General features: G+C 35.9%; 59 protein-coding genes, 2 pseudogenes and 3 riboswitches (1 of these 64 only partly in view). Of the genes and pseudogenes, 45 read left to right on the top strand and 16 right to left on the bottom strand.

Features of this window, described 5'->3' with window-relative positions:
• The first annotated feature begins 138 nt into the window (after positions 1-138).
• Entirely contained in the window at positions 139-783 is a 645-nt protein-coding gene (locus MKX29_RS18750) for a GntR family transcriptional regulator (RefSeq protein ID WP_251161828.1), read from the top strand.
• 104 nt (positions 784-887) lie between these two features.
• The gene (locus tag MKX29_RS18755) at positions 888-1,658 is read left to right on the top strand and encodes an SDR family NAD(P)-dependent oxidoreductase (protein ID WP_224937579.1); all 771 of its coding nucleotides are present in this window, start codon (positions 888-890) and stop codon (positions 1,656-1,658) included.
• Between the two features lie 267 nt (positions 1,659-1,925).
• On the opposite strand, the gene MKX29_RS18760 is transcribed toward MKX29_RS18755, so the two are convergent.
• Together MKX29_RS18760 and MKX29_RS18765 are read right to left on the bottom strand one after the other, a co-directional pair.
• Complete coding sequence (locus MKX29_RS18760; RefSeq protein WP_341107044.1) at positions 1,926-3,380, bottom strand: flavin monoamine oxidase family protein; 1,455 nt, start codon at positions 3,378-3,380, stop codon at positions 1,926-1,928.
• Positions 3,381-3,398: 18 nt separating this feature from the next.
• The gene (locus MKX29_RS18765) at positions 3,399-3,863 is read right to left on the bottom strand and encodes an Hsp20/alpha crystallin family protein (RefSeq protein ID WP_224937581.1); all 465 of its coding nucleotides are present in this window, start codon (positions 3,861-3,863) and stop codon (positions 3,399-3,401) included.
• 189 nt (positions 3,864-4,052) lie between these two features.
• Between MKX29_RS18765 and MKX29_RS18770 the strand changes: the two genes are divergently transcribed.
• A complete protein-coding gene (locus MKX29_RS18770; RefSeq protein WP_224937582.1) occupies positions 4,053-4,826 on the top strand; it encodes an SDR family oxidoreductase in 774 nt (257 codons plus the stop codon).
• Between the two features lie 56 nt (positions 4,827-4,882).
• Complete coding sequence (locus MKX29_RS18775) at positions 4,883-5,038, top strand: DUF2639 domain-containing protein (protein WP_341055961.1); 156 nt, start codon at positions 4,883-4,885, stop codon at positions 5,036-5,038.
• 22 nt (positions 5,039-5,060) lie between these two features.
• Here MKX29_RS18775 and MKX29_RS18780 read toward each other — a convergent pair whose 3' ends face one another.
• The 3 genes and pseudogenes from MKX29_RS18780 to MKX29_RS18790 form a co-directional block, all read right to left on the bottom strand.
• Positions 5,061-5,621, bottom strand: a complete 561-nt coding sequence (locus MKX29_RS18780) for a GNAT family N-acetyltransferase (protein WP_224937583.1) — start codon at positions 5,619-5,621, stop codon at positions 5,061-5,063.
• Between the two features lie 493 nt (positions 5,622-6,114).
• A pseudogene (locus MKX29_RS18785) lies at positions 6,115-7,240 on the bottom strand (amidohydrolase family protein).
• A gap of 106 nt (positions 7,241-7,346) precedes the next feature.
• A complete protein-coding gene (locus tag MKX29_RS18790; RefSeq protein WP_224937585.1) occupies positions 7,347-8,126 on the bottom strand; it encodes an undecaprenyl-diphosphate phosphatase in 780 nt (259 codons plus the stop codon).
• Positions 8,127-8,337: 211 nt separating this feature from the next.
• Here MKX29_RS18790 and MKX29_RS18795 point away from each other — a divergent pair, with 211 nt between their 5' ends.
• Positions 8,338-8,661, top strand: a complete 324-nt coding sequence (locus MKX29_RS18795) for a DUF4870 domain-containing protein (RefSeq protein ID WP_191811190.1) — start codon at positions 8,338-8,340, stop codon at positions 8,659-8,661.
• Positions 8,662-9,035: 374 nt separating this feature from the next.
• Entirely contained in the window at positions 9,036-9,191 is a 156-nt protein-coding gene (locus tag MKX29_RS24525; RefSeq protein ID WP_445293186.1) for a YkoP family protein, read from the top strand.
• 336 nt (positions 9,192-9,527) lie between these two features.
• Here MKX29_RS24525 and MKX29_RS18800 read toward each other — a convergent pair whose 3' ends face one another.
• The 5 genes from MKX29_RS18800 to MKX29_RS18820 all read right to left on the bottom strand — a co-directional run bounded on the left by MKX29_RS18800 (position 9,528) and on the right by MKX29_RS18820 (position 13,077).
• The gene (locus MKX29_RS18800) at positions 9,528-10,238 is read right to left on the bottom strand and encodes a DUF421 domain-containing protein (protein ID WP_224937586.1); all 711 of its coding nucleotides are present in this window, start codon (positions 10,236-10,238) and stop codon (positions 9,528-9,530) included.
• Positions 10,239-10,823: 585 nt separating this feature from the next.
• Positions 10,824-11,480 carry a Type 1 glutamine amidotransferase-like domain-containing protein gene (locus MKX29_RS18805; protein WP_341107046.1) on the bottom strand — a complete coding sequence of 219 codons (657 nt, stop codon included), beginning with the start codon at positions 11,478-11,480 and terminating at the stop codon, positions 10,824-10,826.
• Between the two features lie 316 nt (positions 11,481-11,796).
• A complete protein-coding gene (locus MKX29_RS18810) occupies positions 11,797-11,949 on the bottom strand; it encodes a hypothetical protein (RefSeq protein WP_341095210.1) in 153 nt (50 codons plus the stop codon).
• A 133-nt stretch (positions 11,950-12,082) separates the two neighbouring features.
• The gene (locus MKX29_RS18815) at positions 12,083-12,466 is read right to left on the bottom strand and encodes a hypothetical protein (protein ID WP_341107049.1); all 384 of its coding nucleotides are present in this window, start codon (positions 12,464-12,466) and stop codon (positions 12,083-12,085) included.
• 125 nt (positions 12,467-12,591) lie between these two features.
• Positions 12,592-13,077 carry a DinB family protein gene (locus MKX29_RS18820; protein WP_341107051.1) on the bottom strand — a complete coding sequence of 162 codons (486 nt, stop codon included), beginning with the start codon at positions 13,075-13,077 and terminating at the stop codon, positions 12,592-12,594.
• 415 nt (positions 13,078-13,492) lie between these two features.
• Between MKX29_RS18820 and MKX29_RS18825 the strand changes: the two genes are divergently transcribed.
• The 4 genes from MKX29_RS18825 (at position 13,493) to MKX29_RS18840 (ending at position 16,309) form a co-directional block, all read left to right on the top strand.
• On the top strand, positions 13,493-14,335 hold the full coding sequence (locus MKX29_RS18825; RefSeq protein WP_224937588.1) for a patatin-like phospholipase family protein: 843 nt from the start codon (positions 13,493-13,495) through the stop codon (positions 14,333-14,335).
• 165 nt (positions 14,336-14,500) lie between these two features.
• Positions 14,501-15,271, top strand: a complete 771-nt coding sequence (locus MKX29_RS18830; RefSeq protein WP_341107053.1) for a hypothetical protein — start codon at positions 14,501-14,503, stop codon at positions 15,269-15,271.
• A gap of 79 nt (positions 15,272-15,350) precedes the next feature.
• Positions 15,351-15,923 carry a TlpA disulfide reductase family protein gene (locus tag MKX29_RS18835; RefSeq protein ID WP_224937590.1) on the top strand — a complete coding sequence of 191 codons (573 nt, stop codon included), beginning with the start codon at positions 15,351-15,353 and terminating at the stop codon, positions 15,921-15,923.
• A gap of 74 nt (positions 15,924-15,997) precedes the next feature.
• Complete coding sequence (locus MKX29_RS18840) at positions 15,998-16,309, top strand: hypothetical protein (protein WP_095372929.1); 312 nt, start codon at positions 15,998-16,000, stop codon at positions 16,307-16,309.
• Between the two features lie 51 nt (positions 16,310-16,360).
• Here the strand turns inward: MKX29_RS18840 and MKX29_RS18845 are convergent, their stop codons facing one another.
• A complete protein-coding gene (locus tag MKX29_RS18845) occupies positions 16,361-17,107 on the bottom strand; it encodes an SDR family NAD(P)-dependent oxidoreductase (protein WP_251161822.1) in 747 nt (248 codons plus the stop codon).
• Between the two features lie 205 nt (positions 17,108-17,312).
• Between MKX29_RS18845 and MKX29_RS18850 the strand changes: the two genes are divergently transcribed.
• The 14 genes and pseudogenes from MKX29_RS18850 (at position 17,313) to dapF (ending at position 29,662) form a co-directional block, all read left to right on the top strand.
• On the top strand, positions 17,313-17,933 hold the full coding sequence (locus MKX29_RS18850) for a TetR/AcrR family transcriptional regulator (RefSeq protein ID WP_095372931.1): 621 nt from the start codon (positions 17,313-17,315) through the stop codon (positions 17,931-17,933).
• Between the two features lie 268 nt (positions 17,934-18,201).
• Complete coding sequence (locus MKX29_RS18855; protein ID WP_263624248.1) at positions 18,202-19,185, top strand: LacI family DNA-binding transcriptional regulator; 984 nt, start codon at positions 18,202-18,204, stop codon at positions 19,183-19,185.
• 23 nt (positions 19,186-19,208) lie between these two features.
• The gene (rbsK, locus tag MKX29_RS18860) at positions 19,209-20,117 is read left to right on the top strand and encodes a ribokinase (RefSeq protein ID WP_341107056.1); all 909 of its coding nucleotides are present in this window, start codon (positions 19,209-19,211) and stop codon (positions 20,115-20,117) included.
• Positions 20,092-20,481, top strand: coding sequence for a D-ribose pyranase (rbsD, locus tag MKX29_RS18865; protein WP_224937594.1), 390 nt, complete (start codon positions 20,092-20,094; stop codon positions 20,479-20,481). The genes rbsK and rbsD overlap by 26 nt, the downstream gene beginning before the upstream one ends.
• Positions 20,481-21,977, top strand: coding sequence for a sugar ABC transporter ATP-binding protein (locus tag MKX29_RS18870; protein WP_341107058.1), 1,497 nt, complete (start codon positions 20,481-20,483; stop codon positions 21,975-21,977). Before rbsD ends, MKX29_RS18870 begins: the two co-directional genes overlap by 1 nt.
• Entirely contained in the window at positions 21,974-22,918 is a 945-nt protein-coding gene (locus tag MKX29_RS18875) for an ABC transporter permease subunit (RefSeq protein ID WP_095372933.1), read from the top strand. The genes MKX29_RS18870 and MKX29_RS18875 overlap by 4 nt, the downstream gene beginning before the upstream one ends.
• 39 nt (positions 22,919-22,957) lie before the next feature.
• Positions 22,958-23,890, top strand: a complete 933-nt coding sequence (gene rbsB, locus MKX29_RS18880; protein WP_224937596.1) for a ribose ABC transporter substrate-binding protein RbsB — start codon at positions 22,958-22,960, stop codon at positions 23,888-23,890.
• A 143-nt stretch (positions 23,891-24,033) separates the two neighbouring features.
• Positions 24,034-24,594: a hypothetical protein gene (locus MKX29_RS18885; RefSeq protein ID WP_341107061.1), complete on the top strand. Its 561-nt coding sequence runs from the start codon at positions 24,034-24,036 to the stop codon at positions 24,592-24,594.
• A 107-nt stretch (positions 24,595-24,701) separates the two neighbouring features.
• Entirely contained in the window at positions 24,702-24,899 is a 198-nt protein-coding gene (locus MKX29_RS18890; protein ID WP_341107063.1) for a hypothetical protein, read from the top strand.
• Between the two features lie 89 nt (positions 24,900-24,988).
• Complete coding sequence (locus MKX29_RS18895; RefSeq protein WP_224937598.1) at positions 24,989-25,453, top strand: YxiG family protein; 465 nt, start codon at positions 24,989-24,991, stop codon at positions 25,451-25,453.
• Between the two features lie 931 nt (positions 25,454-26,384).
• Positions 26,385-26,527, top strand: a riboswitch (FMN riboswitch).
• 260 nt (positions 26,528-26,787) lie between these two features.
• Positions 26,788-27,429, top strand: coding sequence for a riboflavin synthase (ribE, locus tag MKX29_RS18900; RefSeq protein ID WP_445662710.1), 642 nt, complete (start codon positions 26,788-26,790; stop codon positions 27,427-27,429).
• A 10-nt stretch (positions 27,430-27,439) separates the two neighbouring features.
• Positions 27,440-28,030, top strand: a pseudogene (gene ribB / locus MKX29_RS18905) (3,4-dihydroxy-2-butanone-4-phosphate synthase); the annotation flags it as partial.
• 46 nt (positions 28,031-28,076) lie between these two features.
• Entirely contained in the window at positions 28,077-28,544 is a 468-nt protein-coding gene (gene ribH, locus MKX29_RS18910) for a 6,7-dimethyl-8-ribityllumazine synthase (protein WP_224938495.1), read from the top strand.
• Positions 28,545-28,672: 128 nt separating this feature from the next.
• The gene (dapF, locus tag MKX29_RS18915) at positions 28,673-29,662 is read left to right on the top strand and encodes a diaminopimelate epimerase (protein ID WP_341107067.1); all 990 of its coding nucleotides are present in this window, start codon (positions 28,673-28,675) and stop codon (positions 29,660-29,662) included.
• A gap of 94 nt (positions 29,663-29,756) precedes the next feature.
• Here the strand turns inward: dapF and MKX29_RS18920 are convergent.
• Positions 29,757-31,315 (bottom strand): IS3 family transposase gene (locus MKX29_RS18920; protein ID WP_224939358.1). Its coding sequence is split into 2 segments (ribosomal slippage): positions 29,757-30,661 and positions 30,661-31,315, totalling 1,560 coding nucleotides; the frame shifts between segments, so codons are not numbered across the junction.
• A 326-nt stretch (positions 31,316-31,641) separates the two neighbouring features.
• Entirely contained in the window at positions 31,642-32,847 is a 1,206-nt protein-coding gene (ligD, locus tag MKX29_RS18925) for a non-homologous end-joining DNA ligase (RefSeq protein WP_341107070.1), read from the bottom strand.
• Positions 32,848-32,958: 111 nt separating this feature from the next.
• On the opposite strand from ligD, the gene MKX29_RS18930 reads away from it, so the two are divergent.
• From MKX29_RS18930 to MKX29_RS18975, 10 genes are all read left to right on the top strand, one after another.
• Complete coding sequence (locus MKX29_RS18930) at positions 32,959-33,864, top strand: ATP-dependent DNA ligase (RefSeq protein WP_341107072.1); 906 nt, start codon at positions 32,959-32,961, stop codon at positions 33,862-33,864.
• 94 nt (positions 33,865-33,958) lie between these two features.
• Positions 33,959-34,207: a spore coat protein gene (locus MKX29_RS18935; protein ID WP_341107074.1), complete on the top strand. Its 249-nt coding sequence runs from the start codon at positions 33,959-33,961 to the stop codon at positions 34,205-34,207.
• Positions 34,208-34,401: 194 nt separating this feature from the next.
• Complete coding sequence (gene ku / locus MKX29_RS18940; RefSeq protein WP_224938490.1) at positions 34,402-35,262, top strand: non-homologous end joining protein Ku; 861 nt, start codon at positions 34,402-34,404, stop codon at positions 35,260-35,262.
• Between the two features lie 66 nt (positions 35,263-35,328).
• Positions 35,329-35,970 (top strand): phosphatase PAP2 family protein, encoded by a 642-nt coding sequence (locus tag MKX29_RS18945; protein ID WP_095372947.1) that lies wholly within the window; start codon positions 35,329-35,331, stop codon positions 35,968-35,970.
• Between the two features lie 15 nt (positions 35,971-35,985).
• On the top strand, positions 35,986-37,476 hold the full coding sequence (gene glpK / locus MKX29_RS18950) for a glycerol kinase GlpK (protein ID WP_341107076.1): 1,491 nt from the start codon (positions 35,986-35,988) through the stop codon (positions 37,474-37,476).
• Positions 37,477-37,513: 37 nt separating this feature from the next.
• Positions 37,514-39,160 carry a glycerol-3-phosphate dehydrogenase/oxidase gene (locus MKX29_RS18955; protein ID WP_341107078.1) on the top strand — a complete coding sequence of 549 codons (1,647 nt, stop codon included), beginning with the start codon at positions 37,514-37,516 and terminating at the stop codon, positions 39,158-39,160.
• A 732-nt stretch (positions 39,161-39,892) separates the two neighbouring features.
• Positions 39,893-39,975, top strand: a riboswitch (ZMP/ZTP riboswitch).
• A gap of 39 nt (positions 39,976-40,014) precedes the next feature.
• Positions 40,015-40,857 (top strand): bifunctional 5,10-methylenetetrahydrofolate dehydrogenase/5,10-methenyltetrahydrofolate cyclohydrolase, encoded by an 843-nt coding sequence (locus MKX29_RS18960; protein WP_224938487.1) that lies wholly within the window; start codon positions 40,015-40,017, stop codon positions 40,855-40,857.
• Positions 40,858-41,098: 241 nt separating this feature from the next.
• Positions 41,099-41,299, top strand: coding sequence for a cold-shock protein (locus MKX29_RS18965; protein ID WP_095372951.1), 201 nt, complete (start codon positions 41,099-41,101; stop codon positions 41,297-41,299).
• A 183-nt stretch (positions 41,300-41,482) separates the two neighbouring features.
• Positions 41,483-42,949 (top strand): DEAD/DEAH box helicase, encoded by a 1,467-nt coding sequence (locus MKX29_RS18970; RefSeq protein ID WP_281202505.1) that lies wholly within the window; start codon positions 41,483-41,485, stop codon positions 42,947-42,949.
• 84 nt (positions 42,950-43,033) lie between these two features.
• On the top strand, positions 43,034-43,234 hold the full coding sequence (locus MKX29_RS18975) for a cold-shock protein (RefSeq protein WP_095372953.1): 201 nt from the start codon (positions 43,034-43,036) through the stop codon (positions 43,232-43,234).
• A gap of 139 nt (positions 43,235-43,373) precedes the next feature.
• Here MKX29_RS18975 and MKX29_RS18980 read toward each other — a convergent pair whose 3' ends face one another.
• The gene (locus MKX29_RS18980; protein WP_341107080.1) at positions 43,374-44,192 is read right to left on the bottom strand and encodes a GNAT family N-acetyltransferase; all 819 of its coding nucleotides are present in this window, start codon (positions 44,190-44,192) and stop codon (positions 43,374-43,376) included.
• Between the two features lie 132 nt (positions 44,193-44,324).
• On the opposite strand from MKX29_RS18980, the gene MKX29_RS18985 reads away from it, so the two are divergent.
• The gene (locus MKX29_RS18985; protein ID WP_224938484.1) at positions 44,325-44,720 is read left to right on the top strand and encodes a cytosolic protein; all 396 of its coding nucleotides are present in this window, start codon (positions 44,325-44,327) and stop codon (positions 44,718-44,720) included.
• A gap of 42 nt (positions 44,721-44,762) precedes the next feature.
• Here the strand turns inward: MKX29_RS18985 and MKX29_RS18990 are convergent, their stop codons facing one another.
• On the bottom strand, positions 44,763-45,056 hold the full coding sequence (locus MKX29_RS18990; protein ID WP_224938483.1) for a DUF6509 family protein: 294 nt from the start codon (positions 45,054-45,056) through the stop codon (positions 44,763-44,765).
• Between the two features lie 267 nt (positions 45,057-45,323).
• Here MKX29_RS18990 and MKX29_RS18995 point away from each other — a divergent pair, with 267 nt between their 5' ends.
• Entirely contained in the window at positions 45,324-45,527 is a 204-nt protein-coding gene (locus MKX29_RS18995; protein WP_095372957.1) for a cold-inducible protein YdjO-related protein, read from the top strand.
• Positions 45,528-45,749: 222 nt separating this feature from the next.
• On the top strand, positions 45,750-47,177 hold the full coding sequence (locus MKX29_RS19000; protein ID WP_224938482.1) for an alanine/glycine:cation symporter family protein: 1,428 nt from the start codon (positions 45,750-45,752) through the stop codon (positions 47,175-47,177).
• Positions 47,178-47,457: 280 nt separating this feature from the next.
• On the opposite strand, the gene MKX29_RS19005 is transcribed toward MKX29_RS19000, so the two are convergent.
• Positions 47,458-47,901 (bottom strand): Rrf2 family transcriptional regulator, encoded by a 444-nt coding sequence (locus MKX29_RS19005; RefSeq protein ID WP_341107084.1) that lies wholly within the window; start codon positions 47,899-47,901, stop codon positions 47,458-47,460.
• A gap of 174 nt (positions 47,902-48,075) precedes the next feature.
• Between MKX29_RS19005 and hmpA the strand changes: the two genes are divergently transcribed.
• The 8 genes from hmpA to MKX29_RS19045 form a co-directional block, all read left to right on the top strand.
• Positions 48,076-49,230, top strand: a complete 1,155-nt coding sequence (gene hmpA, locus MKX29_RS19010; protein WP_224938480.1) for an NO-inducible flavohemoprotein — start codon at positions 48,076-48,078, stop codon at positions 49,228-49,230.
• Between the two features lie 262 nt (positions 49,231-49,492).
• Positions 49,493-49,675: an H-type small acid-soluble spore protein gene (locus tag MKX29_RS19015; protein ID WP_095372961.1), complete on the top strand. Its 183-nt coding sequence runs from the start codon at positions 49,493-49,495 to the stop codon at positions 49,673-49,675.
• Between the two features lie 143 nt (positions 49,676-49,818).
• Positions 49,819-50,154, top strand: a complete 336-nt coding sequence (locus MKX29_RS19020) for a metal-sensitive transcriptional regulator (protein ID WP_289433985.1) — start codon at positions 49,819-49,821, stop codon at positions 50,152-50,154.
• 13 nt (positions 50,155-50,167) lie between these two features.
• Positions 50,168-50,377: a copper chaperone CopZ gene (copZ, locus tag MKX29_RS19025; protein WP_224938479.1), complete on the top strand. Its 210-nt coding sequence runs from the start codon at positions 50,168-50,170 to the stop codon at positions 50,375-50,377.
• An 83-nt stretch (positions 50,378-50,460) separates the two neighbouring features.
• The gene (locus MKX29_RS19030) at positions 50,461-52,881 is read left to right on the top strand and encodes a heavy metal translocating P-type ATPase (protein ID WP_341107085.1); all 2,421 of its coding nucleotides are present in this window, start codon (positions 50,461-50,463) and stop codon (positions 52,879-52,881) included.
• A gap of 531 nt (positions 52,882-53,412) precedes the next feature.
• Positions 53,413-53,590, top strand: a riboswitch (cobalamin riboswitch).
• A gap of 165 nt (positions 53,591-53,755) precedes the next feature.
• Positions 53,756-55,963 (top strand): ribonucleoside-diphosphate reductase subunit alpha, encoded by a 2,208-nt coding sequence (locus MKX29_RS19035; protein ID WP_341108308.1) that lies wholly within the window; start codon positions 53,756-53,758, stop codon positions 55,961-55,963.
• Between the two features lie 25 nt (positions 55,964-55,988).
• Positions 55,989-57,029 (top strand): ribonucleotide-diphosphate reductase subunit beta, encoded by a 1,041-nt coding sequence (locus MKX29_RS19040; protein ID WP_251161808.1) that lies wholly within the window; start codon positions 55,989-55,991, stop codon positions 57,027-57,029.
• 95 nt (positions 57,030-57,124) lie between these two features.
• Positions 57,125-57,671 carry the 5' portion of a response regulator transcription factor gene (locus MKX29_RS19045; RefSeq protein ID WP_224938476.1) on the top strand. 128 nt of this gene lie beyond the right edge of the window, so 547 of the gene's 675 nt are visible here — the first part of the coding sequence; the start codon lies at positions 57,125-57,127; the stop codon falls past the right edge of the window.

Consider the following 57,671-nt stretch of genomic DNA (forward strand, 5'->3'; position numbering starts at 1 on the left):
AAATTAATTTTTACAACCATCTGATTACAACTATATACCGGACGGCTTACTCATCCAATTCTGATTAAATTTCCAAATCGTTCTAATTAAATGATATAATGTATAAATAAAGAGTAATTAAACATCGGAGTGAATGGTTTGAAGGATTTTTTATTTAATAATGAACAGCGATTTGGTGAATCGCTTCCTGAACAAATTGCCAAATACATATTAACGAAAATCATGGAAGGTTCTTATATTCCTGGAGATAAAATTATTGAAGAGAAAATAGCAGAAGAGCTAAAAACAAGCAGAGCTCCAGTGAGAGAAGCATTATATTTACTTCAAGTAGACAATATTGTCGAGCGTATTCATCGAAAAGGGACAGTTGTAAAATCCTTTACGACAGAAGATATTAAAGAATATACACATGTCATGGTTGGACTCATTCAAATGGCACTAGATATGACTTCGAATCGATGGCATGATGAAACGAAAGATACGTTAAAATTAAAACTCAATGCTGTGGAAGAAGCGTTCCTTGCAGGTGATCTCATTGGTTATCAAATGAAATCCACGGGTTTAACAACATTCTTTTTTGAAGTGGCGAATAATAAAGCACTATCTAAATTTTATTATGAATCTGTTTATATATTAACGGTGTTTGCCCAAGTGAAATGGACAATGAATACGATGAATCGTTTTCATCCGAAAATGAAATTAATTACCAAAAATCTAATGGAAAATAAGATTACTGAAGCGAAGGATGTAGTTCCAGCTCTTTTATTAGAAACGTTAGAATAAGGATGCCACTTTTTGGGCATCCTATTATAGCAAACAAAATTGTCGACAATATACAATTTTAGTAGTATGATTATTTTGTATGAAACAAAAGGGAGGAATATCAGATGAATTTTGCCAACAAAGTAGTACTAATTACAGGTGCCGCAGGTGGTATTGGAATAGCAGCAGCTAAAGCTTTTGCTAAAGAAGGTGCTAAGCTCGCACTAGTAGATTTATCTAAAGAAGCATTAGAAAAGGCTGCTGCTTCTATTGATGCTGAGGAGATTTTACTATTATCAGCTGATGTAACAAAAGAAGAAGATGTAAAGAAATATGTTGAAGATACCCAACAAGCATTTGGTCGTATCGATACATTTATAAATAACGCTGGAATCAATGGCGATTTTGCCATCTTAGATGAGCAAACAAAGAAAAATTTTGATGCAGTATTTGGTGTAAATGTTTACGGTGCGTTTTTAGGATTAAAATATGTTTTACCTGTGATGAAAGCTCAAAAAGGTGGGGCTATCGTTAATACGGCTTCAAACGGTGGTTTATTAGGTGCACCAGGTATGGGACTTTATGTTGCATCTAAACATGCGGTAATCGGGTTAAACAAAACGGCTGCATTAGAAGCGGCAGATTATGGTGTCAGAGTAAATGCGGTTGCACCATCTGGTGTAGATACACAAATGATGAGATCCATTGAAGCAAACGCCATGCCTGAACAAACAGAGAATGCACGTACACAATTTGAAAGCTCTGTACCAATGAAAAGATATGCAACAGCTGAGGAAATTGCTGATCTAATGGTATTTTTATCATCAGAAAAAGCTTCATTTATTTCAGGTTCATATTATCGTATCGATGGTGGACAAGGTGCTACATCGGTTTAATTTGTAAAAAAAGAAAGAGTAAAATGATAAACTTACGCGAAACATATCATCACGAGTGGTGCAACAGAGATTGGCTATGGAGCTGTCAAGGCATGCAGTGAAAAAAGGTGCAAACGTTGTCATCGCTAAGGTGAGCGTAAAGATGGGTAAAGCTTACTTACGGGTCAACCTGTAACAGTTGACGGTGGATTTACTGTCATTTAAATAGCATATACGGTGAAAAGGTCTTTGTATTATTTATGGCTTTTTCACCGTTTTTTATTATGACTATTCCCTCATGTGAATTTCTGCTGCTGCACGGATCCCTGACTCGATTGCTCCTTCAATCCAGCCAGGGAATAAGGATGCATGCTCCCCAGCAAAATGAAGTCTGCCGGAGGGTTTACTTACCTCCTCACCGAAATGCTTTTGTTGACCTGGTGCATATAACGTGAAACAACCTGCAGAAAATGAATTTCTGCTCCAATTAAATGTAACGGTTCTTAGGTATTCTTTATAGACAATATTGCCATATACTTCACTTAAGCATTTCAAGACTTCCCTCGTAATATCTGATTGTGACAAACTATTCCATAATAAAGCGTCACTGCCCCAACTATAGCTTGCAAGTAAAACTGCTGGTGCATCATTATTTACTCTACTTGGAATATAGCTAAAACTAATCGGTAAATCAGTTATGACATGACCAAAGTTGTACCTTTCCCAAAAAGGGCTACTAAACTCAATTCCAATTTTCATTGAAGAAATGTTTTGCAATTCTCTAATGGCCTGCCATTTTTTTTGACTAATGCTATTTTTGGGTAGTAAATCTATAAATTGAAGTGTAGTAAACGGTAAGGTAATAAGACAATAATCACCTGTATACGTTTTAAAAGTATGTTGATATGTATCATGGACATATATGTTTACTTTGTTACTACCTTGTTTGATACTTTCTATTTTTTGATTGTAAAATAGGTTCGATGCTAATTCCATTTGAAAGGAGTAGGGAAGCCGATCATTCCCACCTCTTATTTCAAAATATTTGATATCAGGTTGAAAGAGTGGGGAGAGGACACTAGATAAAATCGACATAAATGATAATTCTTGAAACCCTTCAATACCTAAGAGAATACTAATTAATCTGATCGCATTTGAAGATAAAGGCGTTGCTAAAGGGTTATATTTTAAAAAATCGACCATGGAATATTTGTCGTATTCTGAGACCATTTTTTTCTTTTCTTCTTCTGTACTATTATTATAGAGTGTGATAAATGGCTCTACCGCATCTTGTAATAGTGTAAAGGCTGTCTTTCCTTGCTCATTTTTATTTAAATGAAAATCAAGTAAGTTTGGATTTTCTTCGTATTGTTTTCTTGAAATTTTCCTATTATTAATATAAATAATATCGTTTGGATGACTATTAATAAAAGGCGATAATGGCAATTGAAACTTTTCTATATATTTTAATACGAGTTTATGTGTATGAGGAATTCTCATCGCACCCATATTAAGATAATTCCCATTTGTAAAAGGGGACCTAAGCGTGTAGATTCTACCTCCTATACGGTTATTCCCTTCTAGGACAGTGACAGTATGCCCCGCTTGTTTAAGGAGTGAGGCTGAAACTAATCCAGCCATGCCTGCACCTGCAATCAAGACATTCTTCTTTCTTTGTTTTATATTTGGTAATCCATTTTTGATGATGGAAAGCATGTCGTTAGGGTATTTAGGTAGTAACATACTTTTTCTTCCTCCTAACTAATGGTCATCGACATGTATTTCAGATAATTGCCGGTCAATCAACTTATAAAGTTGGATTTCTAAAATGGCATCTTGGTAGTCTGCTTTAGCGCCTTTTTTATTTACAAGAGTCGGTAATGTAATAAGTGTTTGGTCACTGTCCTTTGGAATATGTTCGAGAATGAGTTGATTGGTTGTATGATACATTTTTAATTGCTTTAACCATTCTCGTTTTTGGATTTCTATTCGCACAAAAACATATTTATGTGTCTCCAAGACACGAAATCTTAATTTACTTTGTGATTGACTATTTTCTGTTGTATGTTGAGTTTCTTCTTGTTTTTGCTCGTTTGAATATTGAAGGTCATTCGGAAAGACTTTTCCGAGCATCCCTTGTACATACTCATTGACTTCTTTTTGGTTTAATTTTTCGAATTTGGCCTTCATTTCTTTATTAAATGGGAATTGATTCCAAGGGAACATACACTTTTCACCCTTCCAAAAAAAGAGATGATCTTTCCGATGATGATAATCGCCTATTCATTAATTTATGCAACATTTCTATTTTCGTTAAAAAAACATCAATTCAAATCACTTGCAACATTACTTTATAGTGATTAGTATTAAAATTAAATAATAATTTTAAAAATTCTAACTAAAAGGGGTTGTTACGTGAATACAAAGACAGCGTTAATTACTGGTGGGTCAACCGGTATCGGTAGCAGTATTGCTTGGAAAGTAGCAGAGCAAAATGTAAATGTGATTATTAATTATAGACATAGCGAACAAAAAGCAATTGAACTTTGTGAGGCCCTTACTAAGAAATATGGGACAAAAAATATTGCCATTAAAGCAGATATTACGAATGAAGATGAATGTAATTATCTCATACAGCAATCATTAGCGAAAACAGATTCAATTGATATCTTGATACATAACGCAGGCCCATATATTCATGAAAAAAAGAAAATGATTGAATACTCTTTAGATGAATGGTCTTATTTAATAAATGGAAATCTACAAGCTTTATTTATATTAGGCAAAGCCATAATTCCACTCATGAGAAAGGGGAATTGGGGGAGAATCATTACAATAGGTTTTGATCGCGCCGAAACTGCCCCAGGATGGATGTATCGTTCGGCTTTTGCTGCAGCAAAATCAGGTGTAGTCTCATTAACAAAAACGCTTGCCTTAGAAGAAGCGGAAAATGGCATAACAGTTAATATGGTTTGCCCAGGGGATATAATTGGCAAGTGGAAAGAGAGTGATATAGACGATGCCTGTACAGTAAAAGATGATCGAACTCCTGTAGGGCGCCCTGGCACAGGGGAGGATGTGGCGAGGGTGATTGCTTTTCTTATTGAACCTGCATCTAGCTTTATCACGGGTAGTGTCATCCCAATAACTGGAGCAAAAGATGTGTTAGGAAAAAACCTTCATCAATAAGCATGTCTCCGATTCTTATCACATATATTGTTAAAAAGACTGTGGGAGAGATGAGAATGGCTTCTCAAGGTTCAAAAGGCTGGTATATTGCAAAACTAAAAGAATTTGGTGTCAATAGACATCCAATAGAGTTGCGGAAATTAGAACTTTACAAGACCTATGAAGTCAGAAAAATTTATCAACAGGTTTTAGCGAATAAAAAACAAGGGTAGCTATTTAAGCTCCCTTGTTTTTTTAAGCTTCTTTTAGATGCGTTGTATCTTCTACTGTAAGTCCTTCTCTAAGCATATGAAGAGAATAAAGATCTTTAGGGATTTCAAATAAATCGTAAATCTGGCCAGTTTCATTTATTTTTTCATACAAACTTTTACGTGATTCATTGGCATAAATGGCATAAGGTAGTTTCTGGGCAGCTTTTAATGAACGAATATTTTCTTTTTTTATGCGCATAAAAATGGTTTCAATATTTAAATCATAAAAAAGTTCATTAAAGAAAGCATCTTTGGCTAATTGATTATAACCTTTACCATGATAAGGTTTACCGATCCATGTGCCAAGAAAACCAGCTTGGTTTTCAATGTCATATAAGCTAATTGTGCCTATTGGATTATTCCATTCATCTGTAATGGTGCGAGAGATGAGTTTTTCTTGTTCCTCAGCTTCGAGCGTTTGTTTCGTAATAAATAACAGTTCTTCATAAGATTGAGCTTTATGACGCACAAAAGGGAAGACATCGGGGTGCGTCATCAATTCGAATAAAACTTGACAATCATTTAGGTCACGTTTTTTCAGCATTGGTTATCCCTCCACGTGAGAGTAAACCTACTCCATGCCAAAAAGACAGAAAAGGCCCACCCTCGAAATTTTTTGTAATGTAACTAAAAAATTTCGGGGTGGGAATCGAACCCACTAGAACCAGTAAACTGGTGGCGCACCATTTGCCTTCCCAATATCCAAAAACAAAAGATATTATCGACTAAAAATATTATTTTATGAAAGTATAATACTAAAAAAATAGCAAAAAGGGAATAGATTTTTTACCTTATTTTTAAGATTATTTTTCGCCAAATTTCTCCATTTTTTGCATACCTGATTCTAAAGGTAAAATGGCAAAAAGCAATCAATAGGTGAGATGGTGAAAAAAGTACGATTCATTGAGGTGAAGTGAGGTAGGGGCATAAAAAAAGTTTAATGATTGGAGATAAATGGTGAAGAAACCTTATCATTATTTAGACAGAGTTAGGAGACGGAAATTCTAATTTAAAGATAAATCTGTCTCCTTATCATGTTATTTATCCACCGCATTTGTATATGCCCAATTGCCTGAGACCATTGTCCATTTTGGTTTTGCTAGAAAATGAAAAGGATGGTGGCTCCAGAGTACAAGATCAGCTTCTTTCCCTTCTTCAATGCTTCCTACGATATGATCAATTTTTAAGTTTTTAGCGGCAGCGATCGTTATTCCCTCCAATGCTTTTTGTTCGGATAATCCTTCTCGAACAGCAATACTTGCGCAAATGTTTAAGTATTGAATAGGTGTATAAGGGTGATCGGTGGTAATTGAAACGGAGACACCTGCTTGATCGAGGATTTTATAAGTGTCCCACGTCTTGTTTTTTAACTCTACTTTTGATCGTCTTGTTAAGGTTGGTCCAACGCTCACTTGGAGATTCTTACCTAAATAAGGAGTAATTAAATGACCCTCTGTACAATGTTCAATTCGTATATCTAAATGAAACTCTTTAGCAAATCGTAGTGCAGTTAATATCGTCTGCTCTATGGGCATGGATTCGTACAGGTATTTCTTGTGTAAGTGCTTTAATAATAGGGGATGTGCGCAGGTTTACTTCATTTGGATTAGCATGAACATTATAAAACGCTTCTCTTAACATCCCCATAATGCCCATTCTAGTAATTGAATGATCATTGCTATGACTATGAACTTTTTTAGGGTTTTCTCCAAGAGCAATTTTTAATCCAGCAGTTTCTTTAACAAGCATCTCTTCAACACTATTGCCGTACGTTTTCAAGATGGATGTGGTGCCACCAATAATATTCGCACTGCCTGGCATTACGTGAACAGTAGTTATCCCAGCTTTAAGTGCATCACGAAAGGCAGGGTCAAAAGGGTGGATGCCATCGATTGCCCGAATATGTGGTGTTAATGGCTGTGTTGTCTCGTTCGCATCATTACCAGCCCAACCAGTCCCCTCGTCATATAATCCAATATGTGTATGCACATCAATAAAACCAGGTAACAGAAAACCATGAGAACAATCAACGACTTGTGCATGCAAATCTTGAATATCTTTTCCGATCTTTTTCACTATACGATTTTTTATTAATACATCTCCGTGGAAAGGCTTTGAAGTAATGGGATAGACAATGGCATTTTTAAAAAGTATCGTCGACATCAGCATCCAGTCCTTTTTCTGCTTAATAAAATTCATCCTTAGCAAATACACTGTTAAAGTGACAAAAAAGTGAGTAGAAATCAAGAACCTACTCATGAGAATAAATTTAAAAAATGCCTGCCATTTGCATAAATAGGATTGTTAATCCTAAAATCCAAACATAAACGGCAAATATCTTTAGTGATTTTCTTTTTAGAAAATTAATCATCCAAACAACGGCAATATAACCGAAAATGGCTGATGCAAGTGTGGCAATTAACATACTGCCAAAGCTAATGGCTTCAATATGACCAGCATACATTTCACCAAATTGCAGCACAATGCCTCCTGCTATGGTCGGTATAGATAGTAAAAATGAAAAGTATGCAGCTGTTTCTCGATCAAGTTTACGGATGAGCCCTGCAGCGATTGTTAAACCTGATCTTGAAATAGCAGGGAATATCGCTATTGCTTGAAAACTACCAATAAATAATGCATCACTATAGCTAATATCTTTCATCTTTTTCGCACCATTTTTAATACTATCTGAGAACCAAAGAATGATTCCGGTAATAATAAATTCCCAGCCAATGGTGACGCCGGTTTTTGAGATCGTCTCAAATAGATCATTAAATAATAAACCAACAAAGACAGCAGGAATCGTACCAATGACAAGCAGCATAGATAACTTTCCGAATGGATTTTTTATGATTTCTAGTAACTCATTTTTATAAACAACAAGGACAGCTAATAGTGTACCAATATGGAGCATGGTATCTAAAAATAATCCTGCTTCATCAAGACCAAATAAATGTCTTCCAAGATACAAATGCCCAGTGCTTGAAATAGGAAGAAATTCTGTTATCCCTTGAATGATTCCAAGAATAAATGCTTCAATTTTTGACATCATATAAATCACCTATTTGTTTATTTTTTTCCTAGTAGTAAAATAAGGGGAACTCACGTATCAACTTGTTTTCTCTCGCTTTTATAAATGTATTCAAGTTGTCCAATAGAAGAACCGAAATTTGAAAATAAAAACTTTGAAACTTTTTATAATAATCTTCGTAAAATAGGTATATAGTACAAGAAGGAATAAGAGAAAGGGGAAAACAACAATGAAAGATTCACAAACAGACAGAATACTTGCTGCGGGCATTTATATTATTAGTTTCTTTACTGTATTTATAGGACCACTTGTTATTTGGCTTATAAAGAAAGATAGCTCAAAGCTTGTAGACTATCATGGAAGACAGTATTTTAACTTCCTCATTACTTACTTTGTTTATGGAATCATTAGTACGATCTTGATGTTAGTGCTCATTGGTTATTTATTAGCAGCGATATTTGGCATTGCATTTATCGTATTTACCATTATTGCAGCCGTTAAGGCGTTTGAAGGGGAAGAGTATCGCATCCCGTTTATCATCCGTATCCTCTAATAAACGAGTAAATATAAAAGGCCAAAAAGAAGACGCGAACAAATCAATGTTCGTGTTTTCTTTTTGGCCTTTCCATTGTAAGCCGAATTATTGGCTTAAATACTAATAAGGAACAAAGTAAATGATTGCTTCATTCATAGAGGAATGCTTATTCGGTGATTCTTTGATTTAAGTAGGTTTGGGTGTCAAAGATAGGGTAGCTGATGTATAGAGATAATAAACACGTTTAATTTTGAAATATCATTCCATTATGCGTGTTCGTATAACAAGGTACAAAGGAAAAAATAACTTTATCGGACGGAACAGTAATAAATAAAATGATGTACTTCTAAAAATCCACCTCCATAATGTAGAATTACTAAGGCAGAAACAAGATATTTGATAGTGAAACAAGAAAAGCTTCAATGATCTATAAAAAAGTTAAGGAATCACTTCCATTAATAGCTAAATGTATACAATTGCATGATAATGTTAATGAAAAAAAGGGATTAGTCGGCATTACAATGCTTAATAAAGTTGTAGGAAATTAGGGTTTGAAACATTTGCCATCCACAACCGATATTATAAATTATTCAAAAAAGCTTTCGTGCTACCAATTTATTTTTTGTCTTCATAATAGTGTATCAAAAAGAGAAAAGCCATCTCCTATATATTTATTCATGTCGAAAGATCGCTTATATAAATATAAAAACATCTAATAAAATAGCTTAGCCTCAACATTTTCTTTTAGTTAACTTCTTCAAAGAAAAAAAGGATTGTCCGCGATTCTTGCTTCTTGCTATGCAAACAAAAAATTCCAGCTATTTAAATTGGAAAACATCCTGGCGGTTGCAACTGCTCAGAGGAAAATAAGATCATGAGGAAGCTCAGGAATTATATAGGAATATACTTAGATCTTCCTTGTCATCTACGGTACCAAGCAGAATATCTTTGATGGTTATATTTGGATAGGTATCTTGAAGTTTTTTAAGAATCCATTCTTCATCCCTGCCTAATTGATGCAACTGTTTACAATCAATCGTTCCCTCTTTTATAACGGTATTTGGAAAATAAAAAGGTTTGACTGGTTTGCTAAATGTGACGGCTGTTAAAGGCAAATGTTCCGTCTTCAGAAAGATGGAAACCTTGCCACCATGCTCCCATAAGGCAAGTGCGACTTTTTGGATTTCTTCAATATTCTTCATTCGCAATTCGGTCTGCAGTTCATCAAGTGAAATTCGGGCACGTTTCATATTACGGTTATTAATCATTCCATTTTCTATTAATGGAATCGGATCGGTGATAAACCACTTTCTAAAATGTCTAAAATGCAAACTTAGGTAGATTCCGATTATATACAAGATTAAAATAACACTCATTGTAATCATCGACCCTTCCAGACCTAATCCTTCATCGGACAGCGGATGGGCAATAATATTTCCAATAATCAGCACGATAACAAAATCGAGAAGTCCTACTTGGGAAAGGGAACGCTGACCCATTAATTTGACAAGTATGATGAAAAACACAAATCCAACAATTGCCCGGAGCATCCATTGGACAATAGTTAAGGATTCCTGCGAAGTGAAAAATTCCATAATCTTACACACCCTTTAAACAGAATTAGAAAAGAAGACTTATCTTGATCAGCCTGAATTCATAAGATAAGAAAATATATTATTTGGACAAACTGGTTTTAGCAGTGCCATGTCCGGCACGAAAGCTGAAGCAAGACTTCCCAAACCTCATGACTCTATAAGCGGGTATCGACTCGAGCGAAGTTTCCCCTGTATTTCCTTTTCTCCCTCATTCTTTGTACTATTATTTTCCAATTAATAAAATTTATTACTATAAATTGATTCCAACGGTTAGTTATTCTTTTATCTGAAACAGTGACAAGAAAGAAGATCGCCTTTAATGACGATCTTCTGATTCATTCGTATTCAATTAACCTGCCCCGTTTGTTAAACAAGAAAAAAAGAACGCTCCAGCAATCCTCATCTTTAACTCTTGCATCCGTTAGTTCAATAAGAATTTAATTACTTTAACTAAATATTTTGTGGAAGGGTGTAGTAGAAAAATAGACGCAATTCAACACTCGTGCCAGTTCTCCTTCACTATATTTAAAATAGAGACGGTGCATAAAAAAATTAATTCAATTAAGCCATAGCGTTTCGCTAGAACTAGAGCGTCTCATCCAATTTCTGAATCTTTGAGTCGGAAATTAAATATACATTGCCAAAAACGTCGATTTTGTCTTCTTTTACACGTACAGCGCAATCTTTGTTTGACGCATAAATATTTATTTCTTCCGATAGGGGAGATAGTTCGCTTTGAACCAGTGCCATGTTATTTTCAAGATCAAAATGAGACAGGACGGAAAAATTATCAAGACCGATTCCGTCGTAAACAGAGCTCATTTCAACTTTATCTCCAAAGTTTTTCGAGCATAACCATTTAGCGGACATGTTGATTGCCCCAGCGCTTGCTCCCATTACAACGGCGTTGCTTTTTTTAATCGAATCCGATAATTCATACTCCATCAAAAAACCATTTTGATTAAGGATATTGCCACCCAACAAGAAAATGACGGAAGCATTTTGAATTATCGTTTGGGCATCTTCCTTCTGTAAGCGATAATTAATTAAATGATATTCATTAAACATAATGCCAGCCTGGTCAAGCCACGACCGTTCAGTAGCACCATCATCTTCAAAAACAGATGGATTCGAGCTAATCATAGCAAGCGATTTTCTATCAGTTATATCCTCCTGTAACGCCCTACCCAGATTCTCTGAAAAAAAATTGTTAAACCAACCTAAATAATAGTGAGTTTTCATAAGTACCTCCCCAGCAAAGTGTAAATAACATTTATTCTTGAGTCACTCATTCTGTTTTCTTGTCACTCTCAATATGGCCGATTGTTAAACACAATTTAAACAACACTGTTCGACTAGCCTGCCCTGGTTGTTAAACAAGAAAAAAAGAACGCTCCAGCGATAATCATCTTTAACTCTTGCACCCGTTCGTAATATAAGGTTAGCCAGATTTTTCTAGTTGACCTATTTTTATAAGAAAATATAATAATTCCGCAAATCACTGTTACTCCTATAAAAGTAAACAAGTAAAGAAAAGGAGAATTAGCTTTACCAAAATCTACTCACTTTGAAGTGTCTCTACTTTATCCCACGCACTTGATATATCTGGTTTGTAGTTTCTTGTTTTGATATAACCGACTAACATCATACCGACTATATAGATTATATGAATTATAATTGAACCAATAAATACTTGTATAATTATCTTCATTTAGACAACCTCATTTATATCTACATTACCATAATAACCCATATTATTCTTCAAGTAACCTGCGTATTATGTTAATAACGACAAAGAAAGCTGCCTCAGCAACCCTCCTACTTATACTTAATCACCCGTTTGTTTAAAACGATTGATGTTCTAATTCTTCATAATACTTTTTAGGATTATCAATATTTTTTTCAATGAAATATTTAGCTTGCTGCTTGAACAGATTTATGTAAGAATCTTGGCTCATTGATAAATCTCCTAATTCATCAACACTTCCCTCGACTTGAAAGGTGTTCGAGGTTACATCCACAACGACAGTCATATATGTTTTATTTTTATATGAGACCGTACCAACCACTTGTTTCTGTTCTAAATCAACCCTAGTAAATTCGTGTTTAACTCCTGATGGTTTAAAGGTTGTATATCTAACATTAGATTTAAATGTGCTTTTCGTTATAAAGAGCAAGCCAACAAGTGTTAAAGAAAACAATAAAACTAAGTAAACTTTATTCCTCAATTTTTTTACCTTCACTAAGTAATTTTTACTTTCTGATTATTATTTCATATTATTGGTTATTGTGCTATACTGCCCCCTTAGTACAACAAGAAAACAGATGCTACCTCTGCAAACCCTTTAATAAATTATTTTGTCGAATGAGAGGAAAGTCCTCTCCCGATAAGGTTTGCAGAAACCGGTTTCCTTCCCAATTCTCTTGCCCAAATTGATAATTGTCCTATATGGTGAATTTCGTGAGCAATGGCATGGCGCATAACTTCACCCCAAGTATCTGTTACAATTCTTCCATCTGGCAGGGTATCGTAAAATAATTGATTTTCCATACTTGCATCCCATTTGTTCACAAAGTTCTCTACTTCCATATGAAATTCTGCGTCCAATTTTCGAACCTTGTCCAAGCTGTTATAATAATCAAAACTCTCCTGAAAGTCCGCTTTTCCCTGTAATAGACGTATCCAGCTCCACTCGACATCAACAATATGGAAAAGTGTATGTAATATACTGCCCATACCACCAGTTCGATTTTGCAAAAGCTCTTCCTCACTTAAATCTTCACACCAGTTATACCAATCTTTTCGTATCATCCAGTTATATTTAAAAAGTGTTTGCAATAAAACCCCTCCGCAATAAAAAATATTAACCTTAAAATATACGTTTGGAATATAAAAAACTTTACTTACTATATACTATTTCTTCAGTCATAGTTTAAATTCCTTGTTCAACTAACCTGCCCGGTAGTTCAAGAAGAACTGACAAAATCACGATGTATGCTCTTCATTTTTAAATAACTTTATTATTTTTTAAATAACATTATTATTCGTGAACAGCTGACCTTGTTTAATAAAAGGAGTGGGGTAGCTTCTTAGCAAACTTTTTTATATGCATTCACTAGGACAGAGCACACTATGCTATTTTCGTTTTTTCAACATTTTTATCATTCATCGCATACCTCACTTTCGTAGAATAGACAACTCAAGCTTGTTATAATAGAACAAGGACTTTAATAAGAAAGGATTCGTTGTGAGAATGAATGTACATCAAACAGCCCTTGTATTAGAAGGTGGAGGAATGAGAGCGGCATACTCTGCTGGTGTAATGGAGTTATTTTTAGATAAAGGTATTACTTTTCCATATGTAATTGGTGTTTCTGCAGGAGCCGCGAATGCTGCCTCATATTTATCGAAACAAAAGGGCCGTAACAAGAAGGTAAGTGTGGAGTATGTATCTGATCCTAGATACTTCTCCTTGCGAAATTATCGAAAATCTAAACAGTTATTTGGTATGGACTTTATTTTTGATGAAATTCCAAATAAGCTGGTTCCCTATGATTATGAAGCGTTCTCTCACGGGAAAAGTGAGTTTATTATTGGTACAACCGATTGTCTGAGTGGAGAAGCTGTTTATTATGGGAAGAAAGACTATGGGGAAAACTTGTTGCTTCTTTTAAAAGCGTCAAGTTCATTACCTTTTATTGCACCTGAAATTTCTTTTAATAATCGAATGTTACTTGATGGTGGTATTGCTGATTCCATACCAATAAGAAAAGCACAAGCAGATGGATATGATAAAGCTGTTGTTGTTTTAACACGACCCAAAGGTTACCGAAAAAAACCATCAAGAATGAGTTTTTTATTGCGAAGAAAATATCCACAATATCCAGGGCTTCAAAGAGCAATGATGAATCGTTACAAAATGTATAATGAAACCGTTGAATATTTAGAGGAGCAAGAAAAAAAAGGACAAGTGATGATTATTAGACCTGAGAAGGTAGATGTGGGAAGAATGGAAAGAGATTTAAAAAAATTATCTGCCTTTTATGAGCAAGGCTATAAAGATGCAGAAGATAGTTTAACAAGATTTATATTTTAATTGAAAGTTTGGTGAAAAAAGATCATTCTCTTCTCTCATAGAAGAGGAGAAATGTCTTTTTTCTTTTGGTTTTTAGCGGTAAAAATGAATATTACTCATGATTTCCATCGTTCTATAATAGATTGGTAGTAATACATTTATTGAGAGAATCGGGGTAGGAAGTTCATGAATATTCAGCAATATTATCAGCAATCAGCACAAGCCTCTCTTAATGGTAGTTTAGTTGCGTGTATACCACTATGGATATTAGTCATATATCATAGTTTCTTTCAGGAGATTAGCGGGCTTCTTTGGTGGTGTTTACCCTTTGTTTTATATAGTGGGATGTCTTATCAAAGCTATGTGTTAGCAAATAATCAAGCAAAGATAAGTTCATATGCATCAACAAATAGCAAGCAAAAAAACGTATTTTCACAAAGGGAATTTCTTATAGGTTTTTTACCAGCACCGAATTTAAGATTATTATTATTTAATAGAGATGGTAGAACGGCTGCTGAAATTCGTGATTTAGCTTTTCATAAGTGGCGCTGGTTTTTGCCTACATTTGTCGACCGCTGGATTTATAGAAATCGCTATGCTTTAGTTGTTGATCAAAGGGTGCTTGCAATAATTACAGTGCGGAAACACAATATCCAAATTGATTATAACAGTAATACGATTCTTCTCCACAATGACAATAATAAACGCTTTATTTGTCAAAAAGATAGCCGAGCTTATACGCTAAGGTATGAACGGACTTTTATGAATCTATTGGTTCAATCTGAGAATGGAAGGGAGCTTGGGAAATTACAAAAAGGATGGATTCCGAGAGAATGGATGGAATCGTTCAAGGTAAACAACACACCCTTTTTAATGATGAATCAACCTTTGCACGCTGATGAACAATTAATTTTTTATAGTTTATTAATCATGTATGTAAAAAACATTCAACATTGAAGTAAAAGATTCGCTAAAGCTGTCTCAACTATAGTATGATTAAGACAGTTTTGAAAAGTGTTCTAAGTTGAGGTGTTCTATGAGAAAGTTTTTAATCATTGCGGCTTCATTACTTATTATTTTATTAATCGTAGATCGGACCATTCTAAAGGACAAAGGTTTATTGTCACAAGTACAAATTGACCAATATGAGGAAATAGAAAACCCTGAAAATGTAGCTGTTGGCCTGGAAATTGGTCAGAAGGCACCTGAAATCCAGTTGGAAACACTGGATGGTGAGTCATTTCAACTAAGTGACTATGAAGGAAAGAAAATATTACTTAATTTTTGGGCAAGCTGGTGCGGACCTTGTGAAGAAGAAATGCCTTATATGGAAAAAGTTTATAAAGAATATAAAGATGACGGATTTGAAGTCATAGCTGTAAATATGACCAAAACGGAAAGAAACGAAACAAATGCCGCTGATTTCGTGAAAGCGAATGAACTCTCCTTCATCATACCAATGGACCCTGAAGGCGTTGTCTTAGATAACTATGAGGTGATTGCCTACCCAACTAGTTACTTCATTGATTCGGATGGGATTATTCGAAATAAAGTATTAGGTGCGCTAAATGAAGACTTCTTGGAAAAGGAAATTTTACGTTTACCATAGAGGATGTTTTCTAAAACGAATGTGTGGGTATAAATGTATAATAATATTAGATTAAGCAATAAGGATGTGGCAAATTGAGTACATCAACAATACTAAAATGGATAACAGGTGCATGTGAAGCATTTCTTGGCATTCCTTTTCTAGGAGGAATTTTTATCCTCGCAAATGGATGGGTGCCACTCATTGTTATGTTTTTCCTTCATGTAATCACACTTGTACTATCCGTAAGAGCTGGAGAAAACAAGTACGGTAGTATCACAGGTATCATTACTTCTATTATTGGTTGGATTCCGGTAGTCGGAATGATTATGCATATCATTACAGCGTTGTTATTATTTGTAGATGCTGGTCTTAGTTCAAAACAAAATAAAACAAAAGTATATTAAATGAAACGAGCCGATGAAATAAGTCACGGCTCGTTTTTAGATTAGGCTTTATTATATGGCAGTCCAACCGCCGTCAATCACTAACTCTGTACCTGTAACAAATCTTGCCTCATCTGATGCTAAGAAAAGGACACCGTAAGCAACATCTTCAGGGTTGCCGAAATAAGGCAACTGCGTATAAGTTTGATAGAACGGTAAGGCAGATTCCATTGAAGGAGCTGTCATTGGTGTCGAAATAATCCCAGGATGTACAGAATTGACTCGAATATTTTCTTTTCCATATTCTATTGCTGCAGATTTGGATAAGACTCGTAATGCCCCCTTAGCGGCTGTATATGGACTTGTTCCTGCCATGCCAACTATACCGCCGATGGAAGAAATATTGACAATGGAACCGCTGCCATTTTTCTTTAATTCGGGAATGACATATTTCATGCCGATCACACAACCATTTAAGTCGATATCTAAAATTTTATTCCATTCATCCATTGACATATCCTCTAGAGTTTTGGGAGAAGCGACACCAGCATTGTTAATCAGGATATCTAGTTTACCAAATTGTTCAATGGTTTCATTTATAACTGCTTGCCATTGCTCTTCAGACGTCACATTATGGGCAAGGGCAATCGCCTCACCACCTGCTTCTTTTATCTCTGCAACCACTTTATTTAAAGTTTCCATTTGTAAATCAGTCGCTACTACTTTAGCGCCTTCTTTCGCGAATAACTTTGCTTCTGCAGCACCCATCCCGTTAGCTGCTCCGGTAATAATGGCTACTTTTCCTTCTAACCTTTTCATGATATACCCCCATTTGGTAAAAACTTAGACAATATCGTACGATTTTTAATACAACTAGTTGCTTTATCAACAATCCGTTGATAATCTGATTATAACAACTGATGAAAAAATGAAGCAATGAACAAAAAAGTTGAGATCGTTGTATACTCAACAGTTCATACAAATTTGTTTAAAAATAAGAATAATTAATACAAGGAGCAGAAAAATGTCGAAAAAAGAAAAAGTCGATCCCCGTGTAGTAAGAACAAAGCGAATGTTAACTGACGCCCTTATTTCTTTAATAGAAGAACAAGGTTTTGAAAAAGTAACGGTGCAGGCAATTACAAAAAAAGCGATGCTGAACCGCGCTACTTTTTATCTCCATTTTACAGATAAATACGATTTGCTTGAGCAAAGTACAGATGACATGATTGATGAGTTAAAAGAAGCAATGAAGACTTCTTTTGTAGCAAGTAAAGGGACGTATGATACTGAATCACCAAATGAAAGCTTTATTCAATTATTTGCGCAAATTGGCACATATGATTACATTTATAGAGTGTTGCTGTCTGAAAGTACAATGCCTCATTTTCGTGATAAACTAACAGCTGTGTTGAGCGAATTTATTGCAGATGGCATGACCGTTATGCAACCAGATGATGACTTATTGACCATACCAAGAGAAATGGCCATACGCTTCTACGCTTCTGCGTTTTTAGGTGTGATTATATGGTGGTTGAAAAATGATTGTCCGTATACCGCTAAATATATGGCTGCGCAACTCATGAAAGTTACCATTCAAGGACCGTATAAACAAGTGGTGATAGAACAGAAATCCTCTCTATAAAAAGGAGGGATAAAATAAAGTTGACAAAATTTTAATAGATGGTAAACTAAATTTGTGTAAACGGTTACAGATGAGTGTGTAACGCGTTACATATCAAATAAAATAGTAATTAATAGATTTTGTTTTTTTTAGAAATATGTAACCCGTTACATACCTTTCCTAGTCATGAGAGAATAACGCTTCAGATAGTGAGTGTCTAATATGTAACGGGTTACATACTACCTTTTAATATAAGTTTAATAATAACAGTATTAACAAATGTAAGGTGATGATTCATATAGCCACAATTAAAGAAGTAGCAAAGTATGCAAATGTTTCTGTTGCGACTGTATCGAGAGTGATAAATAAAAAAGGATATGTCCAAAAGGAAACGCAAACAAAAGTGGAAGAAGCGATCAAAGCACTTAACTACCGACCTAATAATGTAGCGCGTAGCCTATTTAAAAAGCAGTCAAAAATGATTGGGTACATTGTCCCTGATATTACAAACCCATTCTTCCCACAACTTGTCCGCGCTGTGGAAGATGTGACAGTAGCACAAGGGTATACTACTTTTCTATGTAATAGTGATGACAATTTAGAAAAGGAACTGATGTATTTAAATAAAATGGCGGAAAACTATATTGATGGCGTAATCATTGTATCCAATCATATGAATGAAAGCCATCTCGCCAATTTACAGATCCCGGTAGTTGCACTTGACCGTGTGTTCCATGAAAGTATTCCCTCAGTGACGATAGATAATTATCAGGAAGCGAGAAGGGCAGTTATGCATTTAGTTGAAAATGGCTGCGAGAAAATCGCCCATATTAGTGGACCAGAAAACATTATCAATTCCCAACTGAGGAAAAAAGCTTACCAAGATGTCATGATGGCACTAGAAAGACCTGTGTATATAAGTGAAGGTCATTATCAAATGAAAACAGCCCAAGAAGCTACATTTCGTCTCCTGCACGAACAGAAGGACATTGATGCTATTTTCACTGGTAATGATGTGATGGCAGTTGGAGCCCTAAAGGCATGCACAAAGCTCGGGATTAATGTACCGAAAGAACTTCAAATCATTGGTTTTGATGGAATTGAGTGGACGGAAACTGTTTCACCAGAAATTACAACCATCGCTCAACCAATATATGAGATGGGGAAAAAAGCAGCAACCATGCTTTTGAACCGTATCAACGGAAAGGAAGAAGGTCAGGATCATATTGTATTCCCGACCGAACTAAAAATAAGAGAAACAACAACGCATTAAAACAGAAGAAGGAGAGTGATTAGATGATTACAGTAATCGGAAGCATCAATATGGATCTAGTCACGGTAACAAGTATAGACCCGTCAATGGGAGAAACCGTGATGGGAGAATCATTTTTTACTGTGCCAGGTGGTAAAGGAGCAAACCAAGCAGTGGCTGCAGCTAAGCTTGGAGCGAATGTGAAAATGATTGGTAAAGTCGGCGATGACCCTTTTGGTCAAGAGTATATGAATTATTTTAATGACATGCATATCAATACGGAAAGTATCCAAATAGAAAAATCTGTACGTACTGGAACAGCAAGCATAACAGTGTATAACCATGATAATAAAATTATTGTTGTACCTGGTGCCAATCATTTAATGACAAGTGACGTTATAGAAGCATATCGCGATGATATTTTAGCGAGTGAATGGGTGCTTCTGCAATTAGAAATTCCATTGTCTGCCGTAGAAAAAGTACTAGAGATTGCGGCAGAGGGCAATGTGGGTGTCATTTTAAATCCAGCTCCCTTCCATCATATTCCTTCTCATTGGTTTGAGTTAGTAACCTACCTCACACCGAATGAATATGAAGCGAAACAGTTATTCGAAGCATATGCAAATGATACTGAGGCAACGGAACTACTGAAAAAAAAGCTTGTCATTACAAAAGGAAATGAAGGCGCCGCTTTCTTTAAAAACGGGGAACTTATGACCATTCCTGCTATTAAGGTAAAGGCGGTTGATACGACTGGTGCAGGAGATACTTTTAATGGCGCTTTAGCGGTTGCCCTTGATGATGGCTTAACAATAGAACAGGCAATTACGTTCGCGATAAAGGCCGCAGGTTTATCTGTAACGAAAATGGGTGCACAAGTAGGGATGCCGACAAAAGCCGAAATTGAAAAAATGGAAGTGAATCATCATGAAGAAACAAGGAATGCTGAATAGTGATATAGCAAAAGTCATCAGTGATATGGGACATACAGATACAATTGTTATTGCTGATTGTGGACTACCTATCCCAGATGGTGTGAAAAAAATTGACCTAGCTCTAAAGCTAGGGACACCTTCCTTTTTAGACGTCTTAAATGAGCTTGAAAAAGAACTAATGATAGAGAGTGTCACATTAGCAACTGAAATTAAAACAGATAATGAACCGTTATTTTTAGCAATTAAAGACAAGTTCTCTGATTGTAGCTATGTCTCGCATGAAACATTTAAGAAAAAAACGGAAAAAGCAAAGGCGATTATACGAACTGGAGAAGCTTCCCCTTACGCTAACATCATTTTAACGTCAGGAGTGATATTTTAATGAAGCAATCATCAATAATAGAAATGAAGAATATTCATAAATCCTTCTATTCGGTGGAAGTACTCAAAGGCGTTGATTTTGACTTGAGAGCTGGCGAGATCCATGCGCTTATGGGTGAGAATGGGGCAGGGAAATCGACCTTAATTAAAATCCTTACAGGCATCCATGAAAGCAATCAAGGTGAGATTTATTATAAAGGGAATAAGGCCGTATTTTCTTCACCGAAAGATGCAGAAAAAAATGGCATTGCTGTCATTCATCAAGAGTTAAATATTATTCCTTATTTAACAGTGGCTGAAAATATGTTCTTAGGTAAAGAATTAAGTACTTTCGGTTTATTAAAGACGAGAGAGATGAATGTAAAAGCAGAAAAGCATTTAAAGCGCTTAGGCATTGAAATGGATGTAAAACAGCCTGCTGGAGAACTTTCCGTTGGACAACAACAAATGATTGAAATTGCAAGAGCAATCGCTGCCAATTCTGAAGTTCTTATCATGGATGAACCAACAGCCGCTTTAACAGATAGAGAGATTGATACATTATTTTCCGTTATTGATCAATTGCGAAAAGAGAATGTGGCAATCATTTATATATCTCATCGCATGGAAGAGATTTTTAAAATGTGTGACCGTATTACGGTTTTACGAGATGGTCAATCAATAGGAACGAAATATACCACAGACACCTCATTCGATGAAATCGTGAAAATGATGGTTGGTAGAGAAATTGGTGAGCGTTACCCGGCTCGGACGGCAACAATTGGTGATGTTTTTTTCAAAGTCGAGAACTTAAGTGTGAAAGATCATTTTTCTAATATTTCATTTGATGTTAGAAAAGGTGAGATACTTGGCGTCGCCGGTTTAATGGGAGCTGGAAGAACGGAGATCATGGAAGCGATTTTTGGGTCACGAAAGAAATCGTCTGGGAAAATATTTTTGAATGGTCAAGAACTACACATTCGTGCACCAAAACAAGCCATTGCTGCCGGTATCGGTTTCATTACAGAAGACCGTAAAGATGAAGGTCTTATACTTGGATTAAGTGTAAGGGAGAATTTAGCCGTTCCTAATTTAAAAGCGCTTTCGCAAAGTGCCATTATGTCTACTAAAAAGGAAAAAGCTTTCTCCAAAGAAATGATAGACAAGTTAAAAATTAAAACAGCTGGTCCAGAACAAGAAGTTAAGAATTTAAGTGGTGGGAACCAACAAAAAGTGGTCTTTGGAAAATGGCTCGGAATCGATCCAACACTGTTAATTTTGGACGAACCTACACGTGGTGTGGATGTAGGAGCAAAAAAAGAGATATATACGATCATGAATGAAGAAACAATGAAGGGCCATTCCATTATTATGGTCTCATCTGAGTTACCAGAGATACTAGGCATGTCTGATCGTATTATGGTGATTCATGAAGGGAAAGTAGCCGCCATTCTGGAAAAAACAGATGCGACTCAAGAAAAAATTATGGAAGCAGCAACAGGAGGGAACAAAGCATGAACAAAATTAGTAAAGGCATCGGCTCCATACAAAAGCTAGGACCGGTTTTAGGCTTACTGCTCATCATTATTATTTTATCGGTTATGAGTCCAAGCTTTACAACAGCTGACAATATACTGAACGTATTAAGACAAGTTTCAATCAATGCTTTAATTGCGTTTGGAATGACATTTGTTATCTTGACAGGGGGAATCGACTTATCTGTCGGTTCGATTTTAGCGTTATCTTCCGCACTTACTGCAGGTATGTTAGCTAGTGGTATGGATCCGGTAATTGCGGTTCTTCTCGGTTTATTAGCAGGTGCTTTAATGGGACTTGTCAACGGCGTAATTATTGCAAAAGGTAAAGTCGCTCCTTTTATTGCAACATTAGCGACAATGACAATTTTCAGAGGGTTGACACTTGTTTATACAGAAGGTCGACCAATAACTGGTCTATCTGATGCTTTTAGCTTTCAAATGATTGGTAAAGGTTATTTTCTCGGCGTACCATTTCCTGTTGTTACGATGCTGTTAGCTTATTTATTTTTATACTTCTTGCTAAAGAAAACAACTTTTGGTCGCGGTGTTTATGCGATTGGTGGGAATGAAGAAGCCGCTAAGCTCTCTGGTTTAAAAGTGGATCGCTTGAAAATGGGTGTTTATGCAATTTCAGGATTATTTGCTGCTGTTGCAGGAATTACGTTAACTTCTCGTCTTGACTCTGCACAGCCAACTGCTGGTACAAGCTACGAATTAGATGCCATTGCGGCAGTTGTACTTGGTGGGACAAGTCTTTCAGGCGGACGCGGATGGATCTTTGGTACATTAATTGGTGCTTTGATTATTGGTGTACTTAATAATGGTTTGAATTTATTAAATGTATCATCTTTCTACCAACAAGTGGTGAAGGGCGGCGTCATTCTATTAGCTGTACTAATTGATAGAAAGAAAGCTGCTTAACATATATGATTTGCAAACCTATGAAGGAGGAATACTCAAATGAAAAAAATATGGAAGCTTCTTACTTTGGTTTTAGTAGTCGCTTTATTAGGTGCATGTTCATTAAATAATGGGGCTGATGATAATGAAGCAACTGATAATGATGAAAAAGCATCAGGAGAAAAAACAATTGGTTTATCGATTTCTACATTAAATAATCCTTTCTTTGTTACATTACGTGATAGTGCAGAGGCGAAGGCAAAAGAGCTTGGTTATGCGATTAAAACAGTAGATGCACAAGACGACCCAGCAACACAAGTAAGTGATATTGAGGATTTAATTCAACAAGGTGTTGACTTATTAATTATTAATCCAGCTGATTCAGCAGCGGTTGCTTCTGCCATTACATCAGCTAATAATGCAGATATCCCGGTTATTACTGTTGATAGAAGTGCAGAAGGTGGCGAAGTTGTCGCTCACGTAGCTTCTGATAATGCAGAAGGCGGTAAAATGGCAGGAGAATTCATCATCGAAAAACTTGGTGATGAAGGAAAAGTGGTAGAACTTGAAGGAATCCCTGGTTCATCGGCAGCACGTGAAAGAGGTGCAGGTTTTAACGAAGCAATTGAAGCATCTGACAATGTGGAAGTAGCAACAAAACAATCTGCGAATTTTGATCGTGCAGAAGGCTTAACAGTAATGGAAAACATCATCCAAAGCAATAAAGATGTCCAAGCTGTATTTGCTCATAATGATGAAATGGCACTTGGTGCTTATCAAGCACTAACGGCTGCTGGTCTAAAAGATGTCATTGTTGTCGGGTTCGACGCAACAGATGATGCCATCGCTGCAGTTGAAGGTGGCGATATGGCAGCAACAGTCGCTCAAAAACCAGACAGAATGGGCGAGCAAGCTGTAGAAACAGCCAAAAAAGTACTCGATGGTGAAACGGTGGAAGAATTTATTCCTGTTGAGTTAGAGTTAATTAAATAAGGAAAATGATTGAATGAAGCACGTGTCGATTCTGCTTAAAGGTGGAATGAGCACGTGCTTTTTTATTTTCTAAGTGAACGCAGGTTATGGAAAGAAGTGTGAAAGAAATATATAAGCGGTTAGTAAGAAATGAGTGTATAATTATGGTAATCATTATATTTTGTGAAGAAGCGAGTGGTAGAATGATCCCTGCAAATACTTTCGGTGTTGATATGACGAACGCCGCAACGCCTTATTTTCAAGTAGTGAAAGACAATCGAATTCGGTTCGGTTTAGAGACATTCAGGCAACATCCAGGTTTAGCGAAAAGCTTATTTCATCATCTATTTCCTATAGAGGAAAAGTTAGATATGACGTTTATTTCTGGTTATCAAGATATTGATAGCACAAGGGTAAGGAGAGAAAAGTTAAACTTACGGCGGTTTTTTAAAATAAATAATTGGTCTAATGAAGTAGTTTGGCAAGAAGAAATGAGCAGTTATTTTGTCTTTTTAACAGTAAAGAACGTGAAATCATCTGCGTTTTTTCGCTATACCCTTAAAATGATTGATGGTCACACGTCACTCTATATTTGTTTTGTGCATCGCGATTGTTTATTTTATATTAGTTCTGATGTACTGGATATTGTTGCAAATGCGCATACGATAAGGAGATTAAAAGATCTATTCCCTGAAATGTATGATACTTTCTACGAAGATGAGTAATCTTCTGTAAGACGGATTAGCAAATAGTGTTACCGTCATTAAGAAATTACTGAAAAAACGGTTATATGTAATTCGATGTCCAACCATTAAAGGATAGGAGAAAAATGATGAATATAAACAGGAAAGATTTACTTAATGCTGCATGGATTATTGGAATTTGCTTTATACTGGGATCGTGTACTATTGCTGGTGCGATTGAGAGTCTACTAGATAATAGTTTAGTGAATGATGGTCATTATGAACAACAAAGATTCAATGACAATTTTGAAAGGTATATTGAAATACTCGAAAACAAAGGGGAATAAAAGATCAAAAAGAAGAAGTTTGACTGAAATACCGCCGGTAGATTGTGTGCTTTCCACAGGTAATAGAAAAAAGTAAAAGAGGTGATAAGATGTCTAGCGATCTAAATAGAATAAATACTTTGTTTGCCGAAAAAGCAGAATACTGGGATTTAGATGATTTACAGATTGATTATATAAATGAAACCATAACATTAAAATTACTTAGTTGTCATAAACAACAGATTAAGAGAACTTACATCTTCATAAAGGAAGTGATGTCGTTCTTTGTTTATCAAGAGGCTAATGTAGGAACAATACGCTTAAATGACCGTAATTTTACTGATGCGAATTTATTAACCGAAATTAGTTATCACAAGAATGGTTTTGGTCATATAAAAATTGAAAGCTTAGAATCAGATTTGAAAGAAATCGAGAAATTACATGCTAAAACTAATTTTTATTTTCAAGTAAATAATAAGGACTCTTTTTTTATTGAAGCCAATAGTGTGCAAATCAATGATGAACGGTTTGTAAACCTTCTTGCAGATAGTAGAACACTGAAATATTGTGAATGAAGCAAACTTTATGGAGTGTGATGAATTTACAATAGAAAGAATTGGAGCTATTTTCAGATAAAAATACTGTCAGCAATATTAATAGCGCTATTAGCTTTATGCGTAATGTTAATATTGTTAAAACGGTAAGATGAAAAAGCGTTTCTTTCGTTCTAGTTTTATTTCCTCATCAAATTCCTTATTTTCGTATGTCCATTTAATTTGTAAAGAGTAATTCGCATCCAACGGGGCGCCTTCGATACTGACAAATTCAATAACATCTCCCTGAGGAAAATCACTTAGCTTATCGAATAAAGTGACCGCTTCCTTTCAGGTTTAATCCCTCCTAACCAAATGGCCTCTCCTTTCCACATCCCTTTTAGGGTTAGGAAAATGATAAGGTCTATATTCCGCTATCTAAGTTCCATTCAAAGCTCTTTCCTTTTTTACAACTGGTTGCTTATAAGAATAAATCACCCAAGACACTAAGAATTAAAGGAAAGATGAAAATAATAATTAATTTTCTATTTAGATGGACCTCCTTTTATAGTTGGATTTTGTGATTGTTTGTTATCTGTATGTCTTGATGAATAGTTATTTACAAAAGGGTACCTTCTATTATGTGTAATTTAATGGAATAATGTATTTAACTGTATATTATATTAAGTATAGTTGAATAGACATCTATAAGGTGTAAAGAAAAAAATTAAGGTAGGGTTTTGAAATATAATATTAGATATTTAACTAATATCCTTTTTCTGGCTCGTATGTTAGGGAGATGGTTTATTTTAGTTTTCTTTATGTATAATCTCCTATTTAACATTCTTTCTATTGATTAATTACTTATTTACATTTATCCTATATTTAGATACTTTAATAAGAGCAGGAGAATCTTTATTTATTTAAAAGTAATAGATACTGTTTGTTCTTTATAGTATCAACAATTTAATAGAATATCCTTCGGGGCAGGGTGAAATTCCCAACCGGCGGTGATGAGGGTGACCTCTTAGTCCGTGACCCGGGCTCAGGAATGAGAACGGTGGATTTGGTGCAATTCCAAAGCCGACAGTATAGTCTGGATGGGAGAAGGATGCGTGTGTGTAAAAACGTTCAAAAACAGTTGATTTTGACGTTTATTTGGCCATGATTACTTTTCCCGTATACGTATTCGTATACGGGTTTATTTATTCATGAGTATTTTAAAAAGGGTGGTGATGATATGGGATAACGATAAGTGTGAGTCCAACTCTTTTTGTAATTTTCAACAAACTCTCCCGATACCGCGTATTTGCCCCGAGCGGAAAATTCCAACTTTTACTTAAACGAATAAATCTTATGCAGAGAGGTTGATCATTCTGTTTACAGGTATTATCGAAGAAATCGGTACTGTACAAAGAACGATTCATCGTGGATCTACTATCCAATTAGTGTTCAATGCTACAAAGATTATGGATGATATCCATATCGGTGATAGCATCGCTGTAAACGGTGTTTGTTTAACAGTGACCGAATTCCAACAAAGAAGTTTTACAGCAGATGTGATGCCAGAAACTTTTCATGCAACATCGCTTTCCTCTTTAAAAGTAGGAAGCAATGTGAATTTAGAAAGGGCGATGTTAGCAGGTGGAAGATTTGGCGGCCATTATGTAAGTGGTCATGTGGATGAAACGAGAAAAATTCTAAAAAAACAAAGACAAGAAAATGCGATTTATCTTTCAATTTCACTATCCGAGCAGTATCAGCATTTAATTCTACCTAAAGGATCTGTTGCTATTGATGGCACTTCATTAACAGTGATGGAGGTAGGGGATGGTTATTTTACGATTGCGTTAATTCCTCATACAGCTGAAGAAACGGTGATTAGTGAAAAAAAGCCAAATGATACTGTCAATATCGAATATGATTTATTTGCTAAATATGTATTTGCCTTTTCAGACACATCGAAACGTGAAAGAAATTTAGAACAGTTATTAGAAAATAATGGATTCTTAAGTTAGGAGGAAATATATGAGTCACTCAATTGAAGAAGCGATTGCTGACTTGAAAATGGGAAAAGTGATTATCGTTTGTGATGATGAGAATCGTGAGAATGAGGGCGATTTTATCGCTGTTGCCGAGTATGCTTCAGCTGAAACAATCAATTTTATGGCGACAGTGGGAAGAGGGCTTATTTGCGTGCCGATTGAGCAGTCAATCGCCAAAAAATTAGACTTGCATCCGATGGTAACTAATAATACAGACAGCCATCAAACTGCTTTTACAGTAAGTATTGATTATAAAGAGACAACGACTGGTATAAGCGCATTTGAACGGTTTTTAACCGTAGAAAAAATGTTAGACGACAAAACACAAGCATCAGATTTTAATCGTCCAGGTCATATTTTCCCCCTTATAGCGAAGGATGGTGGCGTCCTTGAGCGTTCAGGCCATACAGAAGCGGCGGTAGATTTAGCGAAATTGGCTGAGGCAAGTCCGGTCGGGATTATATGCGAGATTATGAAAGAAAATGGTGAAATGGCTAGAGTAGCAGAGTTAGAGAAAGTAGCAGAAAAATATGATTTGAAGATGATTACGATTGAACAATTAATATCTTATAAGCAATCACAATTATTATTAAACTAATCTAATTTAGGAGTGAAGTAGAATGAATACAATACTAGAAGGACATTTAATTGGAACGGGAATGAAAGTAGCCGTTGTTGTATCACGGTTCAATGAGTTTATTACAAAAAAATTATTAGATGGTGCATTAGATAGCTTCAAGCGTCACGATGTGGCTGAAGAGGATATTACGGTAGCGTGGGTACCAGGTGCATTTGAAATTCCCTTAGCGGCGAAAAAACTTGCGGAAAGTGGCAAATACGATGCGGTTGTTGCCCTTGGAACAGTCATTAGAGGGGCAACACCACATTTTGATTATGTGAATGCAGAGGTAGCCAAAGGAGTGGCAGCGACTTCATTACAAACGGGCATTCCAGTAATTTTTGGTGTGTTAACAACTGATTCTATTGAACAAGCGGTTGAGAGAGCGGGTACAAAAGCAGGTAACAAAGGCTGGGATGCAGCTGTTAATGCGATTGAAATGAGTAATTTTAATAAACATTTTCGTTAAAAATTAATTTTCTTTGCTCCCTCTTTCTTTTTCTCGTTATAATAATATTACGTTTATATTCACATGAACAATGGTAAAAACATGTATAGAAGATAAATGAAGAGCCTAAAAGAGAAAGAGGGTTTATGATGAAATTAGAATTAATTAAATGTCACGGTTCGGGAAATGACTTTTTTATTATTGATGAAATGGAGCAGTCCTTTGGCTGGAGTGATGAAGAACGAGCGAATTTAACGATTAGTCTTTGTAATCGTGGCAGTGAGCTCGGTGCGGATGGGATTTTATTTATATTAGCCAGTGAAGTTGCTGATGCAAAAATGCGCGTATTTAATGCAGATGGTTCAGAAGCTTCCATGTGTGGTAACGGTCTTCGTTGTGTCGCGAGGTATGTTTGTGAGAAATTGAAAATCAATGAGGCGACAATTGATACGATGAAAGTAACCCTTCATGTTAGTAAAGAAAGCGATATTTATAAAGATATCCCTACTTACAAGGTAGAAATTTCACCAGTATCATTTGATGTTGCTACTTTACCACTTCACATCAATCAGCACCAATTAGTCAATGAAAAGATGGAAGACCTTTCAGAAGATATCGCTTTTACTGCTCTTTCTGTACCTAATCCCCATCTTGTTGCTATTGTCGAAAAAGAACAGATGCAATCAGATATTCAAGAAGAAATAAGTTTGTATGTCAACGGAGAAAATGATTACTTTCCTGATGGTGTAAATGTGAGTTTCGTCAAACCACTTCCAGAAGGTGGGGTTTTTGTTCGTACGTATGAAAGAGGTGTGGGCTTTACGAATGCATGTGGGACAGCGATGTCGGCTTCAAGTTTAGTCACATGTCTGCAAAGGATCAATACCTATGAGCAGCCGATTGAAGTTTATAACAACGGTGGTAAGGTCCGTTGCGTTGTTCATAAGCAAAATGATACCTTTACAATCGACCTTATTGGTAATGCCAGCTATGTCTATCAATGTACAATTGAAGTAGATATAAATCACCCAGGGACATTTACCGTCGATAATAGCGAAGAATATATTGAAGAAATGATGCAATATGCGAAGTTGCAACAAGAGGCTTCTGCCTTTTTAACTAAGCAATTAAATGCTTAAGAAAGAAAATGGGTTTTGGACCGAAACGACACTTATGAGTAAATAGTGTGAACAGCCCCCTGTCAAGTAGACAGTGGAAATAATAAAAAGTTACCTAAGCGGCTATAGCTCTATATTCCATAGGGCTATAGCCGTTTAGTCGTTTTTGGTATCGATTATGATTATAGAAGTGAATATACTCCGTTATGGCATTGGAAAGTTCCTCATAGGTCATAAATTTATGTAAATAATATTTCTCACATTTCAGTGTTCCCCAAAAGGATTCCATAGGTCCATTATCGATACATCGCCCAACGCGAGACATACTATGAGTCATTTTTAACTTTTTTATCCTACTTTTAAATCCATAGGAGGTGTATTGATAACCACGGTCGCTATGAATGAGAGGCTCCTTTCCCTTTAAATGCTTTGTCGCCAGGTCAAGTGTATCGAACACCAGTTCATTGTTATTAGAATGCCCGAGAACATAACTAATAATAGAACCATCATAGAGATCACGAATGGCACTTAAATAAGCTTTTTGGGAGGAACCATATTTAAATTCTGTGACATCCGTGACCCATTTTTCATTCGGCTTATTAGCTGTAAACTCACGATTTAATATATTTTCCGTGACATATTGGGGGATAGAACGTTTATATCGTTTTTTCTTCACTCGAATCACCGAGCGTAATTGAGCCACTTTCATTAATCGATAGATTCTCTTATGATTCAGTGGCTTATTAAATTTTCTATTCAAATGAAGAGTCATTTGGCGATAGCCGAAAATCCCCTTCATTTGTATATGGAGGATTTTCATCTCTTTCATAATAGCTTCATTCAGAATCTCTTGGGAAGTCGGTTGACGTCTTAGCCATTTATAATAAGCGCTCCGAGTGACGCCCGCGATATCACACAGAAGAACTATGCTTAGATTCTCTTTCTTATGTAGTTCCTGTATGGCGACATACTTATCTTTAAATCGAATCCTGCTTATTTCCGCCTCCTTTCGAGTTCCTCCAACTTTTTTAAGAATAAGTTCTCTGCACGTAATCGTTCATTTTCTTGTGCTAGCTTTTTCATTTCGAGTTTCATTTTTTCTTCTGGTGTTAACTCAATTTCTGTTTTATTCCTCCCTCGTTTGTCTTGAAGACCTTCCTCTCCACTTTCTTCATATTTTTTAACCCATGTATAGACTTGTTGGTAAGACACTTGAAAAGTGTCAGCTGTCTTCTGATAATCTTTTCCGTTCCCCAAGCAATCAAGTACAACTTGAATTCGTTCCTTCCAAGTTGTTTTTCTTCCTTTAGTCATAGAGCTCGTCCTTTCTTTTGACGTATCCTTTATTTCACTATGACTATTATACTTCTTCAACCATAACCTGAGGACAGACTCATCTGATATTTTATATCTTTTGGCAATTTCCTCTAAAGAATAGTGGCCGGATAGGTAGTCCTTCATGGCTAATATTTTTAAATTCTTCGGGTACGTTTTCCAGGATGTCGATTCTTTAAGACCTTCAAATCCATACATATCAAATTTATACTTCCAAATTCGAATGGCACTTCTACTAACCTTATACTTTTTTATTATCTCCGCTACAGATAAAATACCATCTTTTAATGTATTTATTACTTCTATCCTAACTTCGAGTGGATGAGCTCTTTTAGACATAAATATACTCCCCTTTTAGTAGCCAGATTTTATTTTTTTATCTGTCTACCTAGAGGGGAGCATATCAGTGTTGGTTCGGTTTTTTGTTTTTTTTATCTGAATAACGCGTAGAAATTGCATTAGCAGGTCGTTTCATAGTGTTTTCGCTCCTTGATGTCGTGCAAACTGAATGAGCAAAACGTTCAAATCAGTTTACTTTTTGAGTGATATGCAAACGGAGAAGACAGTCGTTTAAATGCGTTTTGGCTTTGTATAACGTGCATATCACATCTGCTTAGCCTTTCACTTCCTAAAACACAAAAAATCGCATATGCCTGTGTATAGTCTTATCCTTTTAATGAATCTATAATTTTTGCAATCGTGTCATTTTTTGTTTCGAAAAAGGTTGCCATTGGACAGCAATCAGTTAAACGATACTTGCGAATGTTGTCTAGTGAAAAATTCTCCCGCTGCAGTTGTTTATTTACTTCATCCCAATAGAGAGGGGCTGCTACTATCGCACCTTCTCTGCCTCTAGGAGAGTAAGGAGCAATCATCGTTTTTCCTTCTGCATGCTGTATATAATCGATATATAACTTTTTCCCGCGATTCTTTTTCATTCTTTCTGTCGTAAATAAATCTGGGTTTTTCTCAACTAAATAGGATGCTATGAACGAAGTAAACAGTCGGGTATCTTCATAAGAAAAATGATGATGCATAATTGGGATATGTACTTGTATACCCTTACCTCCAGTTAATTTTGGGAAGCCGATAATATTTAATTCTTCGAAAATCTTACTTAGTTTCTGTGCAGCATCAACAGCTAGTAGAAAGTGTGTTTCATCTGGTGGGTCAAGGTCGAACACAATATCTACCGGATGGTCGCTGCCAATTGTTTCAAAAGGGGTATGATACTCTAGTGCTAATTGATTACCTAGCCAAACAAGGGTAGATAAATCATTACAAAGGATATAGTCGATTTCGTCTTTTGTAAAAGAATTCACAAATGACGGTGCATAATCAGGTTTATTCTTCTGATAGAAAAATTCTTTCCCGATATAGCCATGTGGATAGCGAATGGTTGTTAACAATCTATTCTTCACAAACGGTAACAACCGTGGAGCGACGGAAACAAGATAAGCAATGAGCTGCTCTTTATTGATCTTTGGGTTGTCCCATAACGGTTTTTCTGGGTGGGTCACTTCTATAGAAGAATCGATATTTGCATTTTCTATCAATAATCTCTCCCAAGTACATGTTTCCCATTGCTCATTCGGTAAGAATTGCATAAATTGAGGGAGGATCAAGGTATCCTCAATTATGTCGCGAAAGCAAAGTTGAATACAAATGCTTGGGGAGATGCTGTATTTTACTTGATTTACTTTTTTTCCATTCTTTTGAATCAAGCTGACTAAAATAGCCAATTCTTGTTCATTTAGACCTTCGGAAAATTCGCCCATTGCCTTTACTTTATTTTGATATACGATACTATATTCAAACTGATTAGTTGTAATATTCCAGCCAGTAATAAAGAAACGACCTTTTTTCCTCATATGACCTTCAACCATCCTTTTTCTACATTTTGGTTTACATTCATAAAACCTATTACACATGGTCATAGTATGGTTAGATTAAAAAAAGACATACAAGTGAGGATCGATCCAATGAAGCCAATTATTCCTTTTGAACCAAAAATGACAAATGAAATTCCAAATGGCGATCAATGGATAGCGCAAGTAAAGTGGGATGGTACAAGGATATTGACTTATTATGAAAAAGAGAATTTAAGGATGTTTAATCGAAAAGGAAATGAGCGCACCATCCAATATCCGGAATTACATCAATTACCCTCATTAATTAAGGGGAATTCCTTCATTTTAGATGGAGAGGTAATCGCTTTTCAAGACGGTGTTCCCTCTTTTTATGATGTGATGAGAAGAGATCGGAGGAAGAATACGGTAACAATCAATCATTTACAGACAGAAATTCCTATTACTTATATGATATTTGACCTCTTATATTTTAACGGTAAATGGCTGATTGAAACCCCGTTATATAGACGCCAGGAGATGTTAATGGAAATCATCCAGCCAACAAATGAGATTCAAATCGTCCAAAGTTTTAGAGACTGTCAATCATTATATGATGCTGTCATAGAGCAAGGATTAGAAGGCATTGTTTGTAAGGATTTATATAGTGCTTATCTATTAGGAGGAAAAGATGAACGCTGGTTAAAAAAGAAAAAAGAACAGGACCTTATTGCTGTTGTTGGAGGGGTAACTTATAATGGAGCACTTATTCGTTCAATTGATTTAGGTATATATAATGAAAAGGGTGAGCTGGTTTATATCGGTAGTGCAGGCTCGAGCAAGCTTACTTTAAAGGATTGGCGTGAAGTGACTGAAGTGACTAACCAAATTCTTCAGGGAGAAAGTCCGTTTCATAATTATAGCGGATTATTGAAAAATCATGAGTGGCTATCTCCGATTTTAAAAGTGAAGGTTACATTCTTAGAATGGACAAAAGATCATACAATGAGGCAACCAGTTATTCAGTCTTTTGTTTTTTAAATCGTTTTCGGATAGGTTTTTGCCTACAGCAAATTTAGGTGTTTTACATAGTTTATAAGGAGTATATAAAGAGAACGACAGAGGAGGTTATAGGGTGAATCAACACTTTTACCCGGCATATACACAGACTCACTTATATAGAAGGCCTTATGGTGGTCGTCCTGGTTTTGGGGGAGGTCCCGGTTTTGGCGGTCCCGGCTTTGGGAGACCTGGTTTTGGTGGTCCATTTTTAGGTGGTGTAGCGGCAGGTTTATTAGGTGGCGCATTATTAGCACCTCTGGTGTACCCGCCTTATCCACCATATCCTGTATATCCACCATACCCACCTTATCCGGTTTATTAAAAAAATGGCTCAGATTTCACAAACACCACAGATTTAGCTGTGGTGTTTATTGTTTTTAATGCTTGTTTTTTTGTAAAGACAGTGTTAGATGAAGAGATATAAAAGAGATGTAGCTAATCTTACCAACATTGTACGTGTATATGAATAATCCTCAGAGAAAAAATACAATTAATAAGAATGGAGGAGGTTTTCTGATGCACACAATGTGGAAAGGAAGCATTAGTTTCGGTTTAGTCAATATCCCGATCAAATTGCATGCGGCAACTGAAGATAAAGATATTAAATTGCGTAATTTGCATAGTAAGTGTCATTCGCCTATTAAGTATGAGAAAGTTTGTCCTGTATGTGATGAACCTGTTGAACAAAGTGATATAGTGAAAGCATATGAGTACACGAAAGGGAAATTTATCGTACTTGATGAAGAGGAATTACAAGCGTTAAAAAAAGAAAATGAAGATAAAGCAGTGGAGATTTTAGATTTTGTCAAAATCAATGAAGTAGATCCGATATATTTTTCTCGATCTTATTATATATCTCCAGGAGATAGTGGATCGAAAGCTTATGCCTTGTTAAGGGAAGCTTTGAAGGAGTCTGAAAAAGTAGGGATAGCGAAAATCATCATTCGCGCAAAAGAACAGCTAGCCCTTCTAAGAGTTTTTCACAATACTTTAGTAATGGAAACCATCCATTTTCCTGATGAGGTGAGAAATTTTGCAGATGTGCCTAATATTCCTGCAGAAGAAAAAATAGCCAAAAAAGAATTAGACACCGCATTGTTATTGATAGACCAACTAACGACAACATTTGAACCTGAGAAATATACAGATGAATATCGCCAAGCACTTTTAGAACTGATTGAAACAAAGAAAAATGGGGAAGAGGTAGTAATAACAAATCAACAGCAACCAAAGACATCCAATGTTACTGATCTTATGGCTGCATTGCAAGCATCCATCGATCAAACAAAACCAACACAACCGAAAAAAGAAAAAACGACGACGAAGTCAAAAAAGAAAAAATCAACGAGTGCTACAAAGACAAAGAAGGAAGCATAGTTTTGTTTATTCAATTGGAGAAGTCTAGACTTCTCCAACTTCCTAAAAAATATAAAGGAATGGGCAATGAAAAAATCAACCTTATACATAACGACAAACATCATACTATTCATTCTATTTTTAGGTATGTTTTTGTTTATCGTTTTCGATTACACAAACAATGATCTTGCTTGGTTTGATATGGAGGTCATTCATATTGTCCAGCAAAATGTAACTCCTGCATTAACCACATTTATCGATCGTTTTACTTTCCTAGGTTCTGTGCTGTGGTTTGTCATAGCCACAGTTGTTGTAATAGTCCTTCTTGTCTTAAAAAAGAAGTATGCATTAGCTATTTATATTTGTTTGACATCGGGAGTAGGGGCTCTTTTAAATTGGACTCTTAAGCACTATTTTAAAAGGGAAAGGCCAGATATCCTTCCATTAATTGAAGAAACTGGCTATGCCTTTCCAAGTGGACATTCAATGGGCTCGTTTATATTCTACGGATCGCTTGCTTTTGTCATCATTCATGTAGCTAAAAAGACAAGTATGAAATGGGCTGTAGCAATCATCATGGGGTTACTGATTTTGTCGATTGGGTTAAGTAGGATATATTTAGGTGTCCATTACCCTAGTGACGTAGCGGCTGGTTTTTTGGTCGGAGCGATTTGGTTAATGCTTTCAATTATGGTTTTTCATATGTATGAGCATATATTTAATAAATAAAAGGAGAGGAAAAGGTTGGAAAAATATATTCTTTCATTAGATCAAGGAACAACGAGCTCTCGAGCAATTTTATTCAATCATGAAGGGGAACCAGTACATAGTGCGCAAAAAGAGATTAAACAGTATTTTCCGAAACCTGGATGGGTGGAACATAATGCGAATGAAATTTGGGGAAGTGTACTGTCAGTGATTGCTAGTGTTTTATCAGAGGCAAATGTTACTCCCATTCAAATTGCCGGTATAGGTATTACGAACCAACGAGAAACAACAGTTTTATGGGACAAAGAATCAGGAGACCCCATCTACCATGCCATTGTTTGGCAATCTAGACAAACGAACGACATCTGTAAAGAGCTTAAGAAAGACGGATTGGAAGATAAGGTGCGTCAAAAGACTGGTCTATTAATTGACCCTTACTTTTCTGGAACAAAGGTGAAGTGGATCCTAGATCATGTGGAAGGTGCACGTGAAAAGGTGAAAAAAGGGGAAGTATTATTTGGGACCATTGATACATGGCTTATATGGAAATTATCCGGTGGTAAAGCTCATGTCACGGACTATACAAATGCGGCAAGAACTCTAATGTTTAATATTTTTGACCTGAAATGGGATGAAGAACTGTTAGATTTATTTGGGGCAAACCATTCTATGATGCCTGAAGTGAAAAGTTCTTCAGAGATATATGCAGAAACGGCTCCTTATCATTTTTTCGGTCAGTCAGTTCCTATAGCCGGCGCAGCAGGTGATCAACAAGCTGCCTTATTTGGTCAAGCATGTTTTACTGAAGGTATGGCAAAAAATACGTACGGTACGGGCTGTTTTATGCTCATGAATACAGGTGAAAAAGCAGTACATTCAGATAATGGTCTCTTAACAACGATAGCATGGGGGATAGATGGTAAAATCACCTATGCGCTTGAGGGGAGTATTTTCGTAGCCGGTTCTGCTCTTGGATGGTTACGAGATGGTTTGAGGATGTTAAAGCATGCGGAGGATAGTGAAGATTACGCAACAAAAGTACAATCAACAGAAGGTGTGTATATGGTACCTGCATTTGTTGGTTTAGGTACACCTTACTGGGATAGTGAGGTAAGGGGAGCTATTTTTGGATTAACTCGTGGAACGGAAAAGGAACATTTTATAAGAGCCACTTTGGAGTCACTTGCCTATCAAACGAAGGATGTATTACAAGCGATGATTGAGGATTCGGGGATTGATATCACTTCTTTACGGACGGACGGCGGTGCAGCAAAAAATAACTTTCTCATGCAATTCCAAGCAGATTTACTGGATACAGTTGTTGAACGGGCAAAGATTAATGAAACGACAGCTTTAGGAGCAGCATATTTAGCAGGCTTGGCTGTTGGTTTTTGGGAAAACAAAAAGCAACTTACCAAGAAGTGGGATCTAGATAAAGAATTTCAACCAGGAATGGATGAAAAAGAAAGAGATAAACTGTATCAAGGCTGGCAAACAGCAATCAACGCAACAATGGCATTTAAGTAAGGTACTTCACCATTTGAAAAAACAGGAGGGTACGAAAATGAAATTTTCTGTGAAAAATCGTTCTACTACCATTCAGCATTTAACTAACAATGAGTATGATCTCGTTGTTATCGGTGGAGGTATTACAGGAGCTGGAATTGCCCTTGATGCTGTGACAAGAGGGATGAAAGTAGCTTTAATTGAAATGCAGGACTTTGCTGCAGGAACGTCAAGTCGCTCAACTAAACTTGTGCATGGTGGTCTACGTTATTTAAAACAATTAGAATTTCATGTCGTTTCTGAAGTAGGAAAAGAACGGGCGATTGTGTATGAAAACGGCCCTCATATTACAAAACCAGAATGGATGGTCTTACCTTTTTATCAAAAAGGAACTTTCGGGAAGTTCACAACATCAATTGGGTTGAAGGTCTATGATTTCCTTGCGGGAGTTAAAAGAGATGAAAGAAGAGAAATGTTAAATAAAGAAGAGGTGCTAATAAAAGAACCATTATTGAAAGAAGAAGGTTTACTTGGTGGTGGTCATTATGTGGAATACCGGACTGATGATGCACGGTTAACTATTGAAGTGATGAAAGAAGCCGCTCATCGAGGAGCTGATGTGATTAATTATGCTAAAGTAACTGATTTTGTTTATAGGGATGGAACGATTATTGGTGTTGAGGTGCAAGACCAACTAAGTAATGAGTCTTTTCAAGTTTTCGGAAAAAAATGCGTGAATGCAACAGGTCCTTGGGTGGAACAGCTTTTAGATAAAGATGGGCAAATGAAAAATAAATCTTTAAAACTAACAAAAGGTGTTCATATTGTCATCGATCATTCTATTTTCCCATTAGAGCAAGCTATTTACTTTGACAGTGAAGATGGTCGAATGATTTTTGCCATTCCACGGGAAGGGAAAACATATGTGGGAACGACCGATACCTTTTATAAAGGTGATCCTGTGCATCCTTCGATAACAGATGAAGATAGGCAATATTTGCTGAACGCAATTAAAGGGGTTTTTCCAAATGTGGAGGTGACAGAAGCAGATATCGAATCTAGTTGGTCAGGTGTGCGTCCACTTATTCATGAAGAAGGAAAGTCACCGTCAGAAATTTCGAGAAAAGATGAAATCTGGGTGTCAGAGCACGGTTTAATTACGATTGCTGGTGGTAAATTAACAGGTTACCGAAAAATGGCCGAGACAATTGTAGACAAAGTTTCGTTTATGTTAAAAGAAGAATATCAACTATTGTTTTCAAAAAGTATGACAAAACATCTACCGTTGTCAGGTGGAAGAGTAGGTGGAGCGAAATATTTCCCTACTTTTATCGAATCAAAGAAACAGGATGGGATAAAAGCTGGATTAAATGGAGAAGAGTCTCTTTATCTCTTAAGGCGTTATGGTTCAAATGCGCCGGTTTTATTCTCTTTGGTTAAGCAATATCATAAAGGAGAGCATCTAATCCCACGAGTCTTATGGTTGGAGCTAAAATATGCACTTGATTATGAAATGGCTGTTTCGCCTGTAGACTTTTTTTTCCGCCGGACAGGCGCATTGTTGTTTAACATTAAGTGTGTGTTCACATATAAAAAGGCTATCATTGAGATCATGGCAGATGAGATTGACTGGACAGTTGAACAAACACAATCATATACGAACGAACTAAATGAAGTGATTGACTGGGCGACAAACAACGGGTAAAAAAAATCGTGGGTGGCGACGGGATATAGTGAGTCTCTCTCGTATCCTGTCGTAAAAAACCAATGAATTTGACATGTATCTACCAAAGTACTATAATAGATTGTGGTATTTGAGATAGAAAGATAGTCGGTAGTCATACGGCTTTTCTTGATGTGAAAGTTACTCTTTAGAGTAAAGTTCGCTAAGCAAGGTTTATAATTAAGAACTATTTTGTGGACAACTTCATAAGTAAGTTGAAATTCTTCTTAAATCATCTTCTATTTACCCATAAATGAACTTTATATGGTTACTTCAATAATTAAACCCCAATATACAATTCAACAAAGAGTTACTTTTCTCAAGAACAAATGAAGATTTAACCTGATTCTCACTGGCGCAGCTTCGGGGTTGCAAGGATGGAAGAGAGGTAGGGCTTTCGTTGTTTTAGGTAAAGAACTTATTGAAATTTAATAATCTCAAATATAACCAGCGAACCGTCATTGAAGCGGTTCGCTTTTTGATTTATTCCTTATAATAGAGATAACGTCGTATAGCGTTGATTAAGATATATTCCCCATCCTTTATGTGGTTCTCAGCATTACCTTTGATTCTCAACAAAAATTATGCAATAATCAACCAATAATCAAATGTAGAGTAATAAAATAGCCTATGACGTAAATTCAAAAAGGCGAACAATAAGCGTATTTTTTATTGAAACATATGTGTTTTCTGTTATAATAAAAAGGAAGCTGAAGAAATCGCAGTAACTGACGACATTGCGGAAATAACCGCTGGGGAGCTGCGTCTATGTTTAGCCGGTCGTCTGGGCAGAGGTGAGTTTTCCTTATCTCTTTTTTATTTCGGAGGGAATGGACATGGAAGAAAAAACGATACTAGACGGACAAAAAGTTTCGAAAGATGTAAAAGAAAACTTAAAAGAAAGAGTATTAAAATTATCGGCACAAGGAGTAACGCCTTGTTTAGCTACTATTTTAGTGGGAGACGATCCATCTTCTGCTACGTATGTACGCATGAAAGGCAACGCCTGTGAAAAACTGGGTATTCTATCAAAGAGAATACATCTAGATGCAAGTATTTCTACTGAAACACTCATAGAAACGATTCAGGATTTGAATAATGATAAAAATGTACATGGTATCCTATTGCAACATCCAGTACCTGCACATATAGATGAAAGAAAAGCATTTGAAGCGATTGACATCGAAAAGGATGTGGATGGTGTCACCAGTCTGGGGTATGGTCAAACAGCACTTGGTTTTGGTGTTTACCCATCTTGTACACCTGCTGCTATTATGGAAATTATTGATTATTATGACATTCCTGTTGAAGGGAAAAATGCAGTTGTGGTTGGAAGAAGTCCTATTTTAGGGAAGCCTGTTTCTGCATTACTACTCAATCGTAATGCAACTGTAACGACTTGTCATTCTAAAACAAAGGATTTAAGTGAACATTTAAGCAAAGCTGATATTGTTGTTGCAGCTGTTGGGAAACCTAATTTTATTCAAGGAAGCTGGCTAAAAGAAGGGGCTGTAGTGTTAGACGCGGGATACAACCCAGGAAATATTGGCGATGCTCATTATGATAGCTGTTATGAAAAAGCATCTGCCATTACCCCTGTCCCTGGTGGAGTAGGCCCTGTAACGATATCTATGTTATTAAAACACACTGTAGCTTCAGCAGAGAAAACGGTTCAGTGAGAAATAACTATTGACATTTAGCGGCAAAACAATGTATTATAAAATATACGCTGTAAAGTTCGTTATATATTATTTGGATAAGTGGTCGTAACTGCAAGAAATGTAGGCGATTGTACTCTTCATTTCTTGTAGTTACGGCCTTTTTAACTTCATAAGAAAATTAAAGTACGAGGCATTCCACTTTTCTCTATAAGCTTATATAATTATGACTTTTTAGTGATTATTTTTTGGAGGTATTATCATGAATAACGGTAAAGTAAAATGGTTTAACGCAGAAAAAGGTTTTGGTTTCATCGAGTCTCAAGAAGGACAAGACGTATTCGTACATTTCAGTGCGATTCAATCTGAAGGTTTCAAAACTCTTGAAGAAGGTCAAGAAGTTACTTTTGAAATCGTTGATGGCGACCGTGGCCCTCAAGCTGCAAACGTTGTAAAAGCATAATAATGCGGTGATGCATGGCCTTTCATGCATCACCTTTTTATGTGAACTACTCCCCAACCGTTCTTATACCGTTACAATGATTTTACTTTTATTGCTTATAAATTGATAAAAATTAATGGAAACTGGATACACTCATACTATAGATTATTTTGAAGTATGTTTGAAATACAAGGAGGATTTATCTTGGTAAAATTTTCGGATTTTGGTTTAAGTACAGAGCTAGAAAAAGCTCTTTCTAATATGGGTTTTGAAGAGCCAACACCTATTCAAGCACAATCACTACCAATCGCATTAGCTGGTGCGGATATGATTGGTCAAGCTCAAACAGGTACTGGTAAAACAACGGCATTTGGTGTCCCAATGTTAGAGAAAGTAACGAAAGAAGATGGCATTCAAGGTTTGGTTCTTGCCCCAACAAGGGAACTAGCTGTGCAAGTGGCTGAAGAATTAAATCGTATTGGACAAGTGAAAGGAATCAGGACTTTACCGATATATGGTGGTCAAGATATTGGCAGACAAATTCGCGCACTTAAAAATCGCCCGCAAATTATCGCTGCCACACCAGGCCGTTTAATTGATCATATTGAAAGAAGAACCATTCGTCTAAACAATATTAAATCAGTTGTTCTAGATGAAGCGGATGAAATGCTAAATATGGGCTTCATTGAAGATATTGAAAGAATTCTTGGTGAAATTGAGCATGAACGCCAAACGCTTCTTTTCTCAGCAACAATGCCTAGACGTATTCAAACTCTAGCTGAGAAGTTTATGAATGATCCACAAATTGTTCGTGTAAAAGCAAAAGAGTTAACAGTAAAAAATATTGAACAATCTTATATCGAAGTGCATGAAAAACAAAAATTTGATGTGTTATGTAGCTTATTAGATATTCAATCTCCTGAACTTGCGATTGTATTTGGTAGAACGAAAAAACGCGTAGATGAAGTGGTAGAAGGATTAATTAAACGTGGATATTCTGCAGAAGGTATTCATGGTGATATTCCACAAGCAAAACGTGATCAAGTTATTCGTCGTTTCAAAGACCAAACAATCGATATTATGGTAGCAACAGATGTTGCCGCTCGTGGACTAGATATTTCAGGCGTTTCACATGTCTACAACTTTGATATTCCTCAAGATCCTGAAAGCTATGTGCACCGTATTGGACGTACTGGGAGAGCGGGGAATAAAGGTTTAGCTGTTACATTTGTTTCTCCACGAGAAATCGATCACTTGAAAATTATTGAAAATGTAACAAAGACAAAAATGAAGAAAGAACCAGTGCCAACGTTTAAAGATGTTGTTGCAGGTAACCAACGTGTGACGATTAATCGTTTAATGAATACGATTGATAAGAAAGACTACGATGAGTATAAACGTATTGCAGAATCGTTGTTAGAAGATACAGATTCAGTGACAGTATTGGCAGCAGCATTAAAATTATTAACAAAAGATCCAGATGTCACACCTGTAAAAATTACAGCGGTTGAGCCACTTCGTTCGAAAAAACCTAAAAATAGAGATGGGCGTAATCGTAGTCGCTTTGGTGATCGTCCGAGATCTGGTGGAAGAGATCGTAAAGGGGGCGGACGTGACTATAAAGGTCGCGAAAGACGTCGTGTAAAAAATAATAATAAAGGCCGCGATTGATTAAAATAAAGTAAATTGTGGTATATTAGGAAATACAGGAGACTATTCCTGTGAGTTTTCAAATGTTTAGGAGGAAAAGAAAAAATGGCAACAGGTAAAGTAAAATGGTTTAACGCAGAAAAAGGATTTGGCTTCATTGAACAAGAAAGTGGAGATGACGTATTCGTACATTTCTCTGCAATTCAAACTGAAGGCTTTAAAACATTAGATGAAGGACAAGAAGTGTCTTTTGATATAGAAGAGGGGCAACGTGGCCCTCAAGCTGTAAATGTGACAAAGCTATAATACAAATGTTCAATCAAACAAAAAAGATCATTCCATTGAGGAGTGATCTTTTTCTTTTATTCATGGTTAATAGTACTCCACCGCTGTATTTGATGAGGACTAAATAGAAATCCATTCGGATGACAACGAATGTGAGTACCTATCTATGGTTTTTATTGAAGTGATAATAATCCTGACTGCCACACTCTGTAAATCCGCACTTTTTATAAAGCATGAGTGCCCGATTATTCTTAACCTCAACCTCTAAGTGAATGGAATAACGAGCTTCGTATTGTTCAATGATTAGACGCAATACTTCATTTCCTAACCCTTTACCTTGTTCATTGGGATGAATCGCGAACCCGTATATCCATAAATGATGATCCTTTATTTGCAGACGTATCTTACCGACTCTCTGATTACCATCGCAAATGACTAGTAATTGATGATCTTGTCTATGTAAGTTGAAATCACCATTGATCGCTTTAGCATCTTTTTCTGAAAGGTTAAAACATAGTTGATCGAGTCGGTTGCAGAAAGTAGAATCTACTAATTCTGCGATTCTGAGATGAATATTTCGTTGCTCTTGTTTTGTCGGTTGACCCCCTTCATAGACCATTTGATATTCTGTGTAAGCATACGGTTGTTTCCATGCAGACATAACGGTCGTACCCGTATGTGATTGACCTGGTATATTAATTAGTACTTCTTGATAGTGGTCAATCATCGGCAAAGCTTCTGTAAATAATGAAGAGAATATTCCTTTTCTACGATAATTAGGATGGACCATACCACATATTTCAAGCTTGGACCCGAATGGATAAAGTGCAACAAAACCGATAAGTTGACCATCAATATAGTGCTTGTACAAAGGTGTTTCGGTTTGGATATTCTCTATCATATCAAAGTTTAATTTAAGTATGATCTCATCATGTTGTTCACAAATTTTTTGCAACTGATAGATCTCATGTTTATCCATTTTCTTCGCACTCCTTTAAGCTATTATATCTGTAAAAATTAAAATGAAGAAGTTTCTTTTTTATTACGAAGGTAATAATAGGATAATACAGGTGTTTATGCTATCATCATATAGAGAAAGTGAGGGAGATGTATGCAATCATTTAAAGTACAATTCCATAAAGAAGATCAAGTGGATGAAATGAATGTAAACAAACTATCAGAGGAAGATTTTAACCGAATGACAGAAGGTGGAACAAGACACCTGTTTGAATTAGATACGAATATTGGCTTTTTTGTTTACTTTGATGGTCTTAATAAGGATGGACAAGAGTCGTATATGGTTCTTCATTATGAAGGCGAAGAAGAAGAGCCAACCGCTTGTTACAGTTTTTCATTGCCGGATTTTTACCAGTTTGTTGCCTTGCATTTAAATGATTTAGAATTTAACGAAGAAGAGCAAGAGGATGAAGAAGTGTATGGTCCAATACATCACCTTGCCCATTTAATGTATCATATCATTGAAGAAGGTAAAGAAGTAGAGGAATAATCATAAAAAATGCCTAGGGGCTAACCCTAGGCATTTTATGATTTATTCTTCATTTGCATTGAGATGTTGACTACAGAATTTAGTCACTAATATTTCTTCTTCTTCTTCTAATCCAAATTCCAAAATCTCTTCATTATTATTCTCTTGGAAGTGATAATTAAGTATCTTCATTTCGTCTTCACCTTTATAAAATAACACGCGCAAGCGAATACCTTGTTCTAAATATAATTCATCATCTTCATCAACATCAATATCTAAAAAGAATTCGTACCTCTCTCCAGACAGTATACCAGTTGGATCATTGATTTCTTCCACCGTATAACTAGAAATATGCAAATGTCTTCATCCTTTCTTTAAAGCAATCAGCGTCTCTATTATACACTTTTTCCACTATAATTCATACATAAAGGTTGTTTTTTATAGGACAACATGTTAAAGTGGAAGTTTCCTTGTTTTGACAAGGATAAAAAAATGTGCTATACTAATATTTGTTAAGTAAAAAATATCACACACACTTGTTATAAAGGACCATACTGGTTTGGCATAGCGAGTGATTTTTATTTTTTTCGGATGATATGTTCTACCTTTAGGAGGTGCCTGATAATGGCAATGGGATTTGGAAGAAAGAACATGGAAGAAGTGAAGACTGAAGAGATTAAAATTTGGGAATGTTCCTCAGAAACATGTAATGCTTGGGTGAGAGACAACTTTAAAAGTACACCAAAATGCCCAATTTGTGAGAGTGAAATGGTAGCAACAACAAAAGAATTACAAGTAGTCAATAACAATAGTCTTTATAACAAATAATATTCTTCTGTTATTTTTGGCTTCTGTTAAGTCAAGGATAATTGAATGCACAGGATAAGACGAGTGGTTGTTTGATAACCACTCTTTTTTATTTTATTTAAAAACTTTATCAATATAGGTTTATTTATTGTAAGAACGGGTATGTAGATATCTTAAGGGGGTGAAAAGACAGAATTTTTTAATAAATATGGTAAGTATTCATTTATATTAAAGGGGGATTTGATGGAGTTTATTGAAAACATTGTGAATATGAGTAATGAGGTATTATGGGGTTATGTTCTTATCTTTGTGTTAGTGATTGCAGGGCTGTTTTTTAGTATAAGAACAAAGTTTGTTCAAGTCAGGCATATTGGTGAGATGGTTAGGTTACTGTTTGTTAAAGAAACCGTTACAACAGAGTCTAAAAAAACTATTTCGCCTTTACAAGCGTTTTTTGTTGGTGCAGGAACGAGAATAGGTACAGGTAATATTGCCGGAGTAGCTATTGCGATGGTATTAGGTGGTCCTGGAGCAATCTTTTGGATGTGGTTAATTGCAGTTATTGGTAGTGCTAGCTCATTTGTCGAAAATACGTTAGCGCAAACTTATAAGGTTAAGACTGGTGTAGGCTTCAAAGGTGGGCCGGCATATTATATCAAGAAGCAATTAAAACTTCCTTGGATGGCTGTGTTATTTTCCACAATGATTATTTTATCGTATGGTACGACATTTAACGCTGTACAAAGTAATACGATCGCTGTTGCAATGGAGAATTCATTTGGCATTCAGCCTGTTTATATTGGTATCATTCTTGTTTTCTTAACAGGATTAGTAGTATTTGGAGGAATTAAGCGAATAGCAGATATTTCTTCTTTAATCGTGCCGTTTATGGCTTTTGGTTATATTCTGTTAGCTTTATTCGCAGTTGCTTCAAATATTACTGAGTTACCAGCAATGTTTGCTCTTATTTTTAAAAGTGCATTCGGATTTGAGCAGGCTATTGGTGGAGGGATAGCTGCTGCTATTGTTAATGGCATTAAGCGCGGATTATTCTCCAATGGTGCAGGAATGGGGGGGGATCCGATTGCAGCTGCAACAGCGACTGTATCTCATCCAGTAAAACAAGGCTTCGTTCAGGCTCTAGGGGTATTATTTGATACTTTATTGGTTTGTTCTGCTACTGCTTTTATCATTTTATCCTCCGAAAGCTATGCTTCAGGCTTAACAGGTATCGAATTGACTCAAGCTGCGATGTCGGAACACTTTGGTACAATAGGTGGAATGTTTCTCGGTATTGCTATTTTTTTATTTGCTTTTACTTCTATTATTGGATCTTATTATTATGGTGAAGCAAACTTGAATTTCATTCATAAGAGTAAAATATTTCATCATGCTTATAAGGTAGCTGCATTAGGAATGGTCATGTTTGGTGCAATTGCTAATTTAGAAATTGTTTGGGGAATGGCAGATTTAACAATGGGTATCATGGCGCTTGTCAATTTAACCGCCATTACGATGTTATCGCCTATCGTAGTTAAGCTGTTGAAAAACTATATGCAGCAACGGAAAGCGGGCTTGGAACCGCAATTTTATCAAGAGGATATCCCTGGTCTAACAGGGGTAGAAGCTTGGCCTGTCAGAGAAAAGGAGAAAAGAAAGAAAGCGATGTAATGGAAATGAGCGAATCCTAATTTTTAGGGGTTCGCTCATTTTTTGTGCGAGGAACAAGGTTTCACTTTGTATTAATTTTTTGCGTAAGTCAGCTAATTGAGGAACTGAGCCGATAATTGTGAATGTATCTCATCTTGGATGCAATGTGATTGAAATTGCTATCAATGTTAATTTCGCTTCAATTTAGCGTTAGGTTCTCGATTGTAATAAAAATAGCGGACTAAAGGCCGCTATTTTATTATTTCATCTCCCTACTTGGTAGGAGAGAATGCACTGCTATCTAAAGTTTATTTTTAAATAAAAAGTCTGCTAATGCCGATTGATTCTTCGTTAGATCAGCTAATGTATATTGATCTAGTACTTCTAAATACGCTTTTAATGCTTTATTTAATACATGTCTTAGACCACAAACAGGTGAAATGACACAATGATTGTTATTAGTATCAAAACATTCAACTAAATGAAAATCTTCTTCGGTTTTTCTGACCACTTCACCAATATTAATATCTTTAGGTGACATCGCTAATCGAATGCCTCCATTTCTTCCTCGTATCGTCTCAACATATTGATTTTTCCCTAATTGATAGATAACTTTCATCAGATGATTCTTAGAGATTTGATATGTATCTGCAATTTCTTTAATATTTGTCAGCTGGTCTTTTTCAATTGTTGCTAAATATATGAGAACTCTTAATGAATAATCCGTGTAGTTGGTAAGACGCATTATGAATCACACCTTTTTTCTATTAATAGTTCTATTATACATATTGCTTGATATGGAACCAATTGTGACAACTTTTTAAAAGATGTATTTAAAATATTGCTTTAAATTTGGAAACGGTATATTTTAAAGATGTATTTAAAATATTGCTTTTAAATTGAAAGGGTGGAGATATTAATGTTAAAACAAGAGACGATTAAAATCATCAAATCAACCATACCCGTATTAGAAATTCATGGAACCGCTATCACAACGCATTTTTATAAACGATTATTTGCTGAACATCCTGAACTACTTAACATTTTTAATCATGCTAATCAAGAGAAGGGAAGACAGCCTAAAGCCCTCGCTAATGTATTATTTCAAGCAGCTAACCATATTGAACATTTAGAAGAATTAGCGCCGGCAGTTGCTACAATTGCTCATAAGCATCGAAGCTTAGGGGTTAAGAAGGAGCATTATCCAATCGTCGGGGAACATCTATTAGCAGCGATAAAAGAAGTTCTAGGTGATGCAGCAACAGAAGACATTATTACGGCGTGGGCAGAGGCTTATGAAGTGATTGCCGGTATCTTTATTTCCACAGAAGAAGAGTTATACAATGCATCAGCATGGGCTGGATTTAAATCTTTTAAAGTAGTAAATAAGGTACCTGAAAGTGATCTTATCACTTCTTTTTATATAGAGCCAAATGATGGTATGACTTTACCAACCCACCAACCTGGCCAGTATGTAACGATTCGGGTAAATATAGCTGGCGAAAAGTACGACCATAACCGTCAATATAGCTTATCAGGTAAACCATCAGAAAAGACGTATCGTATATCTGTCAAAAGAGAAGAACAGGGTAAAGTCTCAAACTGGTTACATGACCATGTGCAAATAGGAGACAGTTTGGATGTTAGTGCACCAGCTGGTGAATTTGTATTATCATCCCAAGCAGAGACACCCGTGGTATTAATCAGTGGTGGTGTTGGAACCACACCATTATTGAGTATGCTTCATGCATTAGAAGGGACAAAGCGAGAAGTAAGTTTCCTTCATAGTTGTAAGAACAAAAACGTACATGCGTTTGAAGATGAAGTGAAGCCGTTGATAGCAGGAATTGAAAAGGGGCGTTTCCTAGTAAAATATAGTGATGACGTGGGCAGATTAGATAGTGAGGATTTAAAGCAACATATTAGTCAAGAAGCAGAGTACTATCTATGTGGTCCTATCAATTTTATGGAAAATATGAAAGAACAATTATTGATGTTAGGTGTGGAAAATTCGCATATTCATCTTGAACTGTTTGGTCCAGCCGTTCCTCTAAAAGAAAAGATCAATATGTAAAAGAAGAGCTTTTGAAATATTTCAGTAGAAAAGAGATGAAAACTCATCTCTTTTCTGTTTATTAATTTTGCCTTTTCCCTTTCAACTTACACGATATAAGGGAATAAATTAAAATCAATCCATTGTTAAGACCTTTCATCTCTTAGTAACCTTAATTGTATATTGTCGAGAAGTCCTTCATCAACAAATGAGTTCCTTTCGAAATGTATAAAAAGGCTAAAATGTTAAAGAATATATTTATCAATTATGAGAGGTGAATCATATGGAAACAAAGAGGATAAAACAAATACTTTCATCATCGAGTGATGTAGAAGTTCAATACAATGGAACTTCTGTATGGATAGATAAGTTACATGAAGATGATAAAACAGTTACTGTTCATTTAAGAGGAATTCCTTTAGAAGAAAGAACAGAAGTAGATATTTCAGACCTTAATGAAGTGTAATTACAATTCAACATGTTAGAGTGTAGGTAGATACTGCTACCTACCTTTTTATTTATAGTGGAGAAATGAACCATATTTAAAATTTCTTTCACTTTACATAGGGTACCGGGGTATAATATAATATGTGTAAGGGAGGCGATTCAATGGGATATGAAGAAGATAAGGTAAGAGAAGAAACAATGTGCCTAGAGCATGCAGATAGACGCAGTCATCATTCAGATAAAGTAAAAAAGAATTTAGTCACTCGATTGAATCGTATCGAAGGACAAATTCGAGGTATTAAAGGTCTAATTGAAAAAGATACGTATTGTGATGATGTGATTACACAAATATCCGCAACACAATCTGCCTTAAATAGTGTCGCTAAAATTTTACTTGAAGGTCATTTAAAAGGGTGTGTCATTGATCGGATAAATGAAGGTGACGAAGAAGTGTTAGATGAATTTCTTATTACAATTCAAAAATTAATGAAAAAATAGGAGGATTTTAAACATGGAAAACGTAATTTTACATGTAGAAGGAATGTCTTGTGGTCACTGTGTGAAAGCGGTAGAAAGTAGTGTTGGTGAACTTAAAGGAGTAGACACGGTCAAAGTAGATTTAGATAAAAAAGAAGTCAAAGTTGCCTTTGATGCTTCATCTGTAAAGCTTGATCAAATTAAAGAAACAATTGATGATCAAGGTTATGAAGTTAAATCTTAATCGTGCAGCTTTGCACGATTTATTTTAAGTGTTTGTATAGGGTAGTAGGGTATAGTATTGAAAGAAAGGTGTGGTAGGAGCATATGTCTAATCAAGACGATTCTCACCAAAAAATTCATTTGCCAATTACGGGAATGACGTGTGCTGCCTGTTCTGCTCGAATAGAAAAAGGGTTAAGTAAAATGGATGGTGTAAACGAAGCGAATGTGAATCTCACTTCTGAAATAGCAACCATTTCCTATAACCCTCAAAAAGTAGGGGAACATGCATTTCAGCAGAAGATTAAAGATCTAGGCTACGAAGTTGTTTTAGAGAAAGCTGAGTTTGATATTACAGGAATGACATGTGCTGCTTGTTCGGCGCGAATAGAAAAAGTTTTAAATAAACAGCCCGGTATTGCGCAGGCAAACGTGAACTTAGCTTTAGAAACAGGTACTGTTGAATACAATCCTGAACAGGTTTCAGTTGAGGAAATCATTGCAAAGGTAGATAAGATTGGGTATAGCGCTTCGCTAAAAACAACTGCCAGCGCAAATGATGTGAGGGAACCGCATATTAAAAAGCAGCAAAGGAAATTTATCGCTGCTGCTATCCTTTCTCTACCATTACTTTGGACGATGGTTGGGCATTTTGAATTCACCTCATTCATTTTTCTACCAGATTTTTTAATGAACCCTTGGATACAGTTAATTTTGGCGACACCTGTACAATTTATTATCGGTTGGCAATTTTATACTGGTGCATATAAATCATTGAAATCTGGTAGCGCGAATATGGATGTACTTGTTGTATTAGGTACTTCTGCAGCTTACTTTTATAGTTTGTTTCTAACATTACAATCGATGAATGCAACATATGGTCATCATGTTGAGCTCTATTATGAAACGAGTGCGATTATTATTACCCTTATTTTGTTAGGGAAATTATTTGAAGCACGTGCAAAAGGAAGATCATCAGAAGCAATAAAGAAATTAATGAATTTAAAGGCTAAAAAAGCCGTTGTAGTAAAAGAAGGGAAGGAAACGATTGTCCCAGTTGAGCAAGTTATGCAAGGCGATAAGGTTATCATTAAGCCTGGTGAAAGAATTCCTGTAGATGCAGTAATCATTGAAGGACATTCAGCTGTTGACGAATCAATGTTAACAGGAGAAAGTGTGCCAGTTGATAAGAAAGCTGGTGATGAAGTAATTGGAGCAACTGTAAACAAAAATGGTCATTTAACCGTTGAAGCAACAAAGGTTGGAAAAGATTCAGCGCTGGCGCAAATTATTAAAGTAGTCGAGCAAGCACAAGGGTCGAAAGCACCTATTCAGCGGTTAGCCGATAAGATTTCGGGCATCTTTGTTCCCATTGTGGTAGCTATTGCCCTTGTTACCTTCTTTATATGGTTTCTTTTCTTGCAACCGGGTGATGTAGCTAGTGCGTTAGAAAAAATGATTGCTGTGCTCGTTATTGCTTGTCCTTGTGCACTAGGATTAGCGACACCTACTTCAATTATGGCAGGGTCTGGCCGTTCAGCAGAGATGGGTGTTTTATTTAAAGGTGGAGAGCATCTCGAGATGACACATGAAATTACAACTGTTGTGGTTGATAAAACAGGTACTGTTACAAATGGTCAGCCTATATTAACCGATATCATAGTCGAGCCTGGAACAAATGAGGCCCATTTTCTTTCCATTGTTGCTGCGAGTGAGAAGTCATCTGAACACCCTCTTGCTGAAGCCATTGTGAAAGGGTTAGAGGAGAAAAATATAGAAAAAATAAAAAGTGAATATTTCGAAGCGCTACCAGGTTATGGTATCTCTGCGAAAGTTACAGGAAAAGATGTACTGATTGGTACAGTTAGATTAATGGAAGAGAATGGGATAGACTCCTCTTGGTTCTCGAAACAAATGAAAGAATTAGAAGGTGAAGGGAAAACAGCAATGCTTGTGGCTATTAACGGTAGAGCAAAAGGCCTTCTTGCTGTAGCTGACACGATAAAAGATTCATCAAACGAAGCGATTCAAAGGCTACATGATATGGGGTTAGAAGTTATTATGATGACTGGAGATAACCAGTTAACCGCACAAGCTATTGCTAAAGAAGTAGGTATATCAAAAGTCATTGCAGAAGTCTTACCAGAAACGAAGGCAGAAGAAGTAAGAAAGCTGCAAAGTCTAGGGAAAAAGGTAGCGATGGTAGGAGATGGTATTAACGACGCCCCAGCATTAGCAACTGCCGATATCGGCATGGCTATTGGTACAGGAACAGATATTGCCATGGAAGCAGGAGACATTACACTTATGCGTGGTGATCTAAATAGTATTGCCGATGCAATCATGATGAGTAAAAAAACCATTCGTAATATTAAACAGAATCTTTTTTGGGCGTTTGGTTATAATACAATCGGTATTCCTATTGCAGCTGCGGGTTTCTTAGCACCATGGTTAGCAGGTGCTGCGATGGCGTTTAGCTCTGTGTCCGTTGTATTAAATGCACTTCGTTTGCAACGTGTAAGATAAAGATGACAAGTTACGTATGAATTTCTATAAAACATTCTATCAAAAAACTGATTGAGAAAAACAAGCTAATTAAATAGTTAGTTTGTTTTTCTCTTTTTATAGAAGGTATGTAGGAGATGGATAAAAAAATTTGTCCCTTGAGGTAAATTATTTTCTTTTTAATATGGCATATACTTATATAGATTTTTTGACCCACAACTTTACCACCATTGAATTTATTTCAATACTTCTGCGATTTTTTAATTTATTTACCAAAAAACTATTACTTTTCTGGTTTAAGCTTACTCGTTTGAAGGTAAAAAAGTAGAGTTGGTCAGCTTGAACAATTTTTAATGGATTTCAAGACTTTTTTACACAAATAAGAAATGCTATTATTTATTATGGTCTCAAATTTACCGCTAAAAGAACGAAACGTATATTTTAAATTTAGATAAAAGAAATAAATTGTATTCTATGAAATGATGTGATATGATTACTCATACAATCTCAGATACAATATATAGTTATTTTTTTACTTCTCGACAACTACATATAGTAATTGGTTGAAGGAGTCCAAATGGACTTAAAATGGGAATCCGGATAAGCCGGAGCTGTACCCGCAACTGTAAGTGTGACGAAAAGAGGAAACCACTGTTCTTTTGAAAGAATGGGAAGGCTCTTAGTAGATTGATACACAAGCCAGGATACCTGCCTTCTTAATCATAAGTTTCAATTCTTCGGGGCTTGAGAAGATGAAACGACAGTTGATGAAAAGAGTGTTATTGTACACTTGTATTTATACTGTCGTTTGATCCGCTCAAGGTGTAACTGGGGCGGTTTTTTTTATGCCTAAATTTGATAGAAATAGTTTGAAGGAGGAAGAAATTTGAAAACAATGATTGATACGACAGTCAATTTTGAACAATTATATCAACAATTCAACAACTTACCAATTAGTGCGTTAGAAAAGCGTGCGGAACAATTAAATCACTTAGAGTTAGATAGTTTCTATGATCAGTTAATACTAGAATGTCTTTCTTACATAAATGTTAATGAACCTGATTGGACATATGTGGCTGCCCATTTATATTTAAAGAAGATTTATCAACAAGCAGCGGAGAACCGAGGGTACAGTGGCCAGGCCTATGGTGATTTTCATACTTTAATTCAACAATTAAGTGATCTTGAGATTTATAGTCCTATTTTATTATCTAGTTATACAAAAGAAGAAATTGATGAATTAGGCAAAGAAATTGTCCCTGAAAGAGATCAGCTCTTTACTTATCTCGGGATTAAAATGCTTACCGATCGTTATGTAGCAAAAGATCGCCAAAAGAGAATTTTTGAGTTGCCTCAAGAACGCTGGATGGTTATTGCAATGATTCTTATGCATCAAGAAGAAAAAAATCGGTTGCAATTAGTAAAAGAAGCTTACTGGGCAATGAGTAACTTATTTATGACTGTAGCTACACCAACTTTATCCAATGCAGGTAAGAACTGGGGACAACTATCTAGCTGCTTTATCGAAACAGTTGATGATAGTCTAGATTCGATTTATGACAGTAATACAGACATTGCTGCACTATCTAAAAATGGTGGTGGAATCGGCGTTTATTTAGGTAAGATTCGTAGTAGAGGCAGTATGATTAAAGGATTCAAAGGCGCTTCATCTGGTGTGCTTCCATGGATGAAACAGCTAAATAATACAGCTGTAAGTGTCGATCAACTTGGACAAAGGCAAGGAGCAATTAGCGTTTATCTAGACGTTTGGCACAAGGATATCTTTTCTTTCCTTGATGCAAAGTTAAATAATGGTGATGAAAGATTACGTACACATGATTTATTTACCGGTGTTTGTCTACCTGATTTATTCATGGAAAAAGTAGAAGAGCGTAGTAACTGGTATTTATTTGACCCACATGAAGTTCGACAAAAAATGGGCTTCTCATTAGAAGATTATTATGATGAAGAAGTTGGTGCAGGTACTTTTAGAATGAAATATCTAGAATGCGTCAATAATGAAGAGCTATCGAAGAAGGAAATTCCTGCTATCGATATTATGAAGTCTATCATGCGCAGTCAATTAGAAACGGGAACACCATTTATGTTCTATCGGGATGAAGTGAACCGTATGAATGCAAACGCACATGCTGGCATGATCTATTGCACAAATCTTTGTACTGAAATCGTTCAAAATCAAAGTGTAACAACAAGAGTAGAAGAGTATACAAAAGATGGTAAAATTGTCATCGAGAAAACACCTGGTGATTTCGTCGTATGTAACCTGTCTTCTATTAACCTTGCCAAAGCAGTGAATGAAGCAGTCATAGAACGATTGATTCCTATTCAAGTAAGAATGCTAGACAATGTAATTGATATTAATAAAATCCCTGTTATCCAAGGGCAGTTAACGAATAAAAAATATCGCGCGATCGGCTTAGGTACTTTCGGCTGGCATCATTTATTAGCTACTAATAAGGTCGTTTGGGAAAGCCCTGAATCATTAGAATTTGCAGACCGACTTTACGAGAAGATTGCTTACTTAACGATTGAAAGTTCTATGAATCTAGCTGAGGAAAAGGGAGCCTACCCAGCATTCAATGGTTCAGATTGGCATACAGGTGCCTATTTCGAAAAAAGAGATTACCTGAATGGTGATAGCGAACTTGATTGGCAAGGACTAATGGAAAAAGTGAAAGCAAAAGGAATTAGAAACGGCTATTTACAAGCGATAGCACCTAATGCGTCAACTGCATTAATTGCAGGTAGCACACCGAGTATTGATCCAATCTTCAACAAGCAATACTCAGAAGAGAAAAAAGACTATCGTATTCCTGTAACTGCACCAGACCTAAACGCTCAAACGACGTGGTACTATAAATCTGCTTACCATATCGATCAAAAATGGAGCATTGCTCAAAATGCGAAACGTCAAAAGCATATTGACCAAGCTGTGTCATTTAATCTATATATTAAAAATACGATTAAAGCAAAAGAATTATTAGATCTTCACGTATCGGCATGGAAAAACAGGCTGAAAACAACGTATTATTTACGTTCTACTTCCACAGATATTGAAGATTGTGAATCATGCTCTAGCTGATTTCACCGAGAGGAGAATGAAATAAATGAACACTTTAAATAAACGTCCCATTATGAATCATGAAGCACCAAACCGTTCAACAGGTATTATTAATGGAGAATGTTCGAACGTTTTAAACTGGGATGATGTAAGATTTTCCTGGGCTTACCCTAAATATAAAAAGATGTTATCTAATTTCTGGACACCATTTGAAATTAATATGTCTCAAGATATTAAGCAATTCCCTGAGTTATCTGAGGACGCACAAGAAGCCTTTTTAAAGATTATCGGTTTACTAGCGTTACTAGATAGCATTCAAACTGACTATGCTGGGAAGACAGCAGATTATTTAACAGATTCTAGTCTTTCAGCGTTAATGATTATTCTTGCACAACAAGAAGTTATTCATAATCACTCGTATTCTTATATTCTTTCTTCTATTGTTTCAAAAAGTAAGCAAGATGAAGTCTTCGATTATTGGCGTACAGAACCAACATTAAGAGAACGAAATGATTTTATTACAAATGGTTATAAAGATTTTGTAAAAGAACCGACGGCGGAAAATATGTTAAAATCAATCGTTTATGATGTAGTATTAGAAGGCTTATTCTTCTATTCAGGTTTCGCTTTCTTCTATTATTTAGCGAGAAATCAAAAAATGGTATCTACATCAACGATGATTAACTATATTAATCGTGATGAACAAATTCACGTTGATTTATTTGTAAAAATCTTTAAAGAAATCTTAAACGAGCATCCTGAATTAGACACACCAGAATTGCAACAATTTGTAAAAGATACCTTTAGAAAAGCTGCAGATCTCGAAATTGAATGGGCACGTGAAGTAATCGGTGATAAAATGGATGGTATTCTTATTACTGACCTTGAAGCATACATCAAATTTTATGCCAATGTCCGCAGTAATCAATTAGGATTTGAACGACCGTTTGAAGGATTCCGTAAAAATCCACTCCGTTGGATTGTTGCTTATGAAGAGGTAGATCAAGGCAAATCTGATTTCTTCGAACAAAAATCAAGACAATATACAAAAGTGAATCAAGTCGATAATGGATTTGATGAATTATAAGTTTTATAATAAACCTTGCATATCATATGCAAGGTTTATTATTTCTTCTTAATAATTGAAGAAATGATAAGCTTTAAGAAGAAGAGGTGTTTCTTGTGAAAAAAATTTTAATTGTTGATGATGATCAACATGTTCGCTATTTAATGAAGGATAGTTTACAAAAAGAAGGCTATCAAACCACTGAGGCAAAAGATGGTCAGGATGCGATGGCAATATTAGAAACGGAAGTAGTCGATCTTGTTATTGCAGATATAATGATGCCGAACATGGATGGCTATCAACTAACAAAAACAATTCGTAGGGATTTTGACCTCCCGATTATCCTGCTTACGGCAAAGGGACAATTAGATGATAAAGCAAAGGGGTTTTCAGTCGGTACGGATGATTATGTGGTAAAGCCATTTGAGCCGAAAGAGTTATTATTCCGTGTCAATGCATTATTACGAAGATATGGAAAGGTAGGAACAACGAGTATCATGCTCGACCGATTATATATCAATAAAAAAAGCTATGAAATTGAAGTGAGCAATAAAGCCTATCTATTACCACTGAAGGAATTTGAGTTATTATATTTTCTGGCTGCTAACCAAAATAGAGTATACAGTAGACAGCAATTAATTGAACAAATCTGGGGCATTGATT

It is taken from the genome of Cytobacillus sp. FSL R7-0696 (assembly GCF_038006865.1).
Lineage (GTDB): Bacteria > Bacillota > Bacilli > Bacillales > Cytobacillaceae > Cytobacillus > Cytobacillus kochii.

Coding starts and splice junctions, on each gene's coding strand:
- MKX29_RS18755 (WP_224937579.1), top strand. CDS start 888: ATGAATTTTGCCAACAAAGTAGTACTAATTACAGGTGCCGCAGGTGGT.
- MKX29_RS18760 (WP_341107044.1), bottom strand. CDS start 3,380: ATGTTACTACCTAAATACCCTAACGACATGCTTTCCATCATCAAAAAT.
- MKX29_RS18765 (WP_224937581.1), bottom strand. CDS start 3,863: ATGTTCCCTTGGAATCAATTCCCATTTAATAAAGAAATGAAGGCCAAA.
- MKX29_RS18775 (WP_341055961.1), top strand. CDS start 4,883: ATGGCTTCTCAAGGTTCAAAAGGCTGGTATATTGCAAAACTAAAAGAA.
- MKX29_RS18780 (WP_224937583.1), bottom strand. CDS start 5,621: ATGCTGAAAAAACGTGACCTAAATGATTGTCAAGTTTTATTCGAATTG.
- MKX29_RS18790 (WP_224937585.1), bottom strand. CDS start 8,126: ATGTCAAAAATTGAAGCATTTATTCTTGGAATCATTCAAGGGATAACA.
- MKX29_RS18795 (WP_191811190.1), top strand. CDS start 8,338: ATGAAAGATTCACAAACAGACAGAATACTTGCTGCGGGCATTTATATT.
- MKX29_RS18800 (WP_224937586.1), bottom strand. CDS start 10,238: ATGGAATTTTTCACTTCGCAGGAATCCTTAACTATTGTCCAATGGATG.
- MKX29_RS18805 (WP_341107046.1), bottom strand. CDS start 11,480: ATGAAAACTCACTATTATTTAGGTTGGTTTAACAATTTTTTTTCAGAG.
- MKX29_RS18810 (WP_341095210.1), bottom strand. CDS start 11,949: ATGAAGATAATTATACAAGTATTTATTGGTTCAATTATAATTCATATA.
- MKX29_RS18825 (WP_224937588.1), top strand. CDS start 13,493: ATGAATGTACATCAAACAGCCCTTGTATTAGAAGGTGGAGGAATGAGA.
- MKX29_RS18830 (WP_341107053.1), top strand. CDS start 14,501: ATGAATATTCAGCAATATTATCAGCAATCAGCACAAGCCTCTCTTAAT.
- MKX29_RS18835 (WP_224937590.1), top strand. CDS start 15,351: ATGAGAAAGTTTTTAATCATTGCGGCTTCATTACTTATTATTTTATTA.
- MKX29_RS18845 (WP_251161822.1), bottom strand. CDS start 17,107: ATGAAAAGGTTAGAAGGAAAAGTAGCCATTATTACCGGAGCAGCTAAC.
- MKX29_RS18850 (WP_095372931.1), top strand. CDS start 17,313: ATGTCGAAAAAAGAAAAAGTCGATCCCCGTGTAGTAAGAACAAAGCGA.
- MKX29_RS18855 (WP_263624248.1), top strand. CDS start 18,202: ATGATTCATATAGCCACAATTAAAGAAGTAGCAAAGTATGCAAATGTT.
- rbsK (WP_341107056.1), top strand. CDS start 19,209: ATGATTACAGTAATCGGAAGCATCAATATGGATCTAGTCACGGTAACA.
- rbsD (WP_224937594.1), top strand. CDS start 20,092: ATGAAGAAACAAGGAATGCTGAATAGTGATATAGCAAAAGTCATCAGT.
- MKX29_RS18870 (WP_341107058.1), top strand. CDS start 20,481: ATGAAGCAATCATCAATAATAGAAATGAAGAATATTCATAAATCCTTC.
- MKX29_RS18875 (WP_095372933.1), top strand. CDS start 21,974: ATGAACAAAATTAGTAAAGGCATCGGCTCCATACAAAAGCTAGGACCG.
- rbsB (WP_224937596.1), top strand. CDS start 22,958: ATGAAAAAAATATGGAAGCTTCTTACTTTGGTTTTAGTAGTCGCTTTA.
- MKX29_RS18885 (WP_341107061.1), top strand. CDS start 24,034: ATGGTAATCATTATATTTTGTGAAGAAGCGAGTGGTAGAATGATCCCT.
- MKX29_RS18890 (WP_341107063.1), top strand. CDS start 24,702: ATGAATATAAACAGGAAAGATTTACTTAATGCTGCATGGATTATTGGA.
- MKX29_RS18895 (WP_224937598.1), top strand. CDS start 24,989: ATGTCTAGCGATCTAAATAGAATAAATACTTTGTTTGCCGAAAAAGCA.
- ribH (WP_224938495.1), top strand. CDS start 28,077: ATGAATACAATACTAGAAGGACATTTAATTGGAACGGGAATGAAAGTA.
- dapF (WP_341107067.1), top strand. CDS start 28,673: ATGAAATTAGAATTAATTAAATGTCACGGTTCGGGAAATGACTTTTTT.
- ligD (WP_341107070.1), bottom strand. CDS start 32,847: ATGAGGAAAAAAGGTCGTTTCTTTATTACTGGCTGGAATATTACAACT.
- MKX29_RS18930 (WP_341107072.1), top strand. CDS start 32,959: ATGAAGCCAATTATTCCTTTTGAACCAAAAATGACAAATGAAATTCCA.
- ku (WP_224938490.1), top strand. CDS start 34,402: ATGCACACAATGTGGAAAGGAAGCATTAGTTTCGGTTTAGTCAATATC.
- MKX29_RS18945 (WP_095372947.1), top strand. CDS start 35,329: ATGAAAAAATCAACCTTATACATAACGACAAACATCATACTATTCATT.
- MKX29_RS18955 (WP_341107078.1), top strand. CDS start 37,514: ATGAAATTTTCTGTGAAAAATCGTTCTACTACCATTCAGCATTTAACT.
- MKX29_RS18960 (WP_224938487.1), top strand. CDS start 40,015: ATGGAAGAAAAAACGATACTAGACGGACAAAAAGTTTCGAAAGATGTA.
- MKX29_RS18965 (WP_095372951.1), top strand. CDS start 41,099: ATGAATAACGGTAAAGTAAAATGGTTTAACGCAGAAAAAGGTTTTGGT.
- MKX29_RS18975 (WP_095372953.1), top strand. CDS start 43,034: ATGGCAACAGGTAAAGTAAAATGGTTTAACGCAGAAAAAGGATTTGGC.
- MKX29_RS18980 (WP_341107080.1), bottom strand. CDS start 44,192: ATGGATAAACATGAGATCTATCAGTTGCAAAAAATTTGTGAACAACAT.
- MKX29_RS18985 (WP_224938484.1), top strand. CDS start 44,325: ATGCAATCATTTAAAGTACAATTCCATAAAGAAGATCAAGTGGATGAA.
- MKX29_RS18995 (WP_095372957.1), top strand. CDS start 45,324: ATGGCAATGGGATTTGGAAGAAAGAACATGGAAGAAGTGAAGACTGAA.
- MKX29_RS19000 (WP_224938482.1), top strand. CDS start 45,750: ATGGAGTTTATTGAAAACATTGTGAATATGAGTAATGAGGTATTATGG.
- MKX29_RS19005 (WP_341107084.1), bottom strand. CDS start 47,901: ATGCGTCTTACCAACTACACGGATTATTCATTAAGAGTTCTCATATAT.
- hmpA (WP_224938480.1), top strand. CDS start 48,076: ATGTTAAAACAAGAGACGATTAAAATCATCAAATCAACCATACCCGTA.
- MKX29_RS19015 (WP_095372961.1), top strand. CDS start 49,493: ATGGAAACAAAGAGGATAAAACAAATACTTTCATCATCGAGTGATGTA.
- MKX29_RS19020 (WP_289433985.1), top strand. CDS start 49,819: ATGGGATATGAAGAAGATAAGGTAAGAGAAGAAACAATGTGCCTAGAG.
- copZ (WP_224938479.1), top strand. CDS start 50,168: ATGGAAAACGTAATTTTACATGTAGAAGGAATGTCTTGTGGTCACTGT.
- MKX29_RS19030 (WP_341107085.1), top strand. CDS start 50,461: ATGTCTAATCAAGACGATTCTCACCAAAAAATTCATTTGCCAATTACG.
- MKX29_RS19035 (WP_341108308.1), top strand. CDS start 53,756: ATGATTGATACGACAGTCAATTTTGAACAATTATATCAACAATTCAAC.
- MKX29_RS19040 (WP_251161808.1), top strand. CDS start 55,989: ATGAACACTTTAAATAAACGTCCCATTATGAATCATGAAGCACCAAAC.